49 protein-coding genes (1 of these 49 running past the window's edge) are annotated in these 57,671 nt (G+C 71.2%); 28 read left to right on the top strand and 21 right to left on the bottom strand.

Annotated elements, in window-relative coordinates:
* From nusA to AB0A69_RS31540, 10 genes are all read left to right on the top strand, one after another.
* Positions 1-813, top strand: the 3' portion of a protein-coding gene (nusA, locus tag AB0A69_RS31585) for a transcription termination factor NusA (RefSeq protein WP_361429137.1). 183 nt of this gene lie to the left of the window's left edge; 813 of the gene's 996 nt are visible here — the last part of the coding sequence; its start codon lies off the left edge, out of view; its stop codon occupies positions 811-813.
* 137 nt (positions 814-950) lie between these two features.
* Complete coding sequence (locus tag AB0A69_RS31580; RefSeq protein WP_361429135.1) at positions 951-1,229, top strand: YlxR family protein; 279 nt, start codon at positions 951-953, stop codon at positions 1,227-1,229.
* Between the two features lie 150 nt (positions 1,230-1,379).
* Positions 1,380-4,469, top strand: coding sequence for a translation initiation factor IF-2 (gene infB / locus AB0A69_RS31575; protein ID WP_361429133.1), 3,090 nt, complete (start codon positions 1,380-1,382; stop codon positions 4,467-4,469).
* A gap of 147 nt (positions 4,470-4,616) precedes the next feature.
* On the top strand, positions 4,617-4,910 hold the full coding sequence (locus AB0A69_RS31570; protein ID WP_361429131.1) for a DUF503 domain-containing protein: 294 nt from the start codon (positions 4,617-4,619) through the stop codon (positions 4,908-4,910).
* 64 nt (positions 4,911-4,974) lie between these two features.
* Entirely contained in the window at positions 4,975-5,427 is a 453-nt protein-coding gene (gene rbfA, locus AB0A69_RS31565) for a 30S ribosome-binding factor RbfA (RefSeq protein WP_361429129.1), read from the top strand.
* On the top strand, positions 5,424-6,323 hold the full coding sequence (gene truB, locus AB0A69_RS31560) for a tRNA pseudouridine(55) synthase TruB (RefSeq protein ID WP_361429126.1): 900 nt from the start codon (positions 5,424-5,426) through the stop codon (positions 6,321-6,323). Before rbfA ends, truB begins: the two co-directional genes overlap by 4 nt.
* Before the next feature lie 122 nt (positions 6,324-6,445).
* Entirely contained in the window at positions 6,446-9,238 is a 2,793-nt protein-coding gene (locus AB0A69_RS31555; RefSeq protein ID WP_361429124.1) for a serine protease, read from the top strand.
* Positions 9,239-9,280: 42 nt separating this feature from the next.
* Positions 9,281-10,246 (top strand): bifunctional riboflavin kinase/FAD synthetase, encoded by a 966-nt coding sequence (locus AB0A69_RS31550; protein WP_361429122.1) that lies wholly within the window; start codon positions 9,281-9,283, stop codon positions 10,244-10,246.
* Between the two features lie 115 nt (positions 10,247-10,361).
* Positions 10,362-11,936 carry a molybdopterin-dependent oxidoreductase gene (locus tag AB0A69_RS31545; protein WP_361429120.1) on the top strand — a complete coding sequence of 525 codons (1,575 nt, stop codon included), beginning with the start codon at positions 10,362-10,364 and terminating at the stop codon, positions 11,934-11,936.
* A 78-nt stretch (positions 11,937-12,014) separates the two neighbouring features.
* On the top strand, positions 12,015-12,659 hold the full coding sequence (locus AB0A69_RS31540) for a fasciclin domain-containing protein (RefSeq protein ID WP_361429118.1): 645 nt from the start codon (positions 12,015-12,017) through the stop codon (positions 12,657-12,659).
* A 71-nt stretch (positions 12,660-12,730) separates the two neighbouring features.
* Here AB0A69_RS31540 and AB0A69_RS31535 read toward each other — a convergent pair whose 3' ends face one another.
* The gene (locus AB0A69_RS31535; RefSeq protein WP_361429116.1) at positions 12,731-13,471 is read right to left on the bottom strand and encodes an anti-sigma factor; all 741 of its coding nucleotides are present in this window, start codon (positions 13,469-13,471) and stop codon (positions 12,731-12,733) included.
* Positions 13,468-14,073: a sigma-70 family RNA polymerase sigma factor gene (locus tag AB0A69_RS31530; protein ID WP_361429114.1), complete on the bottom strand. Its 606-nt coding sequence runs from the start codon at positions 14,071-14,073 to the stop codon at positions 13,468-13,470. The genes AB0A69_RS31535 and AB0A69_RS31530 overlap by 4 nt, the downstream gene beginning before the upstream one ends.
* Positions 14,074-14,232: 159 nt before the next feature.
* On the opposite strand from AB0A69_RS31530, the gene AB0A69_RS31525 reads away from it, so the two are divergent.
* Positions 14,233-14,697 carry an ATP-binding protein gene (locus AB0A69_RS31525; protein WP_361429112.1) on the top strand — a complete coding sequence of 155 codons (465 nt, stop codon included), beginning with the start codon at positions 14,233-14,235 and terminating at the stop codon, positions 14,695-14,697.
* 6 nt (positions 14,698-14,703) lie between these two features.
* Here AB0A69_RS31525 and AB0A69_RS31520 read toward each other — a convergent pair whose 3' ends face one another.
* The 9 genes from AB0A69_RS31520 to eccE all read right to left on the bottom strand — a co-directional run bounded on the left by AB0A69_RS31520 (position 14,704) and on the right by eccE (position 26,389).
* Positions 14,704-15,687, bottom strand: a complete 984-nt coding sequence (locus tag AB0A69_RS31520; RefSeq protein ID WP_361429110.1) for an ABC transporter ATP-binding protein — start codon at positions 15,685-15,687, stop codon at positions 14,704-14,706.
* On the bottom strand, positions 15,684-16,643 hold the full coding sequence (locus AB0A69_RS31515) for an ABC transporter ATP-binding protein (protein ID WP_361429108.1): 960 nt from the start codon (positions 16,641-16,643) through the stop codon (positions 15,684-15,686). Before AB0A69_RS31515 ends, AB0A69_RS31520 begins: the two co-directional genes overlap by 4 nt.
* On the bottom strand, positions 16,640-17,530 hold the full coding sequence (locus AB0A69_RS31510; RefSeq protein WP_361429106.1) for an ABC transporter permease: 891 nt from the start codon (positions 17,528-17,530) through the stop codon (positions 16,640-16,642). Before AB0A69_RS31510 ends, AB0A69_RS31515 begins: the two co-directional genes overlap by 4 nt.
* Positions 17,527-18,486 (bottom strand): ABC transporter permease, encoded by a 960-nt coding sequence (locus AB0A69_RS31505; protein WP_361429163.1) that lies wholly within the window; start codon positions 18,484-18,486, stop codon positions 17,527-17,529. Before AB0A69_RS31505 ends, AB0A69_RS31510 begins: the two co-directional genes overlap by 4 nt.
* A 102-nt stretch (positions 18,487-18,588) precedes the next feature.
* Complete coding sequence (locus tag AB0A69_RS31500; protein ID WP_361429104.1) at positions 18,589-20,427, bottom strand: ABC transporter substrate-binding protein; 1,839 nt, start codon at positions 20,425-20,427, stop codon at positions 18,589-18,591.
* A gap of 187 nt (positions 20,428-20,614) precedes the next feature.
* Positions 20,615-23,593, bottom strand: coding sequence for an SCO5717 family growth-regulating ATPase (locus AB0A69_RS31495; protein ID WP_361429102.1), 2,979 nt, complete (start codon positions 23,591-23,593; stop codon positions 20,615-20,617).
* Positions 23,594-23,926: 333 nt separating this feature from the next.
* Positions 23,927-24,160, bottom strand: coding sequence for a DUF397 domain-containing protein (locus AB0A69_RS31490; RefSeq protein ID WP_361429100.1), 234 nt, complete (start codon positions 24,158-24,160; stop codon positions 23,927-23,929).
* 127 nt (positions 24,161-24,287) lie between these two features.
* Positions 24,288-24,938 carry a hypothetical protein gene (locus AB0A69_RS31485; RefSeq protein WP_361429161.1) on the bottom strand — a complete coding sequence of 217 codons (651 nt, stop codon included), beginning with the start codon at positions 24,936-24,938 and terminating at the stop codon, positions 24,288-24,290.
* A 107-nt stretch (positions 24,939-25,045) separates the two neighbouring features.
* Positions 25,046-26,389 carry a type VII secretion protein EccE gene (eccE, locus tag AB0A69_RS31480; RefSeq protein ID WP_361429098.1) on the bottom strand — a complete coding sequence of 448 codons (1,344 nt, stop codon included), beginning with the start codon at positions 26,387-26,389 and terminating at the stop codon, positions 25,046-25,048.
* Positions 26,390-26,571: 182 nt separating this feature from the next.
* Between eccE and eccB the strand changes: the two genes are divergently transcribed.
* From eccB to AB0A69_RS31440, 8 genes are all read left to right on the top strand, one after another.
* Complete coding sequence (gene eccB, locus AB0A69_RS31475) at positions 26,572-28,104, top strand: type VII secretion protein EccB (RefSeq protein WP_361429096.1); 1,533 nt, start codon at positions 26,572-26,574, stop codon at positions 28,102-28,104.
* A 14-nt stretch (positions 28,105-28,118) separates the two neighbouring features.
* Positions 28,119-29,378: a type VII secretion-associated serine protease mycosin gene (mycP, locus tag AB0A69_RS31470; protein WP_361429094.1), complete on the top strand. Its 1,260-nt coding sequence runs from the start codon at positions 28,119-28,121 to the stop codon at positions 29,376-29,378.
* Positions 29,379-29,498: 120 nt separating this feature from the next.
* On the top strand, positions 29,499-29,930 hold the full coding sequence (locus AB0A69_RS31465; protein ID WP_361429092.1) for a hypothetical protein: 432 nt from the start codon (positions 29,499-29,501) through the stop codon (positions 29,928-29,930).
* Positions 29,931-29,936: 6 nt separating this feature from the next.
* Positions 29,937-31,739, top strand: a complete 1,803-nt coding sequence (locus tag AB0A69_RS31460) for a hypothetical protein (RefSeq protein WP_361429090.1) — start codon at positions 29,937-29,939, stop codon at positions 31,737-31,739.
* Between the two features lie 25 nt (positions 31,740-31,764).
* Entirely contained in the window at positions 31,765-33,027 is a 1,263-nt protein-coding gene (locus AB0A69_RS31455; protein ID WP_361429088.1) for a S8 family serine peptidase, read from the top strand.
* 110 nt (positions 33,028-33,137) lie between these two features.
* Entirely contained in the window at positions 33,138-33,500 is a 363-nt protein-coding gene (locus AB0A69_RS31450; RefSeq protein ID WP_361429086.1) for a WXG100 family type VII secretion target, read from the top strand.
* Between the two features lie 78 nt (positions 33,501-33,578).
* A complete protein-coding gene (locus tag AB0A69_RS31445; RefSeq protein WP_355356058.1) occupies positions 33,579-33,878 on the top strand; it encodes a WXG100 family type VII secretion target in 300 nt (99 codons plus the stop codon).
* Between the two features lie 261 nt (positions 33,879-34,139).
* Positions 34,140-34,658, top strand: a complete 519-nt coding sequence (locus AB0A69_RS31440; protein ID WP_361429083.1) for a hypothetical protein — start codon at positions 34,140-34,142, stop codon at positions 34,656-34,658.
* Between the two features lie 164 nt (positions 34,659-34,822).
* Here the strand turns inward: AB0A69_RS31440 and AB0A69_RS31435 are convergent, their stop codons facing one another.
* The 8 genes from AB0A69_RS31435 to eccCa form a co-directional block, all read right to left on the bottom strand.
* A complete protein-coding gene (locus tag AB0A69_RS31435; protein WP_361429081.1) occupies positions 34,823-35,752 on the bottom strand; it encodes a hypothetical protein in 930 nt (309 codons plus the stop codon).
* Positions 35,753-35,788: 36 nt separating this feature from the next.
* Positions 35,789-36,457 (bottom strand): hypothetical protein, encoded by a 669-nt coding sequence (locus AB0A69_RS31430; protein WP_361429079.1) that lies wholly within the window; start codon positions 36,455-36,457, stop codon positions 35,789-35,791.
* Positions 36,454-36,960, bottom strand: coding sequence for a hypothetical protein (locus tag AB0A69_RS31425; protein WP_361429077.1), 507 nt, complete (start codon positions 36,958-36,960; stop codon positions 36,454-36,456). The genes AB0A69_RS31430 and AB0A69_RS31425 overlap by 4 nt, the downstream gene beginning before the upstream one ends.
* A gap of 109 nt (positions 36,961-37,069) precedes the next feature.
* Positions 37,070-37,393 carry a hypothetical protein gene (locus tag AB0A69_RS31420; protein WP_361429075.1) on the bottom strand — a complete coding sequence of 108 codons (324 nt, stop codon included), beginning with the start codon at positions 37,391-37,393 and terminating at the stop codon, positions 37,070-37,072.
* A 346-nt stretch (positions 37,394-37,739) separates the two neighbouring features.
* Entirely contained in the window at positions 37,740-40,010 is a 2,271-nt protein-coding gene (locus AB0A69_RS31415; RefSeq protein WP_361429073.1) for a hypothetical protein, read from the bottom strand.
* 12 nt (positions 40,011-40,022) lie between these two features.
* Complete coding sequence (locus tag AB0A69_RS31410) at positions 40,023-40,529, bottom strand: hypothetical protein (RefSeq protein WP_361429071.1); 507 nt, start codon at positions 40,527-40,529, stop codon at positions 40,023-40,025.
* Between the two features lie 289 nt (positions 40,530-40,818).
* Positions 40,819-41,055, bottom strand: coding sequence for a hypothetical protein (locus AB0A69_RS31405; protein WP_361429069.1), 237 nt, complete (start codon positions 41,053-41,055; stop codon positions 40,819-40,821).
* Positions 41,052-45,017, bottom strand: a complete 3,966-nt coding sequence (gene eccCa, locus AB0A69_RS31400; RefSeq protein WP_361429067.1) for a type VII secretion protein EccCa — start codon at positions 45,015-45,017, stop codon at positions 41,052-41,054. The genes AB0A69_RS31405 and eccCa overlap by 4 nt, the downstream gene beginning before the upstream one ends.
* 402 nt (positions 45,018-45,419) lie before the next feature.
* Between eccCa and eccD the strand changes: the two genes are divergently transcribed.
* From eccD to AB0A69_RS31370, 6 genes are all read left to right on the top strand, one after another.
* Positions 45,420-46,919 carry a type VII secretion integral membrane protein EccD gene (gene eccD, locus AB0A69_RS31395; RefSeq protein WP_361429065.1) on the top strand — a complete coding sequence of 500 codons (1,500 nt, stop codon included), beginning with the start codon at positions 45,420-45,422 and terminating at the stop codon, positions 46,917-46,919.
* Between the two features lie 168 nt (positions 46,920-47,087).
* Positions 47,088-47,378 (top strand): 30S ribosomal protein S15, encoded by a 291-nt coding sequence (gene rpsO / locus AB0A69_RS31390; RefSeq protein WP_003958228.1) that lies wholly within the window; start codon positions 47,088-47,090, stop codon positions 47,376-47,378.
* A gap of 351 nt (positions 47,379-47,729) precedes the next feature.
* On the top strand, positions 47,730-49,958 hold the full coding sequence (locus AB0A69_RS31385; RefSeq protein ID WP_361429063.1) for a polyribonucleotide nucleotidyltransferase: 2,229 nt from the start codon (positions 47,730-47,732) through the stop codon (positions 49,956-49,958).
* The gene (locus tag AB0A69_RS31380) at positions 49,955-51,334 is read left to right on the top strand and encodes a pitrilysin family protein (RefSeq protein ID WP_361429061.1); all 1,380 of its coding nucleotides are present in this window, start codon (positions 49,955-49,957) and stop codon (positions 51,332-51,334) included. Before AB0A69_RS31385 ends, AB0A69_RS31380 begins: the two co-directional genes overlap by 4 nt.
* Before the next feature lie 39 nt (positions 51,335-51,373).
* Positions 51,374-52,129 (top strand): 4-hydroxy-tetrahydrodipicolinate reductase, encoded by a 756-nt coding sequence (dapB, locus tag AB0A69_RS31375; RefSeq protein WP_361429059.1) that lies wholly within the window; start codon positions 51,374-51,376, stop codon positions 52,127-52,129.
* Complete coding sequence (locus AB0A69_RS31370) at positions 52,129-52,584, top strand: hypothetical protein (protein ID WP_361429057.1); 456 nt, start codon at positions 52,129-52,131, stop codon at positions 52,582-52,584. Before dapB ends, AB0A69_RS31370 begins: the two co-directional genes overlap by 1 nt.
* Here AB0A69_RS31370 and AB0A69_RS31365 read toward each other — a convergent pair.
* Together AB0A69_RS31365 and AB0A69_RS31360 are read right to left on the bottom strand one after the other, a co-directional pair.
* Positions 52,574-53,122 carry a PH domain-containing protein gene (locus AB0A69_RS31365; RefSeq protein WP_361429055.1) on the bottom strand — a complete coding sequence of 183 codons (549 nt, stop codon included), beginning with the start codon at positions 53,120-53,122 and terminating at the stop codon, positions 52,574-52,576. The genes AB0A69_RS31370 and AB0A69_RS31365 overlap by 11 nt on opposite strands.
* A 96-nt stretch (positions 53,123-53,218) precedes the next feature.
* Complete coding sequence (locus tag AB0A69_RS31360) at positions 53,219-53,458, bottom strand: hypothetical protein (protein ID WP_361429053.1); 240 nt, start codon at positions 53,456-53,458, stop codon at positions 53,219-53,221.
* Between the two features lie 170 nt (positions 53,459-53,628).
* Here AB0A69_RS31360 and thyX point away from each other — a divergent pair, with 170 nt between their 5' ends.
* From thyX to AB0A69_RS31345, 3 genes are all read left to right on the top strand, one after another.
* Positions 53,629-54,369 carry an FAD-dependent thymidylate synthase gene (gene thyX / locus AB0A69_RS31355; protein ID WP_361429051.1) on the top strand — a complete coding sequence of 247 codons (741 nt, stop codon included), beginning with the start codon at positions 53,629-53,631 and terminating at the stop codon, positions 54,367-54,369.
* A 214-nt stretch (positions 54,370-54,583) separates the two neighbouring features.
* Positions 54,584-55,483 carry a 4-hydroxy-tetrahydrodipicolinate synthase gene (gene dapA / locus AB0A69_RS31350; RefSeq protein WP_361429049.1) on the top strand — a complete coding sequence of 300 codons (900 nt, stop codon included), beginning with the start codon at positions 54,584-54,586 and terminating at the stop codon, positions 55,481-55,483.
* 128 nt (positions 55,484-55,611) lie between these two features.
* Positions 55,612-57,297 carry a ribonuclease J gene (locus AB0A69_RS31345; protein ID WP_361429047.1) on the top strand — a complete coding sequence of 562 codons (1,686 nt, stop codon included), beginning with the start codon at positions 55,612-55,614 and terminating at the stop codon, positions 57,295-57,297.
* Positions 57,298-57,671 lie beyond the last annotated feature (374 nt).

The raw sequence follows: 57,671 nt of genomic DNA, 5'->3' as shown, positions 1-57,671 counted from the left end.
GACCCGGCCGACCTGGAGGAGGGGCAGGAGCCCAAGGAGTTCGACGACACGCCGTCGGACTTCGGCCGGATCGCCGCGAGCACCGCCCGCCAGGTCATCCAGCAGCGCCTGCGCGACGCCGAGAACGATGTGACGTTCGGCGAGTACGCCCGCCGCGAGGGCGACATCGTCGCCGGCATGGTGCAGCAGGGCAAGGACCCGAAGAACGTCCTGGTCAAGCTGGACGACAAGCTGGAAGCCATCCTTCCGGTGCAGGAGCAGGTGCCGGGCGAGGAGTACACGCACGGCCTGCGGCTGCGCACGTACGTCGTCCGCGTCGCCAAGGGCGTGCGCGGCCCGTCCGTCACCCTTTCGCGGACGCACCCCAATCTGGTGAAGAAGCTTTTCGCGCTGGAGGTCCCGGAGATCGCCGACGGTTCCGTCGAGATCGCCGCGATCGCCCGTGAGGCCGGTCACCGTACGAAGATCGCCGTGCGGTCCACCCGTTCGGGTCTCAACGCCAAGGGCGCCTGCATCGGCCCGATGGGCAGCCGGGTGCGCAACGTCATGGCCGAGCTGCTCGGCGAGAAGATCGACATCGTCGACTGGTCGGACGACCCGGCCGAGATGGTGGCGAACGCACTCTCGCCGGCGCGCGTCTCCAAGGTGGAGGTCGTGGACATGGCCGCCCGCTCCGCGCGGGTGACCGTGCCCGACTACCAGCTGTCCCTGGCGATCGGCAAGGAGGGGCAGAACGCCCGCCTCGCCGCCCGCCTCACCGGCTGGCGCATCGACATCCGCCCCGACACGGAGCAGACCCCCGAGCAGGACTGAGCAGGGCTGAGCCCCGGCTCGGGCTCCCAGGGAATAGATCGCGCCGTGGTCACGTTGTGCCACAGCGAGATCACGACAACAACCGTTCGATTTTTGCCCCAAAGGGGTGAGGTCGGTGCGGGGAGGTAGACTTAAGCGTGTCTGGCCGGACGCATGCCCGCGCATGCCCTGAGCGAACCTGCGTGGGATGCCGGGAGCGGGCGGCCAAGCGTGAACTGCTGCGCATCGTGGTGATCGAGGGCGCCTGCGCCCCCGATCCACGCGGTACGCTGCCCGGCCGGGGTGCATACGTGCATCCCGCCTCGGTCTGTCTCGACCTGGCGGTCCGCCGAAGGGCGTTCCCCAGGGCCTTCAAGGTCCAGGGACCGCTCGAAACGGACGACGTCCGCCAGTACGTCGAGCAGTCGGCACCGTAAGAAAGAAGTACGGCACGGAACCCCGTGCGGTCAGGTACCTCGCGAGTCTGGAAGTAGGTCGAGATTGCGATGAGCACTCGATGAGTACGCGATGAGTACGCCCATGAAGTAGCGACGGTCCGGCGGTAACCCGGACCTAAAAGGAGCGAAGTGGCTAAGGTCCGGGTATACGAACTCGCCAAGGAGTTCGGTGTAGAGAGCAAGGTCGTCATGGCCAAGCTCCAGGAACTCGGTGAATTCGTCCGTTCGGCGTCTTCGACCATCGAAGCGCCGGTTGTACGCAAGTTGACTGACGCGCTGCAGGGGCCCGGCGGCAACGCCGGCAAGTCCGCAGCCAAGCCCGGCGCGCCCCGCAAGGCCGCGCCTGCCAAGCCTTCCCCCGCGGCGCCGAGCCGCACCGAAGGCGCCTCCGCCGCCCCCGCGCCCTCCCCGGCGCAGGCGGCTCGTCCCGCCGCCCCGAAGCCCGGCGCCCCCGCGCCGAAGCCCGCGGCGGCCGAGAAGCCCTCGACGCCGGCCCCCGGCCCGCGTCCCACCCCGGGCCCGAAGCCGGCCCCCGCGGCGCCCAAGCCGGCGCCCGCGTCCCCGGCTCCGTCCAACCCGGAGTTCACCGCGCCTCCGTCGGCTCCGGCCGCCGGTCAGCGCCCCGGTGGCGCCACCCCCGGTCCCCGTCCGGCCGCACGGCCCGGCCAGGGCTCCGGTCAGGGCGGTTCCCGTCCCGGCGCCCCGCGCCCCGGTGGCGAGCGCCAGGCCCCGCGTCCGGGCGGTGCCCGTCCCGCGGGTCCGCGTCCGGGCAACAACCCCTTCACCTCCGGCGGCTCGACCGGCATGGCGCGCCCGCAGGCGCCCCGTCCCGGTGGTGCCCCGCGTCCGGGTGCCGGTGCGCCCGGCGCCGGTGGTCCGCGTCCGCAGGGCGCCGGTCAGGGCGGTCCCCGTCCGCAGGCCGGTCCCGGTGGCCCGCGTCCCACGCCCGGCTCCATGCCGCGTCCCCAGGCCCCGCGCCCGGGTGGCGGCCCCGCCGGTAACCGCCCGAACCCGGGCATGATGCCGCAGCGTCCGGCCGCCGGCCCGCGTCCGGGCCCCGGTGGCGCCGGTCGCGGTCCCGCGGGCGGTGCCCGTCCGGGCGGCGGCGGCGGTCGTCCCGGCTTCGCCGGTCGTCCCGCCGGTCCCGGTGGTGGCGGCGGCGGCTTCGCCGGCCGTCCCGGTGGCGGTGGCGGCGGCGGTCGTCCCGGCGGTCCGGGTGGCGGCGGCTTCGGTGGCGGCGGTGGCCGTCCCGGCTTCGCCGGCCGTCCCGGCGGTCCCGGTGGCCGTGGTGGCACGCAGGGCGCCTTCGGTCGTCCCGGCGGTCCCGCGCGTCGCGGTCGCAAGTCGAAGCGGCAGAGGCGCCAGGAGTACGAGGCCATGCAGGCCCCGTCGGTCGGCGGTGTGATGCTGCCTCGCGGCAACGGCGAGACCGTTCGCCTGTCGCGCGGTGCGTCCCTCACCGACTTCGCGGAGAAGATCAACGCCAACCCGGCGTCGCTCGTCGCGGTCATGATGAACCTCGGTGAGATGGTCACCGCCACGCAGTCCGTCTCCGACGAGACGCTGCAGCTCCTCGGCGACGAGATGAACTACACGGTTCAGATCGTCTCCCCGGAGGAGGAGGACCGCGAGCTGCTCGAGTCCTTCGACCTCGAGTGGGGCGAGGACGAGGGTGGCGAGGAGTACCTCGCGCCGCGTCCGCCGGTCGTGACCGTCATGGGTCACGTCGACCACGGTAAGACGCGACTGCTGGACGCGATCCGCAAGACGAACGTCGTCGCGGGCGAGGCCGGCGGTATCACCCAGCACATCGGTGCGTACCAGGTCGCGACCCAGGTCAACGACGAAGAGCGCAAGATCACCTTCATCGACACCCCGGGTCACGAGGCGTTCACCGCCATGCGTGCCCGTGGTGCCAAGTCCACCGACATCGCGATCCTCGTGGTGGCGGCGAACGACGGTGTGATGCCCCAGACGATCGAGGCGCTGAACCACGCCAAGGCGGCCGACGTGCCGATCGTGGTCGCGGTCAACAAGATCGACGTCGAGGGCGCGGACCCGGTCAAGGTGCGCGGTCAGCTGACCGAGTACGGCCTGGTGGCCGAGGAGTACGGCGGCGACACCATGTTCGTCGACATCTCCGCCAAGCAGGGTCTGCACATCGACTCGCTGCTGGAGGCCGTGATCCTCACGGCCGACGCCTCGCTCGACCTGCGGGCCAACCCGGAGCAGGACGCGCAGGGCATCGCCATCGAGTCGCACCTCGACCGTGGCCGCGGCGCCGTCGCGACCGTCCTGGTCCAGCGCGGCACCCTGCGGGTCGGCGACACCATGGTGGTCGGCGACGCGTACGGCCGCGTCCGGGCGATGCTCGACGACAAGGGCAACAACGTCGAGGAAGCGGGTCCGTCGACCCCCGTCCTGGTCCTGGGTCTCACCAACGTCCCGGGTGCCGGCGACAACTTCCTCGTCGTCGACGAGGACCGCACGGCCCGCCAGATCGCCGAGAAGCGCGCGGCGCGTGAGCGCAACGCCGCCTTCGCCAAGCGCACCCGCCGGGTGTCCCTCGAGGACCTCGACAAGGTGCTCAAGGCCGGCCAGATCCAGGAGCTCAACCTCATCATCAAGGGTGACGCTTCCGGTTCGGTCGAGGCGCTCGAGTCGTCCCTGCTCCAGCTGGACGTCGGCGAAGAGGTCGACATCCGCGTCCTGCACCGCGGTGTCGGTGCGGTCACGGAGTCGGACATCGACCTGGCCATGGGCTCCGACGCCATCGTCATCGGCTTCAACGTCCGCGCGGCCGGCCGTGCCGCGCAGATGGCGGAGCGCGAGGGCGTCGACGTCCGGTACTACTCGGTGATCTACCAGGCCATCGAGGAGATCGAGGCGGCCCTCAAGGGCATGCTCAAGCCGGAGTACGAAGAGGTCGAGCTCGGTACGGCGGAGATCCGCGAGGTCTTCCGCTCGTCCAAGCTGGGCAACATCGCGGGTGTTCTCATCCGCTCCGGCGAGGTCAAGCGCAACACCAAGGCGCGCCTCATCCGCGACGGCAAGGTCATCGCGGAGAACCTCAACATCGAGGGTCTGCGTCGCTTCAAGGACGACGTCACCGAGATCCGCGAAGGCTTCGAGGGCGGTATCAACCTCGGAAACTTCAACGACATCAAGGTCGACGACGTCATCGCGACGTACGAGATGCGCGAGAAGCCGCGCGCCTGATCACAGGAGCGGTGAGCCGGGGCCGGTCGGCGGAGGAATATCCGTCGATCGGCCCCGGCCGTTCCGTGTACGGTTCTTGTGTCCCTGCCAAGTGACAACTGGACGGCAGGGCCATCGAACCCGAACCGGCGGGACATCCGGACATACATGTATGTGGGGACTCTGTCCTTCGACCTGCTCCTCGGCGACGTACGGTCGTTGAAGGAGAAGCGCTCCGTCGTCCGCCCGATCGTCGCCGAGCTCCAGCGCAAGTACGCGGTGAGCGTGGCCGAGACCGGGGGCCAGAACCTCCACCGCAGGGCCGAGATCGGCCTGGCGATGGTCTCCGGGGACGTCGGGCATCTCACGGAGGTACTGGACCGGTGCGAGCGCTTGGTCGCCGCCCGGCCCGAGGTGGAGCTGCTGTCCGTACGGCGGCGGCTGCACACCGACGAAGACTGATCGTGCAAAGGGCGCCAGACGTGCGGGACGACACCGTACGGCGCAAGAAAGAGGAGACGGACCAGTGGCCGACAACGCGCGGGCGAAGAAGCTGGCGGACCTGATCCGGGAGGTGGTGGCACAGAAGCTCCAGCGCGGGATCAAGGACCCGCGGCTCGGTACGCATGTGACCATCACCGACACCCGGGTCACGGGGGACCTGCGGGAGGCGACCGTCTTCTACACCGTGTACGGCGACGAAGAGGAGCGCAAGGCCGCCGCCGCGGGCCTGGAGAGCGCCAAGGGCGTCCTGCGGTCCGCCGTCGGCGCGGCGGCGGGCACCAAGTTCACGCCGACGCTGACCTTCGTGGCGGACGCCCTCCCCGAGACCGCCAAGACCATCGAGGACCTGCTGGAGGTGGCCCGCGCCTCGGACGCCGCAGTACGCGAGGCGGCCTCCGGCGCCGCGTACGCGGGCGAGGCGGACCCCTACCGCAAGCCGGGCGACGACGAGGACGAGGACGCCGCCGCCGAATGAGCCAGCACACCACGACGCCGGACGGCCTTGTCATCGTCGACAAGCCGTCCGGCTTCACTTCGCACGACGTCGTCGCCAAGATGCGCGGGATCGCCAAGACCCGGCGCGTCGGTCACGCGGGGACGCTCGACCCGATGGCCACCGGGGTCCTCGTCCTCGGCGTCCAGAAGGCCACCAAGCTCCTCGGTCACCTCGCGCTGACCGAGAAGGAGTACCTGGGCACCATCCGCCTCGGGCAGAACACCGTCACCGACGACGCCGAGGGCGAGATCACCTCGTCCACCGACGCGTCCGCCGTCACCCGCGAGGCCGTCGACGCCGAGGTGGCCAAGCTGACCGGCGCCATCATGCAGGTGCCGTCCAAGGTCAGTGCCATCAAGATCGACGGCAAGCGGTCGTACGCGCGCGTGCGCGGCGGCGAGGAGTTCGACATCCCGGCCCGGCCGGTGACGGTCTCCTCCTTCCAGGTGTACGACGTGCGCCAGGCTGTCGCCGAGGACGGCACGGCCGTCGTGGACCTCGTCGTCTCCGTCGTCTGCTCCTCCGGCACGTACATCCGCGCCCTCGCCCGCGACCTGGGCGCCGGGCTCGGCGTCGGCGCCCACCTCACGGCGCTGCGGCGCACCCGCGTGGGCCCGTACAAGCTGGACACGGCGCGCACGCTCGACCAGCTCCAGGAGGAGCTGACCGTGATGCCGATCGCCGAGGCGGCGGCCGCGGCGTTCCCGCGCTGGGACGTGGACGAGCGACGGGCGAAGCTGCTGCTCAACGGCGTACGGATCGACATGCCGGCGTTCGAGGCGGCCCCGGTGGCGGTGTTCGGACCCGACGGCCGGTTCCTCGCGCTGGTGGAGGAGAAGGGCGGCAAGGCGAAGAGCCTCGCGGTCTTCGCCTGACACCCTCGCCCCCGGTGTTTCACCCACTTGGCGAGGCGCTCGAAGTGAACACGGGGAGCGCCCGGGGGCGCGTTTGCCGCGCGTTCTTCTCGAGGTGATCATCGCCGTCCTACCGTCGAGCCATGGAACGCGGGGACGGTGCGACGCTCGTACACATCTGTGACGCGGGAGGCCGGCCACGCGGCACCGGCTTCGTCGCGGACGACCTGGGCACGGTCGTGACCAGCCATGAGGCCGTCGACGGCCTGAGGCGCGTCGTGCTGCTCGGCCCCGGCGGCCGGACGTGCGTCGCCGAGGCCGACGCCATCACGCCACTGCCGGGCGCCGCGCTCGCCCTCGTACGCGGCGCGGGGCTCGGCGCGCGCCCCCTGCCGCTGGCCGACCGCCCGGCCGTCGAGCCCGGCACGTACGTACGGATCGCCGCGGGCGGCTGGCGCCAGGCGCGGGTCCTCGGGCCCGCCGACGTCACCTACACCGCCACCGACCGGTTCCACCGGCTCGGCGGCGTCCTGGAGCTCGCCGTCGGCACCGAGGGCAGCGAGGCGCTGCGCCGGGGCGGCGAGGCCGCGGGCGGGCCCGTCCTCGACGCCGCGACCGGCGCCGTACTCGGCGTCCTGGCCACCGCGCTCCACGCCGAGCGGCGCGCGGCCGGCTTCGCCGTCCCCCTGGCGGCGATGGCCGCCCGCGACCCCGCAGGGCCGCTCGCCGCGCTGCTGCGGCGCAGCGCCGCCACCGTCCCGGCGTACGGCCGCGACCTCAACCCGGCGGGCGTGCTGGAGCTGGCCGCCGCCTCCGGAGACCCGGACTCCGGCGGCAGCGCCTGGCCGGAGCCGGTCGAGCGGGCCGAGGCCGCCCGGGCGTACGAGCTCTTCGCCGCCTCGCCGGACGCGCTGCTGCTGGGGCTGGTCGGCGAGCCCGGCAGCGGGCGCACCACCGAACTCGCGGCCCTGGCGGCGCGCCGCGCCCGGGGCGCCGAGCCCGCGCCCAGCGTGTGGGTGCGCGCCGCCGACCTGCGGCCGGACGACACCTCGGTGGCGGACGGGCTCGCGCGGGCCCTGCGGCGCGCCGCCCGCGCCGTCGCCGCGAGCGGGCGGCCGGGCCTGTGGGACGACTCCGCTGCCGCCACACCCGAGCGGGTGGCGGCGCTCGCCCGTACGGCGGGCCACCCCCTGCTCGTCCTCCTGGACACCCCCGACGAGCCGACGCCCGCGTGGACCGCGGGGACGGCGGCGTGGCTGCGTGCGCACGGCGCCCGGCTCGCGGTCGCCTGCCGCCCCGAGCAGTGGGAGCACGCCCGTGCGCCCTACCCGGGGGGAGAGGCGCGGTGCGTGCGCCTGGGCGACCTGACCGAGCGGGAGGCGCGGTGGGCGCGGGCCCGGTACGGGCTGCCCGCGGACGCCGTCGCGGACGGCGACGCCCGGCACCCGCTGGCGCTGCGGCTGCTCGCCGAGGTGCGGGAGGCGATGGGTGGCGGCGCGGTCGCCGGGGCCCGGCGGGACGAGATCTTCGCCGCGTACCTCGACCTGGTGTGCCTGCGCGTCGCGGTCCGGGTCGCGGACGCCTCCCGGCCGCCGGTGCGCGGAACCGGGGTACGGCGGCTCGCGGCGCGGGTGGCGGGGCGGGTCCACGCGGTGGCGCGGCGCTGCCCGGACCCGGAGGTGGACCGGGCGGTGTTCGAGGAGCTGTTCCCCTGGAAGGGCGGCTGGGCCTCCGCGGTCCTCGCCGAAGGCCTCCTCGTCCCGGTGGGCTCCGGTTACCGCTTCGGCCACGAGGAGCTGGGGGAGTGGCTCCGGGCCGCGCACCTCGACCTGGACGCGGCGCTGCGGGCGCCCGACGGCGAGGCCCGTACGGCGGGCCTGGCGGCGCGGGCCCTGCTCGCGCTTCCGGACGCCCGGCGGTACCTGGGGGCGCTGCGGGAGTTGGCGGACCGGATCGCGGAGGCGCCCGCCGACGGGCCTCATGAGGGCGCCGCCGCGCCGGGGCGCCCGTTCGGGCCCGACTTCTGGGTGCGGCTGCGGATCGGTGAGGACGAGCGCCTCGACCTGCTGCGGCGCCTGGTCCCGGCGGACGGCCCGCCCGGAGGGCCGGGGGGCCCGCGGTTCCTCGACGCCGCCGCGGCGCGGCTCGCGGCCGACCCGCGGGGCGTGCAGCCGCTGCTGTGCCGCTGGTTCACCGACGAGCGGCCCCTGCCCGCCGAGCCCGGCTCCCGGACGCGGTCCGTGCGGCTCACCGTCGCCGGGGCCGCGCAGGCGCTGCTGTACGCGCACCGGGGCCCGGCCGTCGACGACCTGTGCGAGGCGCTCGTCACCACCGCCCACCCGCGAGCCCGACAGCTGCTCGCCGCCCTCGCCGAGGACGAGCCGTCCGCGCTGTGCCGCGCCGTCGACCGCTGGGCCCACGACGACGCACGCCCCGCCCGCCGCGCCGCCGCCGCCACATACGGCCGGCTCGTCGCCGCGCACGCCACCGCCGCCGCCGACCGCGAGCTGCTGCGGTACGCCGCCCTCGCGCTGCTCGTCCGCCCCGGCGACCCCGCCCTGCACGAGGCGGCCCTCGACCTGCTGGCACGCGAGCCGCGCGGGCCGGGCCTGCCGGGCGAACCGGAGGCGCTGCTGCGGGCCGCCGCGCTGGGCGCGGAGCGGTGGCCGGAGGGGCGCGTGCGCGAGCTGGTGCGGCGCGCGGGGGCCCTCTCGGTGCGTACCCCCGAGGGCGCGACCCGCTTCGACGGGCACCTCGTCCAGCTCGCCCGCCAGGTGCCCGGCTTCGCGGCGCTGGTCGCGGGATGGCTGGCCCGGGACCCGGAGGAGTGGGTGTTCCTGGTGGGGCCGAGCGCGCGGCGCACGGTCGAAGGGCTCGTCACTCCGATGCCGATGCGGGCGGGAAGCCATCGGCATGGCAGTCTTAGACCTGCGTAATCCGTCAATGACGTACACAGGTTCGGGCGAGGAGCGGTCACAGTGCAGCGCTGGCGTGGCTTGGAGGACATCCCCCAGGACTGGGGGCGCAGCGTCGTCACCATCGGCTCCTACGACGGGGTCCACCGCGGGCACCAGCTGATCATCGGGCGGGCGGTCGAGCGGGCGCGCGAGCTCGGCGTCCCGTCCGTCGTGGTCACCTTCGACCCGCACCCCTCCGAGGTCGTCCGCCCTGGCAGCCACCCGCCGCTGCTCGCGCCGCACCACCGGCGCGCCGAACTGATGGCGGGGCTCGGCGTCGACGCCGTACTCGTCCTGCCGTTCACGGCCGAGTTCTCGCAGCTGTCGCCGGCCGACTTCATCGTGAAGGTCCTCGTCGACAAGCTGCACGCCCGCGCGGTCATCGAGGGTCCGAACTTCCGCTTCGGGCACCGGGCCGCCGGCGACGTCGCCTACCTCGCCGAGCTGGGCTCCACGTACGACTACGAGGTCGAGGTCGTCGACCTGTTCGTCAGCGGCGAGGCGGGCGGCGGCGAGCCGTTCTCCTCCACGCTGGCGCGGCGCCTGATCGCCGCCGGCGACATCGAGGGCGCCGCCGAGATCCTCGGCCGCCCGCACCGCGTCGAGGGCGTGGTGGTGCGCGGCGCTCAGCGCGGCCGGGAGCTCGGCTACCCCACCGCCAACGTCGAGACCCTGCCGCACACCGCGATCCCCGCCGACGGCGTCTACGCCGGCTGGCTCGTCGTGGGGGAGGAGCACATGCCGGCGGCGATCTCCGTCGGCACGAACCCCCAGTTCAACGGCACGGAGCGGACGGTCGAGGCGTACGCGATCGACCGCGTCGGCCTGGACCTGTACGGGCTCCACGTGGCCGTCGACTTCCTGGCGTACGTGCGCGGCCAGGCGAAGTTCGGCTCCATCGAGGAGCTGCTGGAGGCCATCGCGGCGGACGTGGAGCGCTGCCGTGAGCTGACGGGGGCTTACGACAAGGACGCCGCCCCCCGGTAGGGCCTCTCCGGGCGGGGGTCAACCGGCACTGCTCCGGCACTGCACCTGCACTGAGCCGGAGCAATGAACCGGAGATGCGGGCAATCCGCCGCGCGCCCGGCTCCGAAGAAGGGGCGTGACTGCTTCTGAAGGGGTTTGGCCGCGCCGGGTGCTCGCCGGGCTGAGCGGACTGCTCGCCGGGTACGCGGCCCTCGCGGTGGCCGAGCTGGTCGCCGCCGCCGTCCGCCCCGAGGCGGGCCCGGTGACGGCGGTCGGCGGAGCGGCGATCGACCGCACGCCCGCGCCCGTCAAGGACTGGGCGATCCGCACCTTCGGCGAGAGCGACAAGCTGGTCCTCCAGCTGGGCATCCTCGCCGTTCTCACGGCCCTCGCCGCGGCCGTGGGGCTGCTGGCGACGCGCCATCGCCGGGCGGGCGCGGCGGCCGTCCTCGCCTTGGGCGTGGTCGGTGCCCTGGCGGCGACCAGCCGCCCCGACTCCCACTCACTCCTGGACGCGGCACCGTCCCTGGTGGGGGCATCGGTGGGGGCCGCCGTGCTCTTCGTACTCGTGGGCCGGCTCAGCGCACCCGTGGCCGGGGAGGAACCCGACGGGGCCGGCGGCTGGGACCGGCGCGGCTTCCTGATCGCGGCCGGTGCCGCCGCCGCGGCGTCCACCGGCGCGGGGGCCCTCGGCCGGGTGCTGGGCGGCTCGCGGGCGCGCGACGCCGTCTCCTCCCGGGCGGCCGCGGTCCTGCCGCGGCCGGACTCGCCCGCGCCCGCGCTGCCGCGCGGCGCGCAGCTGCGCGTCTTCGGCATCAGCCCGTTCACCACGCCCAACAAGGACTTCTACCGCGTCGACACCGCGCTGGTGGTGCCGAAGGTGGACGCCACCCGCTGGCGCCTTCGGATTCACGGCCGGGGTGTGAGCAGGCCGCTCACGGTGACGTACGACGAGCTCCTCGGCCGGGAGCTGATCGAGCGGCACATCACGCTGACCTGCGTCTCGAACGAGGTGGGCGGGCCGTACGTCGGCACCGCGCGCTGGATCGGCGTGCCCCTGGCGGAGCTGCTCGCGGAGGCGGGGGTGAGACCGCCGTCCCGGGGCGGACCGGCCGACCAGCTGGTGGCACGGTCCGTCGACGGCATGACGCTCGGCACGCCGGTCGAGGACGTCATGGACGGCCGTGACGCCCTGCTCGCCGTCGGCATGAACGGCGAACCGCTCCCCTTCGAGCACGGGTTCCCGGTCCGCATGGTGGTGCCGGGGCTGTACGGCTACGTCTCGGCGTGCAAGTGGATCGAGGACATCGAGCTCACGACGTTCGACGCGTACGACCCGTACTGGGTGAAGCGGGACTGGGCCCGTCGGGCGCCCGTCAAGACGCAGTCGCGCATCGACACCCCCAAGCCCTTCGCCCGGCCGAAGGCCGGCCTCGTCGTCGTCGCGGGGGTCGCCTGGGCGCAGCGCCGGGGCATCGACCGCGTCGAGGTGCGCGTGGACGACGGCCCCTGGCGGCCGGCCGATCTCGCCCCCCAGGCCACGGTGGACACGTGGCGGCAGTGGTCCCTGCCCTGGCCGGCGACTCCCGGAAGCCACACCCTGACCGTCCGTGCCACCGACGGCACCGGCCGGACGCAGACCGAGGAGCGGACCCGCACGATCCCCGACGGGGCGAGCGGCCGGCACACGGTGGTGGTCACCGTGGACTGATACCGGCCGGCCGGCTCCCGCGCACCCGATCACATCCAGCGCCACCCGATACCAGCTCTGATACCAGAAGGACTCCTCATGAACGCTCTGCGCTTCCGCCGTGCCGTCGCCGCCGTCGCCGTGGCCGCCGCCCTCCCGCTGGCGCTGACCGCCTGCTCCGACGGCTCCGGTGACGCCACCGACGACCGGTCCGCCACCGCGCCCGCCACCTCGCCGGGCGACACGTCCGACGACGCGACGGCGATGGACAAGCCCTTCGGCCCGGCGTGCGCGTCGGTGCCGAAGGAGGGCGCGGGCAGCTTCGACGGGATGGCACAGGACCCGGTGGCGACCGCCGCGTCGAACAACCCGGCACTGTCCACGCTGGTGGCCGCGGTGCAGAAGGCCGGCCTGGTCGACACCCTGAACAACGCCCAGAACATCACGGTCTTCGCGCCGACGAACGACGCCTTCGCCAAGATCCCGAAGGCGGACCTGGACAAGGTGCTCAACGACAAGGCGGCGCTGACGAAGATCCTCACGTACCACGTGGTGGGCCAGAAGCTGACGCCGCAGCAGTTGGAGAGCGGGTCGTTCGAGACGCTGCAGAAGGGGATGGTGACCACGTCCGGCTCGGGTGAGTCGTACAAGGTCAACGACACGGCGAACGTGGTCTGCGGCAACGTGCCCACCGCCAACGCCACCGTCTACATCATCGACACCGTCCTGATGCCCAAGGCGTGACGTGACGACGAGGGCGGGTGGTCCGGCTTCCGCCGGGCCACCCGCCCTCGTCGTGCCCGTGGTCCGCCGGCTCAGGCCGGGAGCGGCATCAGCACCAGCGGCGTACTGGTCGGCTGAGGGGAGCCGCCGGCCGGCTCCACCGTGACGCCCATACCGGTCGCACCGCGGACACCGCCCTCCATGAGTACCGCCCCGTCGTCACCGACGAGCCCGGCCGGCCGCATCCGGCCGCCGTCGTCGAACCACAGCTGGTAGGTCTTGCCGGCGGGCAGCTCCGGCAGGCCGGAGGCGAGGAAGACGGCACCGTCCTCGGCGCGGGACACGACCACCGTGGCCCTCGCCCCGCCCTTGACGGCGCCGCTCACGGTACGGGCGTCGGCGGCGGCCAGCACCCTGGCGAGCTCCTCGCTCTCCCGCTGCGCCTGCACGGCCCGCCGCTCCGCCTGCCTGGCCTCCTGGAACTGCCAGGCCGCCACGCCGCCCAGCCCGACCGCCGCCGCCACGCACGCGGCCAGCACCAGGCGCGGCACCCTCCCGCGGCGGACCGTCACCAGGCCGCTCGCGCCGGGCGGCGCGTGCGGGGGCAGCTGGCGCACCCCGCGGATCCGCTCCATGACCCGGCTCTTCATCCCGTCGGGCGGAGGGGCGGCCACGGCGGAGCCGAGCCGGGCGGCGGTGGCCGTCAGCTCCCGCACCTCCTGGGCGCAGGCCGGGCAGTCCCGCAGATGGCGCTCGAACGCCTCACGTTCGTCGTCCGGCAGCGCGTCGAGCGCATAGGCGCCGGTGGGCGCATGCAGATGTTCCTCGCTCACGCGTTCACTCCCATGCAGTCTCGTAGCCGGATCAGTCCGTCGCGCAGCCGGGTCTTGACCGTCCCCAGGGGTACGGACAGCGAGGCGGCGACCTCTCGGTAGGTGTAGCCCTGGTAGTAGGCGAGTGTCACGGCCTGGCGCTGCAGGTCGGTCAGGGACCGCAGACAGCGCCGTACCTGCTCGCTCTCCAGCCGGACCGTCACCTCCTCGCTGACCTGGTCATAGGCGGGGGTGCTCTCGCGGCGCGCGGTGCGCAGCTCCCGGTCGGTGGCCGCCTGCTCGGAGCGGACGCGGTCCACGGCGCGGCGGTGAGCCATCGTCATCACCCACGTCATCACGCTTCCCTGGTCGCGGCGGTAGCGGGTGGCGGTGCGCCACACCTCCACCATGACCTCCTGGGCCACCTCCTCCGACTGGGCCGGATCGCGCAGCACCTTGAGCACGAGCCCGTACACGGGACCCGCGACCGCGTCGTACAGCGTGGCGAACGCCTCCTGGTCACCGTCGGCGACGCGGGCGACGGTCCCGGACAGGTCGGGGCCGTGTGCACCCCCCGCGCGGGCGCGGCCCGTGGAACGAGGAGCGATGTGATGGTCGCCCATGCACAGCCTTTCTGGATGTCGGCCGGAACAGGTGGATGCCGGACGTCCGCGCCCCACCCTCTGGTAGTCCTCTTCTCCGCCTGTGTTCGTAGCCGAACGGCGTTCGGATGGGCCCGCGGACGCACCCATCCGGTGGGCTTGCGGCGCCGAATGGGGAGTATGAGAGTCGTCGTGTCGGTCATCGCCCCTTCCCGGGACGACAGCTGCCTGGTCGCCGCCCGCGACGGAACCGCCGAGGTGCGGGCCGAGGTCGGCCGGCAGCTGACGCGCTGGCGGCTGCACCGGCTCGTCGACGACGCGCTGCTCATCGCCACGGAACTGCTGTCCAACGCGGTCCGCCATGGAACGCCGCCGGTGAGCATGCGCATGTGGCTGGTGACCGGCGAACGCGGAGGGCGCCGGCTGCGGCTGGAGGTGGAGGACGCCGGACCGGGCATCGACGTGCAGCGCGTACGCGCCCACTGGCGCCACCCGTCCTTCACGCTCGTCGCCGGAGGGCGCGGCCTGTTCATCGTCGACACCCTGGCCTGCCGCTGGGGTGATACGCCGTCGCGGCTCGGGCACACGGTCTGGGCCGAGCTGGACGCCACCCCGCCCGGCCCGTCCCGAAGCCGCGAGCCCTAGGGCGCGTCAGCCCGGGTGCGCCCAGTGGCACGCCGCCCCCCGCCCGCGCCCCGGCAGGACCGGCAGGTCCTGGGTCCGGCAGGCGTCCGCGAGGCCGGGGCGCGCGGCCTCCGGTGAGGCCAGGACCGGGCAGCGGGCGTGGAAGCGGCAGCCGGGCGGGATGCGGGCGGGGTCCGGGGGCTCGCCGGTGAGGAGCACCGGCTCGCCGGGGGACTCCGGCAGGACGGACAGCAGGGCGCGGGTGTAGGGGTGGCGGGGGGCCGACAGCACCTCCTCGACCGGGCCCGTCTCGACGACACGGCCCAGGTACATCACCGCCACCCGGTCCGCGATGTTCCACGCCAGCCCCAGGTCGTGCGTGACGACGAGCGCGGAGAGGCCCAGCTCGTCGCGGAGGCGCAGCAGCAGCGCCAGGATCTCCCCGCGTACCGAGGCGTCGAGCGAGGCGACCGGCTCGTCGGCGACGATGAGCTCGGGCTCCAGGACCAGCGCCCCGGCGATGACCACGCGCTGCCGCTGACCGCCGGACAGCTCGTGCGGGTAGCGCAGGAAGAACCGCTCCGGCGGCCGCAGCCCGGCCCGGGCGAGCGCCGAGGCGACGGCGGCCCTCTCGTCACCGCCGTCCCCGTGGATCCGCAGGCCCTCGGCGACCGCCTCGTACACCGTGTGCCGGGGGTTGAGCGAGCCGCTCGGGTCCTGGAGGATCAGCTGGACGCGGCGCCGGTACGCCTTGAGGGCCGCGCCGTGGTACTCCAGCGGTGCTCCGGCGAAGGTGACGGAGCCGGACGCCGGCCGGACCAGGCCGAGCAGGGAGCGCGCCAGCGTCGTCTTGCCGCAGCCGGACTCGCCGACGAGCGCGACGATCTCGCCGGCGCCGATCTCCAGGTCGACCCCGTCCACGGCACGGGCGGGCGGGCCGCCGCGCCGCCGCGCCGGGAAGGTGACGCGCAGACCGCTGGCGGACAGCAGGGTGTCCACGCGGGGCTTCACGCGGGGCTCCCGACGGGGAAGAGGCAGGCCGAGCGGTGGCCGGGTACCACCTCGACCAGCGGCGGCTCATGGGTCGCGCACGCCTCCACGGCCACCGGGCAGCGCGGGCGGAAGGCACACCCCGGCGGCAGCGCGGCCGGGTCCGGCGGGTCGCCCGGCAGGCCGCGCGGGGCGAGCCGGGAGGCCGGGTCGCCGACGCGGGGGAAGGCGGCGGACAGCGCACGGGCGTACGGATGCCGGGCCGCCGCGTACACCGCGCGCGCCGGGCCCTCCTCGACGACGCGGCCCGCGTACATCACCGCGAGCCGGTCGCAGGTGTCGGCCAGCACCGACAGGTCATGGCTGATCATCACCAGGCTGATGCCCTGCTCGGCGACGAGCCGCTCGATCAGCCGCAGGATCTGCGCCTGGATCATCACGTCGAGCGCCGTGGTCGGCTCGTCGGCGACGATCAGCCGGGGCCGGCAGGCCAGCGCCATGGCGATCATCACGCGCTGCCGCTGACCGCCGGACAGCTCGTGCGGGTACGCCGTGGCCCGCGCGGCCGGCAGCCCCACCTGCTCCAGCAGCTCGGCCACCCGCTCGCGCGCCGTCGCCGCCGTCGCCAGGCGGTGGACGAGGAGGGGCTCGGCGATCTGGTCGCCGACGCGGTGCACCGCGTTGAGCGCGTGCATCGCGCCCTGGAAGACGAGGGACGCCCCCGCCCAGCGGACCGCCCGCAGCCGGCCCCACCCCATGGTCAGGACGTCCTCGCCGTCGAGCAGGATCCGCCCGTCGAGCCGCGCCGACGCGGGCAGCAGCCGCAGCAGGGCCAGCGCGAGCGTGGACTTGCCGCAGCCCGACTCGCCCGCGACGCCGAGCTTCTCGCCCGCTGCGAGGGTGAGGCCGACTCCGCGCACGGCGGGTGTCCCCGTGTCGTAGGTGACGGTCAGGTCCCTGACGTCGAGCAGGCTCACCGCCCCACCCCCAGCCGGGGGTTGAGCACCGACTCGACGGCCCGCCCGCACAGCGTGAAGGCGAGCGCCACGGCCGCGATGGCGACGCCCGGCGGCGCCAGGTACCACCAGTGCCCGGAGGAGACCGCGCCCGCCTCCCGCGCGTCCTGGAGCAGGCCGCCCCAGGAGACGACGGTCGGGTCGCCGAGCCCGAGGAAGGCGAGCGTCGCCTCGGTCAGGATGGCGGTGGAGATGCCCAGCGTCGTCTGGGCCAGCACCAGCGGCATCACGTTGGGCAGGACGTGCCGGCGCATCACGTGCGCGTGCCCGCCGCCGAGCGCCCTGGCCCGTTCGATGTACGGGCGCGACTCGACGGCGATGGTCTGCGCGCGCACCAGCCGGGCGGTGGTGGGCCAGCTGGTGGCGCCGATCGCCAGGATCACCGTCCACACGCTCCGGGACAGGACGGTGGCCAGCACGATCGCGAGCACCAGCGACGGCATCACCAGGAACCAGTCGGTCACGCGCATCAGCACCGTCGCGAACCAGCCGCCGTAATGGCCCGCGACGACCCCGACGAGCGTGCCGATCGCGACGGACAGCGCCGCCGCCAGCAACCCGACGGCCAGCGACACCCGCGCACCCTGCACCAGCAGCCCGAGCAGCGACCGCCCGAACTGGTCGGTGCCGAGCGGGAAGCGCGCACTCGGCGCCTCCAGCGGTATCCCGGGCGCGCGGGTCACGCTCCGCACGTCCCCGCCGACGAGCAGCGGCGCGGCCAGCGCGACGAGCCCGATCACGGCGAGGGTACCGAGCCCGTACAGCCCGGCCCGGTGCGTACGGTAACGGCGCCAGAAGCGGGCCAGGGAATCGCGGCGGCGCAGCCAGGTCAGCGAGGAGGAGCTCATCGGGCCACCCGGGGGTCGAGCAGCGGGTACAGCAGGTCGGCGAGGAGGTTCATCACGATCATCGCCCCGGCGAAGACGACGAACAGGCCCTGGACGAGCGGCAGGTCGGGCACGGACAGCGCCTGGTAGAACAACCCGCCCAGCCCCGGCCAGGAGAACACGGTCTCGACGAGGATCGAACCGGCGGCCACATGGCCGAGGTTGATGAACACCATGGTCACCGTGGGCAGGAGCGCGTTCGGCACGGCGTGCCGGCGGCGTACGACGGCGTCGCGGAGCCCCTTCGCCCGCGCGGTCACCAGATAGTCGCCGCCCATCTCGTCGAGCAGCGAGGAGCGCATCACCAGCAGCGTCTGCGCGTACCCGACGGCGACCAGCGTGAGCACCGGCAGCACCATGTGGTGCGCGACGTCGAGGACGTACGCGAACCCCGTCTCGCCGCCGCCGGACTCCATGCCCCCGGTGGGGAAGAGTCCCGGGACGGGCCCGACACCGACGGCGAAGACGATGATGAGCAGCAGCCCGAGCCAGAACGACGGCACGGACCACAGCGTCAGCGCGACCCCGGTGTGCACCCGGTCGGCGAGGCGGCCGTGGCGCCAGGCCGCGCGGGTGCCGAGCCACAGCCCGAGCGCGGAGTAGACGACGACCGCGACACCGGTGAGGAGCAGCGTGGCGGGGAGCCTGCTCGCGATCAGCTCCCCGACGGGGGCGCGGAACTGGTACGACATGCCCAGATCGCCCGTCAGCGCCTTGACGCAGTACTCCGTGAACTGCTGCCACACCGGCAGGTCGAGCCCGAACTGCCTGCGCAGCGTGGCCATTTGCTCGGCGGAGGTCGGCCGCCCGTGGGTCATGGCCCGGACCGGGTCGCCGGGGATGATCCGGAAGAGGAAGAAACTGGTGACGAGCACGGCGAACAGCGACACCACCGCGCCGCCCAGCTTGCCCGCCAGATGGCGGGGGTACGACGAGACGGCCGGCCGGGAGCGCCGTACGACCGCCCCCGCCCCGGCGCTCGCACGCGCGGCCGGGCTCGCGCCCACGGTCGTCACGGGTCACTCACGCTCGTCGGCCGTGGCGCGGCGGCGCACGGCGGCCCAGGCGCCGACGGCGAGGAGGACGAGCGCGGCGGGGCCGAGCACGAACCAGACACCCGCCGTCCCGCCCGAGTCCCCGCCGGCCCGGCGCGCGGCCGACGCCGGTTCGGCGGACCACCAGCTCCAGTAGCCGTCCTGACCCCAGATGTTGCCGGCGGCCTCCGGCATCGTCGTGATCGACCGGATGTGGTCGGTGCGGTACGCCTCGACCGCGTTCGGATACGCCATGACGTTCATGTACCCGGTGTCGTACAGCCGTGCCTGCGCCTGCTTGACCAGCTCCGCCCGCTTGGCGGGGTCGTACTCGCCCGTCTGGCGGGCGTACAGCTCGTCGTACGCGCGGTCGCAGATGAAGTTGTCGGTGGCGCCGGTGTCGGCGGGGGTCGCCGGGAGCGCCGCGCAGGTGTGGATGGAGAGGACGAAGTCGGGGTCGGGATTGACCGACCAGCCGTCGAAAGCGAGGTCGTAGTCGCCCTTGAGCCAGGGGTCGGAGACATTGTCGAGGCAGTCCACCTTCAGTCCGATGCCCAGCTGGGACCACCACTCCTGGAGGTAGGTGGCGACCGCCTTGTCGTTGGGGTCGGTGGCGTGGCACAGGATCCGGAAGTCGAGCGGCCTGCCGTCCTTGCCGGCGCGCTTGCCCGCGGCGTTCTTCCGGTAGCCGGCGGCGTCGAGGATCCGGGCCGCCTGGGCGGGGTCGTACGCGCGCTTGCGTGCGCCCTCGGGCTTCCAGAAGTACGGGGCGAAGCGGGGCGGGATGTAGCCCTCGCCCTCGACGGCGTGGCCCTGGAAGACCTTGTCGACGATCGTCTTGCGGTCGACGGCGAGGAAGAGCGCCTTGCGGACGGCCGGGTCGAGCAGGGCCGGGTGGCCGGTGCCGAACCTCTTGCCGTTCCTCGCCCGGGCGCCCGGGTTGGTGGCCAGGGCGTAGAAGCGGCGGCCGGGCGCGTCGTTCACCTCGATGTGCGGGGCGGAGCGCAGGGACGCGGCCTGGGCGGGGGTGAGGTTCGGTACGAAGGAGACCTCGCCCTTGCGCAGCGCGGCGACGGCGGCGTCCCCGTCCTTGTAGTACCTCAGCACCAGCTCGTCGAACTTCGGCGCCCCGCGCCAGAAGTCCTTGTTCGGCGTGAGCTTCACGTACTGGTCGACCTTGTAGTCCGTGATGAGGTACGGGCCGTTGCCGACGATGGGGAAGCTCTTGTCGTTGTTGAAGGTGGAGAAGTCCTTCACCTTCTCCCAGATGTGCTTCGGCACGATCGGGACGTCGAGCGCGGTCATCGTGGCCTGCGGCTTCTTCAGCTCGATGACGAGGGTGCGGGGGTCGGGTGCGGAGACCCGCTTGAAGTTGGCGGTGAAGCTGCCGTTGGCGGTGGCGGCGTCCGGGTCCGACATCATCCGCCCGAAGGTCCAGGCGGCGTCGTCGGCGGTCACCGGCCTGCCGTCGGACCACTTCGCGTCGGAGCGGATGGTGTACGTCCACGTCAGCTTGGACGGCGACGGCGTCCAGGCGGTGGCCAGACCCGGGACGGGGTGGCCGTCCCTGACGTCGTAGTTGGTCAGGTTCTCGTAGGTGAGCCGGTGGAGGGTGGTGGAGACCAGCCGCTGCGCGAGGAAGGGGCTCAGGGAGTCCACGCTCTGGGACACGGCGATCGTGAGGACGTTCCTCGGCACCGCTCCGTCGGCGTGGGCGGGAGGCGCGTGGACGGTGGTCGCGGCGACGCCCGAGGCGAATGTGGCGCCCGAGGCGAGTGAGGCGAGAAGCAGGCGGAGGGGGCGGTGCGGAGCCATGGTGACCATGAGCTGACCTCGCGTCGGATGCGGGTGCGCGTGGCGGCGCCGGCTGGTGAAGCGAGGTGTACCAGCGCCGTAGGGCCGCGTCAACGAGGTGTCAGCGCGCGTTGGGGGAGGGCGGACACGCGAGGGCCCGCACCGTCACGACGGTGCGGGCCCTCATGGACTCCCGGGGGTCCGGTCCTTCGACGCCCTACTGCTGCGGGGCCGGCGGCGCCTGGGGAGGCTGCTGCCCGGGCTGCTGCGGCACCTGGTGCTGCGGCGGGTACGGCTGACCCGGTGCAGGCTGCTGCGGTGCGTACGGCTGGCCGGGGCCGGGCTGCTGGGGTTGCTGGGGTTGCTGGGGTGCGTACGGCTGACCGGGGCCGGGCTGCTGGGGTTGCTGGGGTGCGTACGGCTGGCCCTGCGGCGGATAGGGCTGGCCCTGCTGCGGGTACGGCTGGCCGCCGGGAGCCTGCTGACCCGGCACCGGCGGAGCCATCTGCGGCGGCATGCCGCCCTGCCCGTCCCCGGTCCACAGGCCCTGCGCCTGCTGCGCCCGCGCGAAGTCCTCGGCGACCATCGCCGAGAGGTTGAAGTACGCCTCCCGGGTCTTCGGCCGCATCATGTCGAGGTCCACCTCGGCGCCCGCCGCCAGGTGCTCGTCGAACGGCACCACGATCACCCCGCGGCAGCGCGTCTCGAAGTGCTGGACGATGTCCTCGACCTTGATCATCTTGCCGGTCTCGCGGACACCCGAGATCACCGTGATGGACCGCTGCACCAGCTCCGCGTACCCGTGCGCCGACAGCCAGTCGAGCGTCGTCGACGCGCTGGAGGCACCGTCCACGGACGGGGTGGAGATGATGATCAGCTGGTCCGCGAGGTCGAGCACCCCGCGCATGGCGCTGTAGAGCAGACCGGTGCCGGAGTCGGTGAGGATGACCGGGTACTGCTTGCCCAGGACCTCGATCGCCCGCCGGTAGTCCTCGTCGTTGAACGTCGTGGAGACGGCCGGGTCCACGTCGTTGGCGATGATCTCCAGACCGGAGGGCGCCTGCGAGGTGAAGCGGCGGATGTCCATGTACGAGTTGAGGTACGGGATCGCCTGCACCAGGTCGCGGATGGTGGCCCCGGTCTCGCGGCGCACGCGGCGGCCGAGCGTACCGGCGTCCGGGTTGGCGTCGATGGCGAGGATCTTGTCCTGCCGCTCGGTGGCGAGCGTGGCGCCCAGCGCGGTGGTCGTGGTCGTCTTGCCGACGCCGCCCTTGAGGGAGATGACGGCGATCCGGTAGCAGGACAGCACCGGCGTACGGATCAGGTCGAGCTTGCGCTGCCGCTCCTGCTCCTCCTTCTTGCCGCCGAGCTTGAAGCGGGCGGCGGCGGAGGGGTTGCGGCTGGACTTGGCCTTCTGCTTGTTGTTGCGCAGGAGGCGGTCGGACGACAGCTCGACGGCCGCGGTGTAGCCGAGCGGCGCGCCCGGCACCGAGCGCTCCCGCTGGTCGTGCGTGACCGGCGTGGGCCACGCACCGCTGGTGCGCGGGTCGTACGGGGCGCCCTGGGGCTGCTGCGGCTGTTGCTGCGGGGCGGCCTGGGCCGGGTGGGGGAAGCCGTAGCCGCCCTGCGGGTGCTGGGGCTGGGGCTGGGGCTGGCCGGGCGCGGGTGCCTGCGGGGGCAGGGCGCCGGAGGGGGCGGGCTGCTGCGGCTGTTGCTGCGGGGCGGCCTGGGCCGGGTGGGGGAAGCCGTAACCGCCCTGCGGGTGCTGCGGCTGGGGCTGGGGCTGGCCGGGCGCGGGGACCTGCGGGGGCAGGGCACCGTAGGGCCCGGGCTGCTGCGGCACGGGCTGGGCGGGGTGCGCGGGGTGCGGGAAGCCGTAACCGCCCTGCGGCGCGGGGGCCTGCGGCTGCGGCTGCGGCTGTGCCTGGGCGGGCTGGGCCGGGTGCGGGAAGCCGTAACCGCCCTGCGGCGCGGGGGCCTGCGGCTGCGGCTGTGCCTGGGCGGGGTGCGCGGGGTGCGGGAAGCCGTAACCGCCCTGCGGCGCCGGGGGGTTCGGCTGCGCGGCCGCCGGGAGGACGGGCTGGTCGGCGGTCGGCGCCGGGGCGGGCCACTGCGGGGCCACCGTCGGCGCGGCCGGCTGGAACGCCGGCGGCAGCGGCGGCAGCGCCGCGCTCTGCGGCGTACCCGGCGCGGGGGCCCACGGCTGGGCCGGCGCGTCGGCGGGCGCCGCGTGCTGCGGCGGGGTGTCCTGCGGCGCGGTGCCCTGCGGTACGGCGTCGGTCACTTCGGCGTCCGCTGGGGCGGCGGCGTCCTCGGGGGCCTGGTCCCGCGGCTCGTCGCCGCCCTCGTCGGCGGGGCGTTCTTCGGCGGGGCGCTCGTCGGCCGGGGGCGCGACATCGGCAGGCGCCTCGGCCGCGGGCTTCTCCTCGGCGTCCGCGTCCGCGTCGTCGGAGGCCGAAGGCGCGGGGGCACCAGCGGTCTCCGCAGCCTCGACGGCCTCAGCGGGCACGGCCTCAGCGGTCTCCGCAGCCTCGGCCGCAGCCGGCTCCTCGGCACGCGCTCCGGCCTCGTCCGGCGAACCGGCACCCGACGGGGCCTCAGCCGACGGAGCCGTACCCGACGCGGCCGCCTCGCGCGCGGCGATCTCGGCCATCTCGCGCTTCAGCGCGGCGGGCGAGAAGCGCATGGTCGCGCCGCTCTCCACGTCACCGCCCCCGAAGGGCTGCTCGGGCTCGGGCTGGGCAGCAGCCCCCACCGAAGCCTCCGCCACGGGAGCTTCGGTGGCATCGGCAGCCCCGGAAGCCCCGGCGGCATCGGAAGCACCCGGTGCCCCACCAGCCGCAGACGCCTCAGCCGGAGCAGGAGCGGGCGCCGCTGGAGCAGGCGCCGTAGGGGCGGGCGTGGGCGCGGGGGCCGCGGGCGGCGTCGTCCAGTTCGGCTCGAAACCGCTGCCCGGGGGCAGCCCCGGCACCGCGACCGGCATCGCCCCGCTCGGCGGCGGCGGGGGCGGCGTGTACCCGCCGCTCGCCGCGCCACCGGCGGCACCACCCGACGACGTGTCCGCGGCGTTCTGCGTGTACCAGGCCGGCGGGGTGTAGTCGATGGTGAACTCACCCGTCATCTCGGCGGGATCCGCGTCGGACTCGTCGACGGGAAGGTTCCAGCTCCCGTGGATGTCGTCCCGATCGCCGTTCACTTTGCCTCCTGGTGTGGTCGAGCACCCTTGTGCCGTGGTGGGTGGGGCCACCGTTGACTTCCGATCGGCCCGGCTCTGCGACCCACCCTAATCGTCAACGATGCCGGACCGGCAGGCTCACCCGGAGCCCACCCTCTGTCCCGTACCTCACGCCCTGCCTACTCGTCACGTGAGTGCGGCAGAGCGTGAGATGCGTGGCCGGGAAAACCGGTACAACTGCCCATCAACCAGGAGCGCTCGACCGTCGCGCGGCGAGGCTCTCACCACATCTCGCCGAAGCCTTCGCGAAGCCATCACAGACCTGCGCGGCGGCCTCATCGACCCCAACCGCCCCTACGTGATGTCGAACTCGCCGTCCCGCGCCCCGAGGACGAAAGCCCGCCACTCGGCCTCGGTGTACCGCAGCACCGTGTCCGGGTCCAGGGACGAGCGCATCGCGACCGCGCCCCCCGGCAGGTACGCGATCTCGACCCGCTCCTCGTCGGGGCTGGTGCCAGGGGGACCGTGCCACTCGACGCCCGAGATGTCGAGGGCGTACAGCTCTTCCTTCTCCTGTGCGCTGCCCATCGGGGTTCCTTTCTCTCGCGGTGGCCGCGCCGCCCGGCCCGAGTGCCCTGTGGCGGCGCGTGAAGCACCTGTCGCTCCGCGTCACCCTCCCGCATCCTAGGCCAGGTGGGGGACCCCGCAGGGGCGCTCAGTCCATCCGCCGGGGCATGCCCAGCAGGCCCGACTCCGCGTCCGTCGCGGTCGTCATCACCCAGTTCCGCTCGCGCCCGGAACACCAGAGCGTGACACCGTCCGCCAGCGTGGGCAGGGCCTCCGTCTCGACCTGGGTGAGCCCCAGGATGCGCCCGATCTGCTGCGCCTCCTGCGGCGAGACCCGCTGGACGCCCACGAGCGTGGACGCCCGCATCAACCGGGGCGCCACCGGGCTCAGATACGGCAGCAGCGTCAGGACCGACTGCCACGGCGACGACACCACGCGCCCGCGCGGCGGCCGCATGCCGCAGTCCCGCACCACCACGACCGGACTGCTCACCGTCGCACCCATCGGGGGGACGCGGCCCACCTCGTGCAGGGTGATGCACTCCAGGCCGGCGCCCGCGGTCTGGGCGAGCGAGACCCACTCCTGCGCGCGCCCGGTCTCCACCGCGACCCGCGCGCCCGTGCCCGCCGCGCGCAGCGCCAGTACCTGCGCCGTCCACAGGCCGCCGATCAGCAGCACGTCGTACGGCGTCGAGCGGTGGAAGCCGATCATCTGCGGCCGGCCCTCGCCGTCGTCGCCGATGACCACCCCGTCGTCCCCGACCGGCAGGGACAGTGCGCCGAGATGGTCCGCCGCCATGGTGTGGCCGGCGAAGCGCGGGCCGAACAGGCCCCGGAGCCCCCGCCCGGAAGCGGACACGGACACGGGCGCGGATGCGGATGTGGATGCGGATCCGGTACGGGCCATCAGCGGGCACCTCCCAGCGGCAGCGTCGCCAGAACGCCCGGCAACTGCTCACGGTCCAGGCGCTGCAGGCCCACCTTCGCCGACCGTCCGGCCTGCTCCAATGCCCTGCGTACGCCGATCAGTTCAGTGTCGGAGCCGCCGGTGATCCGGACGTGCCCGAGTACGTCCATCGTCCCCTGGCGCATCCCGCGCCGCAGCGTGAAGCTCACGGTCGTCGCGTACGCGGGCACGGCGGTCAGCAGGGACACCAGCTTCGGCAGGGGCGTCGCGCCCCGCCCGAGCTCCGGCCAGCGGCCGACCGCGTACGTCGTGTGCCAGCGGTCGTCGCACCGCCACACCCGCGACGTCTCCGCCGTACGCCGCTGCGGCGCCGCGTCGGGCCGGCCCGCGCGGGCGGTCAGCCGTGCGCTGGCGCAAGCCGCCATCGCCACCGTGGAGTTGAGCTCCTCCTGGTCCAGGACCACGGCCTGGAAGCCGGCGCCGGTCATCCGGCTCGCCACATGGTCCGCCGCGCGCACCAGACAGCGCTGGGCGCCCTCGACGCCGCCGCCGCGCGCCGCGACCGCCTCCGCGCACAGCTCCGGGTCCAGCTTCACCGCCACCCACGTCATGCGCAGCGCGGGCGCACCGGTCCGCTCCTGCAGCGGCGCGTAGGAGCGGCGGGCCACCGACTGCTCCGGCAGGTGCGGCGCGGGCGCCGGGCGCACCTGCTGCACCAACTGCACCGACTCCAGCACGATGTCGTCGACTTCCAGCGCGCTTCCCAGCACGGACAGCGGCAGTGCACGGGCACCGAACGCCGGGCGCAGCGCACTCCCGCTGGCCTCGATCCGTACGACCGCGGTCAGGAACGTGCCGTCCCCGAGCATGCCGACGGTACGGCGGTTGCGGTCGACGTACGGATAGGGCCGGAAGCCCGGCACGCCCTCCGCGACGACGGCCAGCGAGGGGTCGACGTCCGCCGGCGCCGGCGCGGCGCGACGGTTGCGCGCGCGCAGGGCCATGGCCGCCGACAGCCAGTCCCGCAGCGCCTGTCCCCGGCGGCGGACGACGGCGAACACCACCATCAGGAACGCGACCACGCAGGCGGGGATCAGCCAGAACCCGCCGAGCGCGACCCCCACCGCGGCCAGCGCGAGCGCCAGTTCCACCAGCATCAGCTGGCGCAGCTGGAAGGGACCCACACGGCTCGTGCGGGACAGGGGGCGCAGGGTGGTGGAAGCCGGGACGGCGTTGCCGCGCGCGGCCGGCTCGGCCGGGGCGTTGCTTCGTTGCCGTCGGGAAGTTTCGGGGGCGGCCCTACCGGAGTTACGCCCATTTCGCGCGCGCGTCGCCGTACCCATCGCCGCGTTGCCCCCTCGTGTCCGTAATTACTGAATTCCCATGGGCGTTGACCGGGCGATCACCCTACCTGAGCGGTGGAACGCTGGTGCCAGCAGGCATAGTAGGGGGCGGCACCGACGACAGGTCCCGCTCGACGCATGTGGGAGCCTGGTCGCTCAGCGGGGAGAGGGACAACGGACACATGGCATCACGACGGGACGAACTCAACGCTTACACCTTTGCGAAGCGGAGGCTGGTGGCGCAGTTCGTACAGCCGAATGCGACCGGGTCGGAGGAGGGCGCGCCGCGGCCGCTGCGCGCGGTGCTGCCGGGGGTCATCGTCGGTGTGGTGATCCTCGCGGTCTTCGGGGCCTGGGGCATGTTCAAGCCCGTGGCGCCGCAGGGCTGGGCGACCCCCGGTGAGAACGTGATCATCGCCAGCAAGTCGACCACGCGGTACGTGGTGCTGGAGACCGACAAGAAGAAGCAGCTCCACCCGGTGCTCAACATGTCGTCGGCCAAGCTGCTGCTCAACCCCGACAAGGGCAAGGTCATCAACGTCGACGAGTCGGTGCTCGACAGCGGCAAGATCCCGCACGGCGCCACCCTCGGCATCCCCTACGCCCCGGACCGGCTCCCCGACCCCAAGGAGGCGGGCGCGGTCAAGCGCTGGGCGGTCTGCGAGCGGCCCGGCGAGGGCGGCCGCGCCATCCAGAAGGCGGCGTTCGTCTTCGCGCAGCGCGAGGAGGGCAAGACCGAGGGCGCGAACCGCCTCACCGGCGGCGAGCTGCTGTACGTCGAGGGCCCCGACAAGACCCGCTACGTGGTCGACGCCCAGGGCACCGCGTACCCCGTCGCCGAGAAGGACCAGGAGCTGCTCCTGCGTCAGCTCGTCGGGCAGGGGCGAGCCGCCCAGCGGGTGTCCGCCGCGTGGCTGGAGACCCTGCACAAGGGCGACGCCATCGAGTTCCCCACCGTCCCCGGCCAGGTCGGGACGGACGCCGGCATCCCCGGCGACCTCGACCCCGAGGTCAACAGGATCGGCATGGTGCTGACGGCCACCGACGGCACCCGGGAGCAGCAGTACGTCGTCCTCCGCGACCGTGTCGCTCCCATCTCCGACTTCACGGCCAAGCTGCTGCTGAACAGCCGCCAGTTGGTCGACCTCGACCAGGCGGGCCGCGCCACCTCGGTGAGCGCCGGCGCCTTCCAGCCGGGCGAGGCGTTCGGCGCGGACAAGAAGTGGCCGCGGCTCGCGCCGAAGCCCGTCAACGACGCCGGTACGGAAGAGGGCAGCCGCAACACCGTCTGCAACGTCCTGCGCGAGGTCGACACCGACAACGGCGCCACCACCCTCAGCACCTGGGCGGGCACCGACTTCCCCGCCCCGCTGCCCACCGGCGCCAGCAGCGCCTACGTCACCCCCGGTTCCGGCCAGCTCTTCCGGCAGTTCAAGGGCTCGGAGACCGGCACCGGCTTCCTCTTCCTGGTCACCGACACCGGCCTGCGCTACGCCATGCAGTCCAACGGCGACACCGCCACCGACGACTCCGGCATCGGCTCCTCCGGCGACGAGAAGGAGAAGAAGGCGCGGGCCCAGGAGGCCGCCCAGGCCCAGAACCGGCTCGGCTACAAGGACGTCGACCCCGTCCCCGTACCCGCCGAGTGGTCGGTCTTCCTGCCGACCGGCCCCCGGCTGTCGACCGGCGCCGCGCGCCAGCCGCAGGGCTCCTGAGGGCCGGGGCGAACATGACCTACACCCACCGACGTCTGCTCGCGGCCACCCCCGCTCTCGTCGCCACCGCGCTCGCCGCCGTCATCCTGCCCGCGCCGCCCGCGGCCGCCGACGACCTCCAGCAGTGCACCTTCCCCGGCAAGATGTACGAGGGCCGGCCCTGGGCGCTGCAGCGCGTCCTGCTGGACGAACTGTGGAAGCAGTCCACCGGCAAGGGCGTGCGCGTCGCGGTCATCGACACCGGCGTGGACGTCAAGAACCCGCAGCTGGCGAAGGCCGTGGACACCGGCAGCGGCATCAACCTGCTGCCCAAGAAGGACGATCAGGGCAAGGAGCTCGAGCGCGGCAAGGAGGACGGCACCACCGACACGGTCGGCCACGGCACCAAGGTCGCCGGCATCATCGCCGCCCGCCCCGCCAAGGGCACCGGCTTCGTCGGCCTCGCGCCCGACGCCACGATCATCCCGATCCAGCAGAACGACGCGGAAGGCCACGGCACGGCCAAGACCCTCGCGGCCGCCATCCGGCACGCGATCGCCGAGAAGGCCGATGTGATCAACATCTCCCAGGACACGGCGAACGCGGTGGAGCCCGCGCCCGCGCTCAAGGAGGCCGTGGACGCCGCCCTGGAGAAGGACATCGTCGTCGTCGCCTCGGCGGGCAACGACGGCCTGGGCGGCAACGTCAAGCGCACCTACCCGGCCTCGTACGAAGGCGTCCTGGCCGTGGCCGCGTCCGACCGCAACAACGAACGCGCGCAGTTCTCCCAGTCGGGCGACTTCGTGGGCATCGCCGCCCCGGGCGTCGACATGGTCTCCACGGTCCCGGGCGGCGGCCACTGCGCCGACAACGGCACCAGTTTCTCCGCCCCGTACGTCGCGGGCCTGGCCGCACTCATCAAGGCCAAGCACAAGGACTGGACGCGCCCGCAGATCGTCGCCCAGATCCAGCAGACCGCCGAGCGCTCCGTGGCCGGCCACGACCGCCTCGTCGGCTGGGGCGTCGTCGACCCGGTCCGCGCCCTGACGGAGGACGACAAGCCCATCGACAAACCGGTCGCCCACGAGGGCGTCACCCGCAACGAGGCCCCGACCCCGGCCGAGGTCCACCTCGGCGAAACCCCGGAGGAGCGCAACGCCCGCCTCGCGACGTACGTCGTCGTGGGCGGCGGCGTCCTCGTCGCGGCCATCTCGGGCGGCGCGGTGGCCCTACGTGACGCACGTCGCAGGGCGAGGCGCGTGTCGTTGCAACTGCAGGGGCGGGAAATGGCGTGATCTGTAAGGCGCTTGGGACTGTCATACCCAGTGACTACAGTGACGTGAAGCAGTCAAACAGCAGAAGAAAACGGGGAGGAACGAGCATCGTGCTCGAGGGAATGGTTGACGGGGGCGGCTATGGCAGGTGACCTCGAGCGTGGGGTTGACGAGCTCAAGAAGTTCCAGGGGGATGTGACCGCCCTCCTGGAGAACCTCCAGGGCGGCGCCGGTGGCAGCTCCAAGATCGCCGAGGAGCGGGTCACCCGCGGCTCCCTCGGCACGGGCATGCAGTTCGCCGAGGCGGACGGCTTCTACACGCAGTACAACCGCGTACACCAGGCGATCGTCCAGCTCTCCAAGCACCTGAGCGACCAGATCGAGCTCTACAGCATCGCGGTCCACGCGGCGGACGTGGGTTACGACAACGTCGAGGAAGAGCAGCGGCAGCGGTACCACGCGATCCTGGCCCGCCTGGACGAGGAGCGGGACAAGAGCCAGCCTCAGGACCAGAAGCCCGAGACCGGCAAGTCCCACCAGGATGTCAAGCGCGTCGGCAAGGACATGGGGTGACGACTGATGAGTGAAGAGAAGCAGCCCACGGAGCAGAAGCCGCCGACTCCCCAGCAGCGGTACGACCAGGAGTACAAGCAGCAGCAGGCGACCGACACGGCCATCACGGGCCAGCGTGTCGTCACGGACATGGCGCAGAAGGTGCAGGAGACCTTCAGCGGTGTGTTCGGGGGCACCGGCACGAGCCTGTTCGGCAAGACGAGCTTCGAGAACGCGCCGCTGAACGCGATGCTGGACCTGCTCGAGAGCGCCAACCCCGCGGACCTCACCAGCGCCGGCAAGAAGCTGCAGGACGCCACCACGGCGCTCAACGAGGCGGCGAGGAACCTCGACAACTTCGTCAGCAAGACCGACTGGAAGGGTGAAGGTGCTGAGGAGTTCCGCCGCTACGGCAAGGAACTCGTCACGTACACCTACAACCTGGGGGCGTTCTCCAACGTGACGGGCGCCCAGATGCAGGAGGCCGCCGTCGGCCTCAGCTCCGTGCGCAACTCCAGGCCGCCGCGCGACGGCCGGCTCGTGCAGAAGAAGCCCGACGACTTCGCCCTGCCGGAGCGCACGGAGGACAACCCGGACTACCAGAAGGCCCTGAAGGTCGAGAAGGACCGCCAGGAAGCCATCAACCAGATGAACCGTCTGGCGTCCTTCTACGCGGTCTCGGAAAGCACGCTGGCGTCGCAGGACCCGCCGAGGCTGCCGAAGCCGCTGGGGAGCTCGGCGGTGCCGCCGCCATCCGGTCGGGTCGGCACCGGCCGTAGTTTCGACTCGGGCTCCACACAAGGTGATCTGTCGGGGACTACCTCGAACCAGCCGAGCGAAGCGCGCAGGGAAGTAGTCGGTGGGGGCGAGGCCACACCACGTACGGAAATCACGGGCAAGCCGGTCGAGGTGGTGGGCTCCAACCCCCGCACCGAGATCGACAGCGTCCAGACGCTTCCGCCGCTGACGACACCCAATACGCCCACTCCGACCGTCCCGGCCACCGGCAACCCTGGCCCGCCCAACGGCGGCCCGCCCTTCCCGGGCTTCGGCCCGCCCGTCCGGCCGACGGCACCGCGGGCAACGGGGATGCCTGGTGTTCCTCGGACCAGCGGTGGTCCGGGCCCCAACACGGTCAGCCGTACCGGTACTCCCGGTCCTTCGACCGGGCGCGCCACGGGAACACCCGGACGCGCCACGGGAACGCCTGGTCGTTCCATGGGCACCCCTGTAACAGGTCACGGTTCGCCCTCCCAGGCCACGGGACGTTCCGGCCAAGCCATGGGTCGTCCCAGCCCCATGGGGACGCCGGCAGGCCAAACCGGTCGCACCGGTGGCCCCGGCCAGACGCCGGTGACAGGTCGGCCGACCACAACGGCGCAAGCTATGGCCGGACGCCAAGGAAGCCCGGGTGCGCCCCGGGCGGGCCAGAGCGGCATCATCGGAGGCACGCCGCAGCGTGCTACCGGCGGGACCACCGGCTCGCGCATTCCCAGGGGCACAGTCATCGGTGGGGAGGCAGCGGCCTCGGGCCGTCCCTCCACCGCGAGGCCGAGCCAGTCCGGTGTCATCGGTGCCAACCAGGCGAATGGCGCGGCCCGCGCCACGGGACGCGGCACGCCCAGCGTGAACGGCGTGGTCGGTACGCCGCGTGGCGGCGCGACGGCGGCCCGGCCCGGCGGGGCGGCCATGGGCGCTCGCAGTGGCCAGCGCCAGTCCCGTGACGAAGAGCAGGAGCGGAACAACTCCACCCGTCCGGACTACCTGACGGAAGACGAAGAGACGTGGGCAGCCAAGCGACGCAATGCTGTGCCACCGGTGATCGACTAGGCACTCGGAAGGTTCGGAAGTCAGGATGACGCCAGTGATGAGTCAGGTCCGTAAGCACACCGTGCGGCGTGGCCTGCTCTGCGCCGTGGCCGCGGCTGGAGCTTGGTCGGTGGGGATCAGCGGGACCGCCACGGCGGCGACTATCACCGATCCTCAGTCGAGGCAGTGGTACCTGGATTCGATGCACGCCGATGAGATCTGGAAAACGGCCACCGGCGAAGGCATCAAGGTCGCGGTCGTCGACAGTGGCGTCAATCCCTCCACGCCCTCATTGAAAGGCCAGGTACTCGAAGGCGTGGACTTCACCGGAGTGAAGGGTGAGGAGACCGATGATCTCGACGGCCATGGCACGTCGGTCGCCGAACTCATCGCAGGCACGGGCAAGGGAGGCGGGATGAAGGGCCTCGCGCCAGGGGCCAAGATCATCCCGTATCGCGTATCCGATACCGAACTGCAGAACAAGGAGAAGGTCAACGCCTTCGACATGCGGCAGGCGATCCGTGCAGCGGCGGACAGCGATGCACAGATCATCAATGTCTCGATGGCCAGCGATTACTACAACGCCGATATCAGGGATGCGGTCGAGTATGCCCAGAGCAAGGGGAAGCTGCTCTTCGCCGGTGCCGGCAACAGCGCCAAGAAGGGCAACAAAAAGCAGTACCCGGCTGCTTACCCGGAGGCCATCGCTGTCGCCGGCATCGGCCCCGACGGCATGGTGTCCGATTACTCCCAGCACGGCGACTGGGTCGACATCGCTGCTCCCGCCGACGACATCCCCGGCTGGTGCGACGAGTCCTTCACGAGCTACTGCGACGGCGACGGTGGAACCAGCTCCGCCACCGCCATCGCCTCCGCAACCGCCGCGTTGATCTGGTCCAAGCACCCCGACTGGACCGGAAACCAAGTGCTGCGCGTCATGTTCGAGTCCGCAGGGCGCGGTGAAGACTGGAAGCCCGGCACCGTGAGCACGTATCTCGGCCACGGCGTCGTGCGCCCCAACGCGCACCTCAATAGGGGCCTCGGAAAGCCGGGTGACCCCAACATCAGCCCGTTGACCAACGAGCGGGTCGGCGGCAAGCCCGGCTCGTCCGCTTCGTCGGCTCCTTCTGCACCAGCTTCGTCACAGGCCCCGAAGGACAAGGCCGCCGATGACGCGGCCATGGCAAGCTCTTCGAGCAAGAAGGCGGATGGCAACGGCCAGTTGGGCCTCATCATCGGCGGAGTCGCAGTCGTGGCCGTCCTCGCGGGCGCGGGCGTCTTCGTGGCCCGTAGGCGGCGTACCGCCTGACGCGGCGGCCGCGTCAGGCCCCCACAGGGGTAACCCACAAGACCATCTCCGCGGACAGCTGAACAGACAGTCCGCGGTGCAATGGAAACCCAAGAAAGGGAGAGCGACACATGGCAGTCCAGAAGGTCGGCGATGCAAGTCTCAAGGACTTCCAGGACGAAATCACCCGGAACTTCGACGACGTCAAGGCGCAGCTGAAGAACCTCCAGGGTGTCATCGACAGCCTCGAAGGCAACTGGAAGGGCATCGGCGCCGGCGCCTTCGACGTCAAGCAGAACGAGATCAACCAGGGCATGGTTCGTATCGCGAAGATGCTGCTGAACTTCCAGGAAGCGATCCAGGTCACCCGCACGACCGCCGGCAACACCGACGACGAGGTGGAGCAGGCCCTGCGCGGCGTTGACGTGACCGGCGGTTTCTCGGGCGACGCGGGTGCGGAGCGCCGCGCGACGTCGAACATCGCCAGCTACTAAGCGCACAGGTCGTCATCCCGCGACCGCGACCGCGATCAGTACAGAGAACACACGCCTCAATCGGTATTTGGAGGAACCGTGGCACAGTCCAACGACGGCGTGATGGTCGTCACCTACGCCTCGCTCGAGCAGGCGGCATCGACCATCGAGGCCCAGGCTGCCCGCCTGGACGCGTCTCTCGAGGCCATCCAGAACAAGATCAAGAGCATCTCCAACACCTTCGAGGGTGAGGCGAAGACCGCCGCGGACGGCGCCCACGCCAAGTGGGACCAGGAGACGCGCGCGATCCACAACGCCCTCAAGGGCATCGCCAAGGCCGTCCGCGAGGCCGGCCCGGCGTACCAGGCTGGCGACCGTAAGGCCGCGAGCCACTTCTAAGTCCCAAGGGCCCGGTGAGGGCCTGAGCGGCACGCAGGACGAGTAGCAGGGTGGGCATGCGCGGGAGATGCCCACCCTCACTCTTTTGTGTGGTTCGGGCGAGGAGCTGGCGTCGAAGTGTCCGGCTCTCTCCGGCAGCAACGGGAGGGCGCCGGCCGCCTGGTAGAACTGGGCGGTGCCCGCTGCGGAGCTGGCACGGATGACCATCCCGTCCGGCGGCCGCTTCCTCCGACCGCCCCGGCCTTCGCTCTGGAGCCCGCTGTGCCTCTGCGGTCAGGTATCACCCGCCCGATATCCCTGCTCCTGTCGACCGCAGCGCTCACGGCAGGACTCACCGGCTGCTCCCTGCTGCAACTCGCCGAGGACTGCGACGGGACCCACGACCAGGTGAAGAAGCTGGCGGTGCTCGACATCCTCGACTCCCGGCCCGCCGGGGCCACCGTCGCTCAGGGCTTCGAGAAGGTGGACGCCGGCTGCTGGGCGGACAGCGGCGATGTCTCGGTGTACGCCAGCCGGACTTACGCCTTCCCCGGCACACAGGCCGAAGTGGCCGCGCACTACCGGACGGCGGCGGTACGGGACGGATGGAACCCGCACCCCGAAGCCTTGCCCGACGACCTGTGCTTCGTCAGGGAGAAGATGGCCCTGCAGATCGTCTTCCTCACCGCCGAACGCCTCGCTGAGGACGGTTACGGAAACCGGCCCGACCTCACCACCGGGGCCGGCTACTCGATCGACATCAACTCGTTCGTGAACAGCGGCTCCGAGGCGGGCTGCTAGGCCTACCGGCCGAGCCCGCCCCCGGCCCTGGGCCGGTCCGGAGACCAGGCTGACCGGAAGATCCACCTGGCGCGCGAGGGGAGCGGCCGGAGTTGCGGCGCCGCCACGCGCATCTGCGCGTGGAGCGGCCGGAGTTGCGGCGCCGCCACGCGCATCTGCGCGGCCTAGCGCGGCAACTTCAGATCCGTGCAACCGTGTTGCTGAGCGGCCCGCTTGGCGAACGCGACGAGGGCGGCCTTCGCGAACCCCGGGTTGTTGGTCTCCCTCGTTTGCGCCCGGATGCGGAAGATCGCGCGGAAGATGTCGTCGGGGCATCGAGCGCTAGCCCAGTAGTCCTCCTCGGAGCCGCCGGCAGGCTCCTCCGTGAGGTAGGGGGCCTCGTCCTTGAGAACGCAGATTTCGAGCGGTGCGGCATCACTCGATGGTGCTTCCGCCACGCTGGTGACGTGCTTCTCCAGGGTGAACGGCAGGTCCGAGCAGGTGCCCTGTGCCGCGCTCGGGACTTTGTCTTGCAGGGGCTTCGAAACGGGCGGCAGCGGCCCGCCGGGCGTGGTGTCGCAGTCCCAACGTTCGGCGGCCTTCGCCGCCGTGGCGGTGACGAGCTCAGCGATCTTTCCGGGCTTGTGCGCATAGTCCTGGACCGCAGTGACCACCAGCGTGGTGTCCCTGTTGCGGCAGGGGAGGACAACGGCCGTGTTCGTCAGATCGGTGAAGCCACGCCAGCCGCCACCCAGGGGCAGGGGGAGTGCCTCGGCGTCCTTCTCGGGAAGGAAGCGCTCCCAATCGCTGTCTGTGAACGGGACGCGAGCCGGTAGACGGCTGACCGTGACGTACAGGCCCGCCACCTTGCAGAAGTCATAACCGTGGTCGCCCCGATCATCGCGTCTGTCGTAAGGCAGTACGCGCTCGTGGTCCATCCCGGTGAGGGAGACGGTCTCCTCGTACGGCAGGACGCCGTCGCAGTACATCTCGAGCTTGCTCTCGTACCGCCACCGCTTGCCGGTGTCGCTGAGCCGGTACCAGCCGTATCCCGCGAGGGTGGCCAGCGCGAGGGGTCCCGCGATCCAGAGAGCCCACCGTCGTACCACCTTCATCGGACCACCCTAGTATCGCCGTGCCGCACCCAGCTGTTAGGCACCGGGCCCGACCTTGGGTGCCTTGGCGGGAAGATTCGAAGGCAGGTTGCACCCGTTCCTCTTGTGTGCGTACTGCGCCGCGCCGAGGGCGAGGTCGGTCAACCCCTGACGGACCTTCTGGCTGGCAGGCCTGTCGTAGTAGTGCAGTTCCACCTCGACACTGAGGGAGTAACTGAATCTGGGAGTTCCTCCGGGCAGCCTTGCGGATGAGGAGCAAGGAACAAGGATGGCCGCTCTTCCTCCGCGAATAGCTCCCATGGCGCCCGCAGAGAACTTCTCCGCCTTTGGGGATTTATCGTGGAGTGCTTTCTTCACCCAGTCATCCGACGGTTTGTGATCCGTGAGCTGCGCCCTGGTATGGAAGAGGACTCGGCCACCACCGTAGATGTGGCAGTGGATCGTGAAGTAGTTTCCACCAATGGAGACGGGTGTGCCGTTCCACGTGTCCCGGAAACTGTATTCCGGTTCGTCGGGCAGTGTCGCGCCAAGAGCTCGGGTGGCGCTGGACGAGTTCCCCAATGTTTCGCAGACATCGCTTGCCTTGATCTCTCCCCGTCTCTCGAACGGGGGAAGCCCGAATATGTAGACGGTGGCCATAGCCATGGCCGCCAAGGCCAAGGCACCGATTGAGACCTTGCCTCTCCTGGACGCAAGCCCCTTCATCCCGAGCACTCCTCGGACTTGGACACTGCCCCTGCGAAGCCGAGGACCAGCTTTTTCATGGCTTCCTCCTTCGCCGCATCCACGACGTAGACGCTGGCGAGCAGCTCGTACGTGCCTTTACGTGAGCTCACCTTGGGGTTGGGGCACGTCACGTGGCTGACCGCGCCCCTGTCGCCCCATGCGTATCGCCCGTCGTCACTGACGCGCTCGACGAGGACAAGGTTCCTCTGGGACTTGGCGACCTTGACCGGCTTGGTGCCCTTCTCGAACCACTCGAAGCTCGCGGACATCACTTCTTCGTCGTCTACGGAGACGAGGCACCGGTCCCACCCGATGACGCCGGCGGCTCGCATGGAGATCGTCTCTCCGCTGCGGGGGAGGACAGGGTCCAGCAACTTGCCCTCGATGGGCGTATCGCACAGGGCGGTGGGTGTTGCGAAGTTCCTCTTCGGTTCGTGCGACGAGAACCCGGCGACGGCCCCGATCGCCAGCACCGCAGCCACCCCCGTAAGGGCCCGTACCACAGACCTGTCCGTGCTGAAGCGGTTCAACTTGCCCCCAAGAGCCAGTGGCGGCGCACGCCCCCGCTTCCGCCCACAGTCGGGCGTCGACTCACCAGATGTCACCCCGGCAGGCCGCCGAATCGGCCATCGCGTCCGTGTAGTCGGTGATCAGCGCCAGGATCTCGGATTCGGCGGCCGGACCACCCTCGACGCGAACCGAGGTGAATAGCTCACCGTCGGCAACCTTGCTGAGCTTGCTCGGGTCCACGCACTTGACCCGGCCGATCGCTCCGGTGCTGGAGTACAGGTACCGCTTGTCGGCGGTCGCCTTATCGCCCGGTTCGACGCCGATCGCGCGGGCTGCGACGTGATCCAAGGTGGAGCCCTGTTCGTACAACTCGACAGCAGCGGCGACCGCGGTCTTTTCATCCACGTTTACGTAGCAGCGCCTCGCCCCAGAGCCTCGGATGGTCCTGAAGGAAACCTTCTCACCCGCCGGAAGTAGCGGCCTCAACACGTCGGGAGAGACTTTCGTGCCGCACAACGATGTGGGAATGGCGTACTCCTGCGTTGGTGAAGAGCAGGCACCGAGGGCCAGAGACAGCGCCAGCGCACTCATGATGGCGGCGACCGCCCGCCCGCGCGTCCCGCATGGCCTATGCAGTCGATGCGACCTTGGTTTGTCTGCGAAGAGCATCATCGTCTCTCTTGGCGAAGTGGTGTCCGCGGTGGCAGGGCGTACCTGCCACCGCGGACTCGGCAATAGATCACTCAACGACTCAGGTAGGAATCTCCGTTTCGAGATCGTCCGCCATTCGACGAACCGATGTGGACGCGTCATTGAAGCCATCCGCGGTGCCGTATCGGGTCCATTCCCCGGCGCTGGCCATGTCGGGCGTCTTATGCGCCGCCGCAGCTAGGCGTGCGGCCTCAGCGCTGAGGCGGTTGTTCCTCTCCTTGCTGTCCTCCCACAGGTCCCCCACAGCGGCCCCACTGTTCTTCAGGTTCTCCGGTTCGGAATCCTTGAAGACTTGTTCAAGGATGACGCCGCTCACCGTACTCGCGGCGCCGCCGACTGCGACGCCTACAACCGGGGACGCGACGAAGGCGGTGCCGATACCGATACCCGTGCTGATGATGCCGGAGAGGGCGCTCTTCCTTTGGTTGACCGCCAGCTCGAAGTCGGAATCGGCTTCCTTCGCCTCACCCAGCACGGCTTCCTGCCGTCCGATGGCGAGTGTCCCGCCAACCTCGGCCGAGCGACGGGAGATTTCCCTGATGGTGTTCTCCGTACTCTGCTCATAACGCTGATCCGCCGGCAGGTCCGGGTTCAGGTGGTAATCCATAAGGTTGGCCATGTAAGCCTTCTGGCCCACCTCGATGGCCGCGTAGCCTTCAGGGTTTTGCCCAACGGTCACCAGGAATCGCGTCACAGCCGAGTGGTCCAAGTCCGCTACTGCCCCCGTAATGGGGAACAGCTTGCCGATGCTCTCGTTCTTATCATCGGCATCCGTGGTTGCCCTGTTGATGTCCGGCAGGTACTCAGCCGCGATCTGGCCCAGGCTGTCGGACATGTAGCCGTACTTCGTGACTCGCTCGGGAACCTCGGAAACCGAAGCAAAAATGTCCTCCACCAGCCTGGCTTGCGCGGCGTTGTGGGCCGGAGTGTCGGCGGTGGGCATCTCCCCGGCCCGGTGGCCGGTTGCCGCGGCCTCCAAGGCCAGGGCCAGGTTGTTGCGGCCCTCGATGCTGTCCTCGCCCTTGCTGTCCATCTCCGGTGGCCAGTGGCGCTCCTCGAAGAGGTACTGGAAGTTGCTGAGCTCCTTCCTGCCCTTGTTGCCGTCGCCGTCGGTGTCGTGCGTGAATTCGTGGTCGTCGTCCTTCGATAGGAACCGCTGGTTGAAGAAGTCGGGTCCCGCGCCCGGGCTGTTGGACAGGGCCTTCAAGAAGCCGACCAGAGGGTCGGAACCCGTATCCGTGCCGGTCCGGTTGAGTTGCGGGAGCCCCAGGGTGTTTTGCCAGGCCGGTTGGCGCCCGTTCTCGCTGAGAGTCTTCTCGGTCTGCATCAGCTTGGCGCCGTAGTCCTGGAGGAACCCGTCATCGAAGTCGCCCCAGCGCATCAGGTTGCTCATCACCTGGAAGCCGTAAGCGCTGCTGTGCTTGTTGAGGGGCTGTCCGCCGAGGTCGGCCATGTCGTACTTCCACTTCGACATCTCGGGGGTGTCGGCGTGCGAAGCGGTGGCCAGCGTCAAGCTGAGGTTCTTCTGGAGGTCGTCGTATTGCTCGGGCCGGTTGTGGTAGAGGTTGTAACTCCGCGAGAGGTCGTTGAGACCCGCCCAGAACTCAAGGGTCCCCTTCGGTCCCATCTGCTCGGCGAAGCGCTCGGCGAACAGCGGGTCCCCGGAGCGCTTCTGCAGGCCCGCGTTGAGGCGGTCGAAGTCGCTCGGGGTCAGGTCCTCGGGCTTCTTCTTGGCCAGCTTGGCCAGCTCCTCCGCCTCCTTGAGGGCGGCGGCCGCGGCGTCGCGGTCCTTGTACTTGGCCTCCGAGAAGCCGTAGTCGGTGAGGTCGACCAGCGCCTGCAGGGTGGTGGCGGCGGAGTTGTCGATCTCGGTCGCCTTGTCGAGGATCCCCTGGAGCTCGTCGCGCAGCCCGTCGATGTCCTTCTGCGTCACCTCCTTGGCGTCGGGGTTCCGGTCGACCGCGAAGCTGGTACCGCTGATGGTGACCGTGAGCTGCTTCGCGCGGCCCCGCTCGATGGCCTCCCTGAGCAGCCGCTGCTGCGTCTTCAGCTCGTCGCGCGAGTCGCGGAGGATGTTGAGTATGGACGTGGCCTGCGTGTGCGCGTCGGAGAACTCGCCGGCGGTCTTCACGATGAACTGCCGGGAGACCGCGGCGTTGTAACCGGCCCAGTTCGCCTTGTTGGCCTTGCCGACGAGCCCGTCCTTCGCATCCGCGGCGAGCTGCTGCAGTTTGGTCAGCATGGTCGTCCAGTCGCTGACCGTATCGTCGAGCGGCTTGAAGTTCGCGGAGTGCAGATCTTCGAAAAGCACCGGTCGATCCCCCTAGTCCTTCTTGTCCTTCTTGTCGTCCTTCTTCTCACCGTGCGCTGAGTTCTTCTCGCCCGGTGGTGCGTAGGACTCGTCGAAGCCGGCGTCGAGCGTGGCGATGCTGCTCACGTGACGCTCGATGTGGATCTCGTCGCCCTGGTGTGCCTTCGTCGTGAAGTCCATGTGGTTCGAGATGAGCGCACAGGCGTCCATGAGGCTGTTCAGCTGCCTGTCCCAGCGGGCGGCCACGTGCTTCAAGGCCCCGCCCAGCGCGAAGCCCTCCTTGGTCAAAGCGGTTCCGGACGCGTCGGTTTCGGCGACCCGGGCCTCTTTCCACATGCGGTTGTAGAGCTTGAAGGCCTCGTCACCGATCGCGGCGAGGTCCTTCTGCGAAACCTCGAGATCGCCTGTGGGTCCGCCCGCGTTCGGCTTGTCCTCGGGCGGCAGTCCGTTCAACCGCATGCCGGTCGACTGCCTCTCGACAGCCGATTCCTTCAGCTGCTCCCACTCGTCCCACGCCATCGTCCGGGCCCCTTCCCCCGCGCCTGCCGCGCGCCTCATGTGGCATGAACCTATTGAGCCCTCGCGGCTACGAGCAAGGACTCTCCTGGCCGTCGGTCGTCACGCTGCACACGAGGTCGCCCACGCCACACGCCACTTCCGACTGCCCCGGCGAAGACGTCACCCGAGCCGTAGCCGTAGCCGTGCCCGTCGCCGATGCCGGCGACCTCGCATTCATTCCTTCACCCTTCCGTGTCCGTCGGGTTCGACGGACTCGCCGATCCCGACGGACCCGGAAGGCGAGCGGCCCCTAGTCGAAAGCCCCCGGAAGCGTCGCCACCGTCACCACCTGCCACACCAAGATGCCCGCGACCACCACCAGGCCGATCCGCCCCCACCTGAAGTACGAGTCCGACGGCTCGTGCGCCTCCGGGTTGTCGAGCGTGGGGGCTTTGAAGCGCCACCAGAGCCTGCGCGGCACGTCGAAGATCGCCGCGAGGAGGAACAGCACCGCGAACGACGAGACGAAGACGATCAACCCGATCATGCGAGCAGCTCCGGCATCAACCCCGTCTGCACCAGCGGGTTCCCCCGCTGACGGGAGACGAAGATGCCCCGGCCCGCCGGCATGGGACGCATCCGGACGCCGCCCAGGACGTCGCCCTCCTGCGGGTCACCCGAGAGCAGGACACCCTGGGCGCCCAGCTCCATCATCCGCTGGAGGAACGGCTCGTAGGAGGCGCGGCTCGCGCCCGCCGCGCTGCGGGCGATGATGAAGCGCACGCCCACGTCCCGCGCGAACGGCAGGTGTTCCGTCAGCTTGGCCAGCGGGTTGCCGCTCGACGTCGACACCAGGTCGTAGTCGTCGACCACGACGTACACCGACGGGCCCCGCCACCAGCTGCGGTCCCGCAGCTGCTGCGCCGTGACGTCGGCCGACGGCGTACGGCGCTGCATCAGGTCGGCCAGCGCGTCCACGTGGTGGTCCATGTTGTTGGACATGGGCACGTATTCCGCCAGGTGCGAGGCGGGGGTGACGTCCAGCAGCGCGCGCCGGTTGTCGACCACGAAGAACTTGCAGGAGTCCCCGTCGTACCGCTCGCTCAGCTGCTTGATCAGCAGCCGCAGCAGGTTCGACTTGCCCGTCTCGCTCTCGCCGAACACCAGGAAGAACGGGTCGCGGTCGAAGTTGACGTAGACCGGCTCCAGGTTGTTCTCGTCGATGGCGAAGGCGACGCCCCGCTTCGGCTCCACGAAGCCCGCCGGCAGCTGCTGCGCCGGCAGCTCCCGCGGCAGCAGCCGCACCTGCGGCGCGCCCGGCGCCGTCCAGTGCCGGGCGACCTCCTGCGCCATCGCGGCGGCGGCCTCCGACAGCTCCGTGTCGGAGTTGATGCCGTCGATGCGCGGCACCGCCGCCATGAAGTGCAGCTTCTCCGGGGTCAGACCGCGCCCCGGCACACCCGTGGGCACGTTCACGGCCGCCTTGCGGTCCAGCTCCGAGTCCATGGTGTCGCCGAGCCGCAGCTCCAGGCGGTTCATCAGGTGGTCCTTGAGGTTCGCCCGGACCTCCATCGACCGCGAGGCGGTGAGGATCACGTGGATGCCGTAGCCCAGACCGCGCGCCGCGATGTCGAGCACCGCGTGCTCCAGGTTCTCGTAGTCGGTACGGAAGTTGCCCCAGCCGTCGATGACGAGGAAGACGTCACCCCACGGCTGCTCCGTCACGGAGATGTCGCCGCGCGCCCGCAGCCTGCGGTACGTGGCGATGGAGTCGACGCCCGCGCTGCGGAAGTACTCCTCGCGCCGCGTCAGGATGCCGTACACCTCGGCGACCGTACGCCGCACCTTCTCCGGGTCCAGACGCGAGGCGACCCCGCCCACGTGCGGCAGGCCGGCGATCGACGCCATACCGCCACCACCGAAGTCCAGGCCGTAGAACTGCACCTCGTGCGGCGTGTGCGTGAGCGCGAACGCCGAGATGATCGTCCGCAGCAGCGTCGACTTGCCGGACTGCGGACCACCGATGATCTGCATGTGGCCCGCCGCACCGGAGAAGTCCCGGTACAGCGTGTCGCGGCGCTGCTCGAAGGGCTTGTCGACCACACCGAGCGGCACGACGAGCCGCCCCGCCCCCTCGTACCCGGGCTGCGTCAGCCCGCGTCCCTGCACACCGGTCAGACCGGGCAGCAGCTCGTCCAGCGGCGGCGGGTTGTCCAGCGGCGGCAGCCACACCTGGTGCGCCTCCACGCCCCGCCCCTCCAGGCGCCGCACGATCACGTCGAGTACGGAGTCGGCGAGCGCGTCGTCCTCGGCCGCGCGCTGCTCGGGCACCTGCGCCTGCGCGGTCGGCTGGACGTAGTGCACCGGCACCGGCGCGGCCGTGAACAGCGCCGGACGGCGGTCCACCGGCAGGGGCCCGCCCGGCACGGCGGCGTGCGCGTTCTCGCGGTACACACCGGAGACGTACGCCGCCTTGAACCGCACCATCTCGTCCGTACCGAACTTCAGGAAGCCGGAGCCGGGCACGTTCGGCAGCTCGTAGGCGTCGGGCACGCCGAGCGCCGCGCGGGACTCGGCCGCCGAGAAGGTCCGCAGACCGATCCGGTACGACAGGTACGTCTCCAGGCCGCGCAGCCGACCCTCCTCCAGGCGCTGCGAGGCGAGCAGCAGGTGCACACCGAGGGACCGGCCGATACGGCCGATCTGCACGAACATCTCGATGAAGTCCGGCTTGGCGGAGAGCAGCTCGCTGAACTCGTCGATGACGAGCACGAGGGAGGGGATGGGCTGGAGCGGGGCTCCGGCGGCACGCGCCTTCTCGTAGTCGTGGATGTTGGCGTAGTTGCCCGCGTCGCGCAGCATCTCCTGGCGGCGGTTGAGCTCACCGCGGATGGAGTCGCCCATGCGGTCCACCAGCGTCAGGTCGTCCGCCAGGTTGGTGATGACGGCCGCCACGTGCGGCATCTGCGACATGCCGGCGAAGGTGGCGCCGCCCTTGAAGTCCGCGAGGACGAAGTTCAGCGTCTCCGAGGAGTGCGTCACGGCCAGACCGAGCACGAGCGTACGCAGCAGTTCCGACTTTCCGGAACCGGTGGCGCCCACGCACAGGCCGTGCGGGCCCATGCCCTCCTGGGCCGCCTCCTTCAGGTCCAGCATGACCGGCGTGCCGTCCTCGCCCACACCGATCGGCACGCGCAGCCGCTCCGACTGCGAGCGCGGCCGCCAGGTGCGGCTGACGTCGACGGACGCCGCGTCGCCGAGGTTCAGCAGGTCCGTGAAGTCCAGGTTCGCCAGCAGCGGCTCGTCGTCGTCCGACCCGGAGCCGACCCGCAGCGGCGCGAGCTGGCGCGCCAGCGTCTCGGCGGCCTCCAAACTCAGCCGGTCCGGGGCGCCCTCGTACACCATGCCGTGCGCCGACTCCAGGCGCAGCGAGTCCGGGTGCACCACGACCGACAGACCACCGCGGGGGCCGGTGATCTCACCGGCCACGACCTCGATGATCGTCACGCCCTGCAGGCCCTCCGGCGTGGCGAGCGCCGACACGGAGGGGATGGACTGGCCGTCGAGGACGACCACGACGTGCGGCTGGTCCAGCAGCGGGTTGCCGCCGAAGCGCGGACGGCCCTCCAGCCGCGCGCCGAGCAGCTCGTCGAGCTCGCGCGCGTCGGTGGTGATCAGCCGCCGCGAGCCCGCGCCGTCACCGGCCCCGGGGGCCTGGACGTGCGGGAACCACTTGGCGAACTCCCAGTGGCCGGCGCTCTCGCGGCCCACGGCAAGGGCGATGACCATGTCCTCGGGGGAGTGCAGCGACGCCAGCGAGCCGACCATCGCGCGCGCCGCCGAGCGCGCCGACTCCGCCTCGCCGCTCACCGTCAGGTGGTAGAAGGCGCGCAGCGACACGGCGATGGGCAGGCCCTCCAGGGTGCTGTGGGCGTTGATGAACTGCTGCATAGCGCCGGCCGTGAGCGGCTCCAGCTCGTCGACGGGCGCCGTGTCGGGAGCGATGAGCGGGGTGGCGAGCTGCTGGCTGCCCAGCCCGATGCGCACCTGCGCGAAGTCGTCGTCGGCGACGCGCCGCTCCCACACGCGGCTGCCCTCGGCGACCAGCGCCCACAGCTGCTCGGGGGAGGGGTGCAGGTAGAACTGGGCGTCGCGCTGGAGGCGCGCGGTCCGCAGCACCGCACGGCGGGTCTGCGTCAGGTACTTGAGGTAGTCACGGCGCAGGTCGGCGAGCTGCCCCTGGGTGCCGCGCCGGTAGCGCACCATCATCGCGATGGCCATGGCGACCGTCGAGGCGATCATCACCATGCCCATGATCCGCATGACTGGGTTCGGGGTCATGAAGAAGAAGACGACCGAACCACCCATGCCGAGCGTCGGCAGCAACTGCATGAGCACGCCCTCCTGCTGCCCTCTGGGCAGCTCGGGAGGGGGTTGCAGTTGCACCTGCTCGCCGGGTACTTCGGACGGCAGGGCCCGTGGTGGGCGCTTGACGATGATTTGACTCACAGCTCACCAATTCCCTTGGCGGACGGAAACGTTCCTATCGGCGCCCCCGTGGCGACGGGTTCCGTCCGCGGGGAGGGATCCTACTTGTGAGGGGGGTTACGGGTGGGCGGTAGGGTGGCGCGAAATGGTGGCGCACCTGTGAACCTCCGCAAACAAATGGGTCATTCGGAGCGCCACGGCAGGACTTCGACGACTTGGGCGACGCTCGACGTCCGGGGTCGTCTCCGACACCTCGGCGTCCGAGGTCGTTTCGGACACCTCGGCGTCCGAGGTCGTTTCGGACACCTCGGCGTCCGAGGTCGTTCCCGACGCCTCGACGCCCGAGGCCGTCTCCGACGCCTCGACGACGATCGACGCACGACATCCACGCACGACATCCACGAGGGGAAGCAGCAGGTGAGTATGACGGCCCCAGCCGCGGCCACCGGAACGGGTCACCCGGCTCCCGCGACACCGTCCGGCGGCGGAACGGGATTCTGCCGCGTCACGGTCGTCGCGCCCGACGGCCGCGTCGACGTGGCACTGCCCGAGGACATCCCGGTCGCCGACCTCTACCCCGAGGTCCTCAGGCTGTCCGGCCAGAGCCCCGCGCCCGGCGCCCCCGTCGGCTACCACCTGGTGCGCCGCGACGGCACCGTGCTCGACAGCGCGCGCTCGCTGGCCGCGCAGCGCATCCTCGACGGGGAGCTGCTCTCGCTGCGCCCCTTCGCCGAGTCGCTGCCCCCGGCGGTCTTCGACGACGTCGCCGACGCGGTCGCCTCCGCGGTCGCCCGCGACCGCACCCTGTGGTCCGACGCCCTGATGCGCGGCGCCGGCCTCTTCGGCGGCTCGGTGCTGCTGGTGCTGGTCGCCTTCGTGCTGTGGACGGCCGACCCGCGGCACGACATGAACGGCCTGCCGGGCATCCTCGCCGGCATCACCGGCGTCCTGCTGCTCGCGCTGGCCGGCGTGCGCGCCCGGGTCTACGACGACCGCGGCTCGGCCATCGCGCTGGGCATCGGCGCCATGGCGAACGCCGCGGTCGGCGGAGCCGGCCTGCTGCCGCTCACCGCCGGGCAGGGCATCGGCAAGCTGCAGTTCCTGCTGGCCTGCGCCGCCGTCCTGGTCGTCTCCGTGATCCTGACGATCGTGGCCCCCGGCGGCGACGGCCCCTTCGTCGCGTTCGTCTTCGCCTCGGCCGTCGGCCTGCTGGTGACCTTCGTCGCCATCACCACCGAGATCACGCCCGCCGAGACCGCCGCCGTCTGCGCCCCGCTCGCCGTGGGCGCGCTCGCCTTCCTGCCGGGGCTGTCCACCCGCTTCGCCCGCCTCCCCATCGGCTTCGACCCGCCCCGCACCTCCGTCGGCGGTTACGGGGCCGAGCCCGAGAACCAGGGCCCCGTCGACGCCGAGCGCATCGCCGCCCAGGCCCGGCGCGGCCACGAGCTGCTGGTCGGGCTCGTCGGCGGCTGCGCGCTGCTGGCCGTCGGCGCCTCGGCGGTCCTCGGCTTCTCGGACAACGTGTGGGGGCAGCTGCTGGCCCTCGCCACGGGCGTCGCGATGCTGATGCGCGCCCACCTCTTCCGGTACACCGCTCAGGTCGGCTGTGCGCTCGCCGCCGGCCTCGGCTCGCTCGTACTGCTGGGCCTGGGGCTGTGCCTCAACCCGCCGGCGACCCTGATCCGCGACGCCCTGCGGGGCGACGGCACCGCGCTGGACATCCGTACGATCTGGCTCACCGCGGCGGTCGCCGCCGTGGCCGCGCTGATCGTCTCGATCGGGCTGATCGTGCCGCGCAAGGGCGTCACACCCTTCTGGGGCCGGTTCCTGGAGATCGCGGAGTCCTTCGTGCTCCTCACCCTCGTACCGCTGTGCCTGGCGGTCTTCGACGTCTACCACTCCATCCGTGCGCTGACGTCCTGACCGGGCCTGGTACGCTGTGTAACGGCCGTTTGTGTACGCGCACCCGGAGAGCCCGCTCTCTCTGGAGTGCAGCGCCCATCGTGCCTTCGCCTCCGAGTCACGGAAGCTCCCCTGAGACCAAGACCAGGGGCACTCGCAGGCGCATCGAACACCAATGAGGAGTACCGAGTGTCTCTCGACGCCGCTACGAAGAAGCAGATCATGGCCGAGTTCGGCACCAAGGAGGGCGACACCGGCTCCCCCGAGGTCCAGGTCGCGATGCTCTCCCGCCGCATCTCGGACCTGACCGAGCACCTCAAGACCCACAAGCACGACCACCACTCCCGCCGTGGTCTGCTGATCCTGGTGGGCCAGCGCCGCCGCCTGCTGCAGTACCTGGCCAAGAAGGACATCCAGCGCTTCCGTGCGCTGGTCGACCGCCTCGGCATCCGCCGCGGTGCGGCCGGCGGCGCCAAGTAAGTCGCCGTGAAGGGAGCGGTTCCCACGCTGATGGGGCCGCTCCCTTTGCTGTTGCTGTAAGCGGTGCAGGGCCTCCAAGGCCTGTACGCGTTGTGAGTGGGAATGCCAACCTGAGCCAAAGCTCAGTAATCTGGTCGCACAACGCAATAACGAAAACGCCATAAAAGCCACCAAGGCTGGCTGGGAGAGGCGCCCCTCGCCGTCGCCGGTCCTCGGTAGTGGCCCCCGGGAGGGACTCCCGGGTGCTTCGATCGAAGACCGGCCCGCACACAAGGCGCGCTTCTCCGCCCCGTCCCCCGCCACACGGGCGTCTGGGGACGCAAAGACGACAAGCAAACGGAGAAATCGCTAGTGGAGAACGAGACCCACTACGCCGAGGCCGTCATCGACAACGGCACCTTCGGCACCCGCACCATCCGCTTCGAGACGGGCCGCCTGGCCAAGCAGGCCGCCGGCTCCGCCGTGGCCTACCTGGACGACGACACCATGGTGCTGTCGGCCACCACGGCCTCCAAGAAGCCCAAGGACCAGCTCGACTTCTTCCCCCTGACGGTCGACGTCGAGGAGCGGATGTACGCGGCCGGCAAGATCCCCGGCTCCTTCTTCCGCCGGGAAGGCCGCCCCTCCGAGGACGCCGTCCTCACCTGCCGCCTGATCGACCGGCCGCTGCGCCCCTCCTTCAAGAAGGGTCTGCGCAACGAGATCCAGATCGTCGAGACGATCATGGCGCTCAACCCCGACCACCTGTACGACGTGGTCGCGATCAACGCCGCCTCCTGCTCCACGCAGCTGGCCGGCCTGCCCTTCTCCGGCCCGATCGGCGGCACCCGTGTCGCCCTGATCAAGGGCCAGTGGGTCGCCTTCCCGACGCACACCGAGCTCGAGGACGCCGTCTTCGACATGGTCGTCGCGGGCCGCGTCCTGGAGGACGGCGACGTCGCGATCATGATGGTCGAGGCCGAGGCCACCGAGAAGACGATCGAGCTCGTCAAGGGCGGGGCCGAGGCCCCCACCGAGGAGGTCGTCGCCGCCGGTCTCGAGGCCGCGAAGCCGTTCATCAAGGTCCTCTGCAAGGCCCAGGCCGACCTGGCCGCCAAGGCCGCCAAGCCGGTCGGCGAGTTCCCGGTCTTCCTCGAGTACCAGGACGACGTCCTGGAGGCGCTCACCGCCGCGGTCAAGACCGAGCTCTCCCAGGCGCTCACCATCGCCGGCAAGCAGGAGCGCGAGAACGAGCTGGACCGGATCAAGGAGATCGCCGCCGAGAAGCTGCTCCCGCAGTTCGAGGGCCGCGAGAAGGAGATCTCCGCCGCGTACCGCGCGCTGACCAAGAAGCTGGTCCGCGAGCGCGTCATCAAGGACAAGGTCCGCATCGACGGCCGCGGGATCACGGACATCCGTACCCTCGCCGCCGAGGTCGAGGCCATCCCGCGCGTGCACGGCTCCGCGCTGTTCGAGCGTGGCGAGACCCAGATCCTGGGCGTCACCACCCTCAACATGCTCCGCATGGAGCAGCAGCTGGACACCCTCTCCCCGGTGACCCGCAAGCGCTACATGCACAACTACAACTTCCCGCCGTACTCCGTCGGCGAGACCGGCCGCGTCGGCTCCCCGAAGCGCCGCGAGATCGGCCACGGCGCGCTCGCCGAGCGCGCGATCGTGCCGGTGCTCCCGTCGCGCGAGGAGTTCCCCTACGCGATCCGCCAGGTGTCCGAGGCCCTCGGCTCCAACGGCTCGACGTCCATGGGCTCGGTCTGCGCCTCCACCATGTCGCTGCTGAACGCCGGTGTGCCGCTCAAGGCCCCCGTCGCCGGCATCGCCATGGGCCTGATCTCCCAGGAGATCGACGGCGAGACGCACTACGTCGCCCTCACCGACATCCTCGGTGCGGAGGACGCCTTCGGCGACATGGACTTCAAGGTCGCCGGTACGAAGGAGTTCGTCACCGCCCTCCAGCTCGACACCAAGCTGGACGGCATCCCGGCCTCCGTCCTGGCCGCGGCCCTCAAGCAGGCCCGCGACGCCCGCCTCCACATCCTCGACGTGATGATGGAAGCGATCGACCGCCCGGACGAGATGTCCCCCAACGCCCCGCGGATCATCACCGTCAAGATCCCCGTGGACAAGATCGGCGAGGTCATCGGCCCCAAGGGCAAGATGATCAACCAGATCCAGGAGGACACCGGCGCCGAGATCACGATCGAGGACGACGGCACCATCTACATCGGTGCCCAGGTCGGTTCGCAGGCCGAGGCCGCCCGCGCCACGATCAACGGCATCGCCAACCCGACCATGCCGGAGGTCGGCGAGCGCTACCTGGGTACGGTCGTCAAGACCACCACCTTCGGCGCGTTCGTCTCCCTGATGCCCGGCAAGGACGGCCTGCTGCACATCTCGCAGATCCGCAAGCTCGCCGGTGGCAAGCGCGTGGAGAACGTCGAGGACGTGCTCGCCGTCGGCGCCAAGGTGCAGGTCGAGATCGCCGAGATCGACCAGCGCGGCAAGCTCTCGCTGATCCCCGTGATGGCGGACGAGGACGCTGCCGCCGCCGAGGGCGAGACGAAGGACGACACCGACCAGTGACGTCCCGTAGTTCGAAGGCGACGGCCCGCACCTCTTCGGAGGCGCGGGCCGTCGCCCGTACCCAAACGCTTCTGCCGGGCAAGGACGGCATCGGCACCGTCCGCCGCACCACCCTCCCCGGCGGCCTGCGCATCGTCACCGAGACCCTGCCTTCCGTACGCTCCGCCACCTTCGGCATCTGGGCGCACGTCGGCTCCCGCGACGAGACGCCCGCCCTCAACGGCGCCACGCACTACCTGGAGCACCTCCTCTTCAAGGGCACCCGCACGCGGTCCGCCCTCGACATCTCCTCCGCCATCGACGCGGTCGGCGGCGAGATGAACGCCTTCACGGCGAAGGAGTACACCTGCTACTACGCGCGCGTGCTCGACACCGACCTGCCGCTCGCCATCGACGTGGTGTGCGACATGCTCACCGGCTCGCTGATCCTCCAGGACGACGTCGACGCCGAGCGCGGCGTGATCCTCGAAGAGATCGCCATGACCGAGGACGACCCCGGCGACGTCGTCCACGACCTGTTCGCCAAGACGATGTTCGGCGAGACCCCGCTGGGCCGCCCGGTCCTCGGCACCGTCGACACCATCGAGGCGCTCACCGCGGACCGCATCCGCCGCTTCTACAAGAAGCACTACGACCCCACCCACCTGGTCGTCGCCGCCGCCGGCAACGTCGACCACGCCACGGTCGTACGCCAGGTCCGCCGCGCCTTCGAGAAGGCCGGCGCCCTCACCCGCACCGACGCCGCCCCCGTCGCCCCCCGGGACGGCCGGCGGGCCATCCGCACCGCGGGCCGCGTCGACGTCGTCAGCCGCCGCACCGAGCAGGCCCACGTCGTCCTCGGCATGCCGGGCATCGCCCGCACCGACGACCGCCGCTGGGCCCTGGGCGTCCTGAACACCGCCCTCGGCGGCGGCATGTCCTCGCGCCTCTTCCAGGAGGTCCGTGAGAAGCGCGGCCTGGCCTACAGCGTCTACTCGTACACCTCGGCCTTCGCCGACTGCGGCCTGTTCGGCGTGTACGCGGGCTGCCGCCCCAGCCAGGTCCACGACGTCCTCAGGATCTGCCGGGACGAGCTCGACCGGGTCGCGCACGAGGGCCTGAGCGACGACGAGATCGAGCGCGCCATCGGCCAGCTCAAGGGCTCCACCGTCCTCGGCCTGGAGGACACCGGCGCCCTGATGAACCGCATCGGCAAGAGCGAGCTGTGCTGGGGCGACCAGATGTCGGTCGACGACATGCTCGCCCAGATGGCCGCCGTCACCCCCGACGACGTACGGGACGTGGCGGCCGAGCTCCTCGGACAGCGCCCGTCGCTGTCCGTGATCGGCCCCCTGAAGGACAAGCAGGCCGACCGCCTCCACGACGTGGTCGCGTAACCGCACATCCGCCATGGAACCGAAGGAAGAAGTACGAGCATGAGCAGCAAGCTGCGCGTCGCGGTCATCGGCGCCAAGGGCCGCATCGGCTCCGAGGCCGTACGCGCCGTCGAGGCCGCCGAGGACATGGAGCTGGTCGCGGCCCTCGGCCGGGGCGACAAGCTGGAGACCCTCGCCGAGACCGGCACCCAGGTGGCGGTGGAGCTCACCACCCCCGACTCGGTCATGGACAACCTCGACTTCTGCGTACGCCACGGCATCCACGCCGTCGTCGGCACCACCGGCTGGACCGAGGAGCGCCTCGCCCGGCTGTCCGGCTGGCTGGAGGAGTCGCCCGACACGGGCGTCCTCATCGCCCCGAACTTCTCCATCGGCGCGGTCCTCACCATGAAGTTCGCGCAGATCGCGGCGCCCTACTTCGAGTCCGTCGAGGTCGTCGAGCTCCACCACCCCAACAAGGTGGACGCCCCCAGCGGCACCGCCACCCGCACCGCCCAGCTGATCGCCGCCGCCCGCGCCGAGGCCGGCTGCGCCCCGCAGCCCGACGCGACCGCGACGGCCCTGGACGGCGCGCGCGGCGCGGACGTCGACGGCGTCCCCGTCCACGCGGTACGCCTGCGGGGCCTGCTGGCCCACCAGGAGGTGCTGCTCGGCGGCGAGGGCGAGACGCTGACGGTCCGGCACGACTCGCTGCACCACAGCAGCTTCATGCCCGGCATCCTGCTCGGCGCCCGCCGCGTGGTCACCACCCCGGGCCTCACCTTCGGCCTGGAAAACTTCCTGGACCTGGGCTGATGCGCGCCAAGCTCACGTACTTCCTCACGGCTGCCGTCCTGGTCGTCTATTTCGTCCTGGTCGGCAGCCGTGGCGTGATGCTGATCCAGCAGGGCACCGCGCTCACCGTCACCTTCGGCTGCGCGGTGCTCATCCTGCCGGTCATCGGCGTCTGGTTCCTCTGGAAGAACACCCGGTTCGTCACCAAGGCCAACCGCCTCGCCGCCGAACTGGAAGCCGAGGGCGGCCTCCCGGCCGACGAGCTGAAGCGCACCCCGAGCGGCCGCGTCGACCGCGACGCCGCCGACGCCGTCTTCGCGCGGCGCCGCGCCGAGACCGAGGACTCCCCGGACGACTGGCGCTGCTGGTTCCGCCTCGCGGTCGCCTACCACGACGCCCGCGACACCCCGCGCGCCCGCAAGGCGATGCAGCACGCGATCGCCCTCCACGAGGGCCGGCGCCCGGTCAGTCGCTGAGCGCGTACTCCGAGCTCCACGCCATCACCCGGGCCGCCGCCCGGTCGTACGCCTCCACCCGCGCCAGGAAGTCCGCGTTGTGGTCGGTGAGCAGCGCCAGCTGCTCACCCCCCTGCCGTACGAGCACGAGGACCTGCCCCTGCACGGTGCGCGGCAGCCCGAGCCACCGCACGGGCTGCTGCACCGTCCGCACCGCGGAGATCCGTCCCCACGGCACGGTCACCGTCCGGAAGAACCCCACCCGGCGCACGCCCGCGGGGCTCACCCACGTACCCATGCGCAGCAGCCGCAGTGCGGCGCCGATCACCAGCACGGCCATCCCCAGGCAGACCGCCGCCCCGGGCAGCGCCCCGGCGAAGGCGATGATCATCGACGCCAGCAGGACGAACGAGGCGAGCAGCAGCGCCAGCGCCGCGGCCCCCACCCGCCAGGGCCCCGGCCGGTACGGACGGTGCCACTGGTCGTGGTCCTCGTAGGGGAGGGCGACGTCCTCGCCGGTGTCGAAAGCACGGTCGGCCGTCAGGAAGGGCAGGGGCACGACGGATCCTCACTCATACACACGCTCGATGGGGCTGTGCCCGGTGAGGCTACCCAGCACCTTCCGGACCGGCCACCGCAGGGTGGCCGCAGGGATTCACCGGCCCTGGGAGGCCTCGGACTGCTGCGTGTGACCCGCCGAGGGGCCGCTCTCCAGTGCGGGCATCCCGAAGAGGAGCGATCCCATCAGCCCGGCCGCGACGGTCAGCCCGATCAGCGTACGACCGGCGACCTCGGACAGGCTGGGACGCTCGCGGGGCGGAGGAGTGACGTTACTGCGGAAGCGCTCGGCCTCCGCGACGAAGGCGAACGGGACTGCCTCACGCCGGCCGAACATGTGTGAGAACCCTCCTTGAAACTCGTGACGGACACTGCTACCGGGTCAGACGCGTGAAGCAGCGGTTTGGTGCCCCTTTCGGTGCCCGAATTCCAGGGATTCATGTGCTGTCGGTGCCGCGACGTAGAGTGGGCGCCGCCCGAGCGACGCGATTGGAAGGACCCCCGCCGGTGAGCGACACCCCCGCCGAAGACCTCAAGCCCAGCTTCCGCAGCGATGTGACCGTCGAGCTGGTCAAGCACAGCGCCGCCGACTCCGACGTCCTGTGGGCGGCCCGCGTCTCCACGGCCGGCGAGCAGTCCCTGGACGAGCTGCAGAAGGACCCGGAGCGCTCCAAGGGTCTGATCAACTACCTGATGCGGGACCGGCACGGCAGCCCCTTCGAGCACAACTCGATGACGTTCTTCATCAGCGCCCCGATCTTCGTCTTCCGCGAGTTCATGCGCCACCGCGTCGGCTGGTCCTACAACGAGGAGTCCGGCCGCTACCGCGAGCTCCAGCCGGTCTTCTACGTCCCCGACACCTCGCGCAAGCTGGTCCAGCAGGGCCGCCCGGGCAAGTACGTCTTCGTCGAGGGCACCGAGGAGCAGCAGGCGCTCGTCGAGCGCACGATGGAGTCCTCCTACGTCCAGGCGTACGAGGCGTACCAGGAGATGCTCGCGGCGGGCGTCGCCCGCGAGGTCGCCCGCTCGGTCCTGCCGGTCGGCCTCTTCTCCTCCATGTACGCCACCTGCAACGCCCGCTCGCTGATGCACTTCCTCGGCCTGCGCACCCAGCACGAGCTGGCCAAGGTGCCGTCCTTCCCGCAGCGGGAGATCGAGATGGTCGGCGAGAAGATGGAGGAGCACTGGGCGCGCCTGATGCCGCTCACGTACGCCGCCTTCAACGCCAACGGCCGCGTCGCCCCGTAAACGGCGGCCCGGAGCCCGCAGGCGGGGACCCCGGCCGGGAACCCGCGCACAGGGCGCCCGAAGTGTCCGTATTGCGGCGTTCCGAGAAGTTCATCTAGGCTGATCAAACGGACCCGGCACTGCTTGAACCCCCGAGCAGGCAGTGCCGGGCTCCACCTCCCCAAGCGTCCCCCGAGGGGACCCCACGCGCTGAGCAACGAGTAGCGTGTTACCCATGGCTCCGATCTCGACTCCGCAGACCCCCTTCGGGCGGGTCCTCACCGCTATGGTCACGCCCTTCACGGCGGACGGCGCACTCGACCTCGAAGGCGCACAGCGGCTCGCCACCCACCTGGTGGACGCAGGCAACGACGGCCTGGTCATCAGCGGCACCACCGGTGAGTCCCCGACCACCAGCGACGCGGAGAAAGAGCAGCTCGTACGGGCCGTGCTCGAAGCAGTCGGAGACCGCGCCCACGTCGTCGCCGGTATCGGCACCAACGACACCCACCACTCCATCGAGCTCGCCCGTGCCGCCGAGCGCGCCGGCGCACACGGCCTGCTCGCCGTCACCCCGTACTACAACAAGCCCCCGCAAGAGGGCCTCTTCCGCCACTTCACCGCCATCGCGGACGCCACCGGCCTCCCGGTGATGCTGTACGACATCCCCGGCCGCAGCGGCGTCCCGATCGACACCGAGACGATCGTCCGCCTCGCCGACCACCCGCGCATCGTCGCCAACAAGGACGCCAAGGGCGACCTCGGGCGCGCCAGCTGGGCCATCGCCCGCTCCGGCCTCGCCTGGTACTCCGGCGACGACATGCTCAACCTCCCGCTGCTCTCCGTCGGCGCCTGCGGCTTCGTCTCCGTCGTCAGCCACGTCGTCACCCCGGAGCTCCGCGCCCTCCTCGACGCGTACCTCACCGGTGACGTCCAGAAGGCGACCGAGGTCCACCAGCAGCTGCTCCCGGTCTTCACCGGCATGTTCCGTACGCAGGGCGTGATCACCACCAAGGCCGCCCTCGCCCTCCAGGGCCTCCCGGCCGGGCCGCTGCGCCTGCCGCTCGTGGAGCTCAGCCCGGAGGAAACCGCCCAGCTCAAGATCGATCTCGCTGCCGGCGGGGTACAGCTGTAGCAACAGACTTCATAACCGAATAGCCCAACAACTGAACACAAGATCAATAACAGACAACAGCAAGTGCACGAATGTCACGCGCGCCACGTGCCCAAGCGGTACGTGGCGCGTGTGGTGAGGAGAGTCTTTTGAGTCATCCACATCCTGAACTGGGCGCGCCCCCGAAGCTGCCCAAGGGCGGCCTGCGCGTCACCCCGCTCGGCGGTCTCGGTGAGATCGGCCGGAACATGACCGTGTTCGAGTACGACGGCCGACTACTGATCGTCGACTGCGGTGTCCTGTTCCCCGAGGAGGAGCAGCCCGGCATCGACCTGATCCTGCCGGACTTCACCACCATCCGGGACCGCCTCGACGACATCGAGGGCATCGTCCTCACACACGGCCACGAGGACCACATCGGTGGCGTCCCCTTCCTGCTCCGGCTGAAGCCGGACATCCCGCTGATCGGCTCCAAGCTGACCCTCGCCCTGATCGAGGCCAAGCTCCAGGAGCACCGCATCCGCCCGTACACCCTCGAGGTCGTCGAGGGGAACCGCGAGCGGCTGGGCCCGTTCGACTGCGAGTTCATCGCGGTCAACCACTCCATCCCGGACGCCCTGGCCGTCGCCATCCGCACCCCCGCGGGCATGGTGGTGCACACCGGCGACTTCAAGATGGACCAGCTCCCGCTGGACAACCGCCTCACGGACCTGCACGCCTTCGCCCGGCTCAGCGAGGAGGGCATCGACCTCCTGCTGTCGGACTCCACGAACGCCGAGGTCCCGGGCTTCGTCCCGCCCGAGCGCGACATCTCCAATGTCATGCGCTCGGTCTTCGCGGGCGCCCAGAAGCGCATCATCGTGGCGAGCTTCGCCAGCCACGTCCACCGCATCCAGCAGATCCTCGACGCGGCCCACGAGTTCGGCCGTCGGGTCGCCTTCGTCGGACGCTCGATGGTCCGCAACATGGGCATCGCCCGTGACCTGGGCTACCTCCGCGTCCCGCCGGGTCTGGTCGTCGACGTCAGGACGCTCGACGACCTGCCCGACCACGAGGTCGTGCTGGTCTGTACGGGTTCCCAGGGCGAGCCGATGGCGGCCCTGTCCCGCATGGCCAACCGGGACCACCAGATCCGCATCGTCCAGGGCGACACGGTGATCCTGGCGTCGTCCCTCATCCCGGGCAACGAGAACGCGGTCTACCGCGTGATCAACGGCCTCACCCGCTGGGGCGCCAACGTCGTCCACAAGGGCAACGCCAAGGTCCACGTCTCGGGCCACGCCTCGGCCGGCGAGCTGCTGTACTTCTACAACATCTGCAAGCCGCGCAACCTCATGCCGGTCCACGGCGAATGGCGCCACCTGCGCGCCAACGCCGAGCTCGGCGCGCTGACGGGTGTCCCCAAGGACCACATCGTCATCGCCGAGGACGGCGTCGTGGTCGACCTGGTCGAGGGCCGCGCCCGCATCGTCGGCAAGGTCCAGGCGGGTTACGTGTACGTCGACGGGCTGTCGGTCGGCGACGTCACCGAGGTCCACCTCAAGGACCGCCGCATCCTCGGCGAAGAGGGCATCATCTCGGTCTTCGTGGTGGTCGACTCCACCACCGGCAAGATCACCGGCGGACCGAACATCCACGCCCGCGGCTCGGGCATCGAGGACAACGCGTTCGACGCGGTGATCCCGAAGATCGCGGAAGCCCTGGCCCGTTCGGCCGCCGACGGCGTCGCCGAGCCCCACCAGCTCCAGCAGCTGATCCGCCGCACCGTCGGCAAGTGGGTCTCCGACACCTACCGCCGTCGCCCGATGATCCTCCCTGTGGTCGTCGAGGTCTGACGGCCCGTCGGGCCCGACCTGGAGCGGGGCACCTCGATTTGCATCGGGGCGCCCCGCTCCAGTACGTTTACGGCTCGCCTGACCGGGAACCCGGCACATCCGTGTGCCGAGAGGGTCCCCGGAGGGGCCGGAAATACCGACTCAGAATCTCTGATAAAGTCGGTCCGGTCGAAAGGCAGCCGAAAGGCAAAGGCCCTCCAACGGCCACCGGAAACTGAATCCGAACCGGAAACGGAACGGAAAAAGAATCTGGTAAGGTTGGAGACACAGAAGGGAAGTGCCCGGAGGAAAGCCCGAGAGGGTGAGTACAAAGGAAGCGTCCGTTCCTTGAGAACTCAACAGCGTGCCAAAAATCAACGCCAGATTAGTTGATA

This window comes from Streptomyces sp. NPDC045431, from assembly GCF_040646655.1.
Taxonomy (GTDB): Bacteria; Actinomycetota; Actinomycetes; order Streptomycetales; family Streptomycetaceae; genus Streptomyces.
This window is presented reverse-complemented; position numbering and strand designations above follow the sequence as displayed.

Excerpts from the sequence above, each read along its gene's own strand:
- AB0A69_RS31570 (WP_361429131.1), top strand. The coding sequence starts at position 4,617 with ATGTATGTGGGGACTCTGTCCTTCGACCTGCTCCTCGGCGACGTACGG.
- truB (WP_361429126.1), top strand. The coding sequence starts at position 5,424 with ATGAGCCAGCACACCACGACGCCGGACGGCCTTGTCATCGTCGACAAG.
- AB0A69_RS31555 (WP_361429124.1), top strand. The coding sequence starts at position 6,446 with ATGGAACGCGGGGACGGTGCGACGCTCGTACACATCTGTGACGCGGGA.
- AB0A69_RS31540 (WP_361429118.1), top strand. The coding sequence starts at position 12,015 with ATGAACGCTCTGCGCTTCCGCCGTGCCGTCGCCGCCGTCGCCGTGGCC.
- AB0A69_RS31530 (WP_361429114.1), bottom strand. The coding sequence starts at position 14,073 with ATGGGCGACCATCACATCGCTCCTCGTTCCACGGGCCGCGCCCGCGCG.
- AB0A69_RS31525 (WP_361429112.1), top strand. The coding sequence starts at position 14,233 with ATGAGAGTCGTCGTGTCGGTCATCGCCCCTTCCCGGGACGACAGCTGC.
- AB0A69_RS31510 (WP_361429106.1), bottom strand. The coding sequence starts at position 17,530 with ATGAGCTCCTCCTCGCTGACCTGGCTGCGCCGCCGCGATTCCCTGGCC.
- AB0A69_RS31500 (WP_361429104.1), bottom strand. The coding sequence starts at position 20,427 with ATGGTCACCATGGCTCCGCACCGCCCCCTCCGCCTGCTTCTCGCCTCA.
- AB0A69_RS31490 (WP_361429100.1), bottom strand. The coding sequence starts at position 24,160 with ATGGGCAGCGCACAGGAGAAGGAAGAGCTGTACGCCCTCGACATCTCG.
- AB0A69_RS31485 (WP_361429161.1), bottom strand. The coding sequence starts at position 24,938 with ATGGCGGCGGACCATCTCGGCGCACTGTCCCTGCCGGTCGGGGACGAC.
- eccE (WP_361429098.1), bottom strand. The coding sequence starts at position 26,389 with ATGGGTACGGCGACGCGCGCGCGAAATGGGCGTAACTCCGGTAGGGCC.
- eccB (WP_361429096.1), top strand. The coding sequence starts at position 26,572 with ATGGCATCACGACGGGACGAACTCAACGCTTACACCTTTGCGAAGCGG.
- mycP (WP_361429094.1), top strand. The coding sequence starts at position 28,119 with ATGACCTACACCCACCGACGTCTGCTCGCGGCCACCCCCGCTCTCGTC.
- AB0A69_RS31465 (WP_361429092.1), top strand. The coding sequence starts at position 29,499 with ATGGCAGGTGACCTCGAGCGTGGGGTTGACGAGCTCAAGAAGTTCCAG.
- AB0A69_RS31460 (WP_361429090.1), top strand. The coding sequence starts at position 29,937 with ATGAGTGAAGAGAAGCAGCCCACGGAGCAGAAGCCGCCGACTCCCCAG.
- AB0A69_RS31455 (WP_361429088.1), top strand. The coding sequence starts at position 31,765 with ATGACGCCAGTGATGAGTCAGGTCCGTAAGCACACCGTGCGGCGTGGC.
- AB0A69_RS31450 (WP_361429086.1), top strand. The coding sequence starts at position 33,138 with ATGGCAGTCCAGAAGGTCGGCGATGCAAGTCTCAAGGACTTCCAGGAC.
- AB0A69_RS31435 (WP_361429081.1), bottom strand. The coding sequence starts at position 35,752 with ATGAAGGTGGTACGACGGTGGGCTCTCTGGATCGCGGGACCCCTCGCG.
- AB0A69_RS31430 (WP_361429079.1), bottom strand. The coding sequence starts at position 36,457 with ATGAAGGGGCTTGCGTCCAGGAGAGGCAAGGTCTCAATCGGTGCCTTG.
- AB0A69_RS31410 (WP_361429071.1), bottom strand. The coding sequence starts at position 40,529 with ATGGCGTGGGACGAGTGGGAGCAGCTGAAGGAATCGGCTGTCGAGAGG.
- AB0A69_RS31405 (WP_361429069.1), bottom strand. The coding sequence starts at position 41,055 with ATGATCGGGTTGATCGTCTTCGTCTCGTCGTTCGCGGTGCTGTTCCTC.
- eccD (WP_361429065.1), top strand. The coding sequence starts at position 45,420 with ATGACGGCCCCAGCCGCGGCCACCGGAACGGGTCACCCGGCTCCCGCG.
- dapB (WP_361429059.1), top strand. The coding sequence starts at position 51,374 with ATGAGCAGCAAGCTGCGCGTCGCGGTCATCGGCGCCAAGGGCCGCATC.
- AB0A69_RS31370 (WP_361429057.1), top strand. The coding sequence starts at position 52,129 with ATGCGCGCCAAGCTCACGTACTTCCTCACGGCTGCCGTCCTGGTCGTC.
- AB0A69_RS31360 (WP_361429053.1), bottom strand. The coding sequence starts at position 53,458 with ATGTTCGGCCGGCGTGAGGCAGTCCCGTTCGCCTTCGTCGCGGAGGCC.
- dapA (WP_361429049.1), top strand. The coding sequence starts at position 54,584 with ATGGCTCCGATCTCGACTCCGCAGACCCCCTTCGGGCGGGTCCTCACC.